Origin of the sequence: Viridibacillus sp. FSL R5-0888, from assembly GCF_038009105.1 — a bacterium.
GTDB lineage: Bacteria > Bacillota > Bacilli > Bacillales_A > Planococcaceae > Viridibacillus > Viridibacillus arenosi.
The window spans coordinates 3,863,993-3,921,663 of the sequence record NZ_JBBPAU010000001.1 but is presented as its reverse complement, the minus strand read 5'-3'; the positions used below and the strand labels follow the sequence as shown (position 1 = coordinate 3,921,663).

57 protein-coding genes and 1 riboswitch (2 of these 58 running past the window's edge) are annotated in these 57,671 nt (G+C 37.4%); of the genes, 43 read left to right on the top strand and 14 right to left on the bottom strand.

Features of this window, described 5'->3' with window-relative positions; genetic code table 11:
- Nucleotides 1-624, top strand: the 3' portion of a protein-coding gene (locus MKY02_RS19430; protein WP_340711627.1) for an ABC transporter ATP-binding protein. 174 nt of this gene lie to the left of the window's left edge; the window shows 624 of its 798 coding nt (coding positions 175-798); the start codon falls outside the window, past its left edge; the stop codon is at nucleotides 622-624.
- Nucleotides 625-872: 248 nt separating this feature from the next.
- Here the strand turns inward: MKY02_RS19430 and ilvA are convergent, their stop codons facing one another.
- Nucleotides 873-2,135 carry a threonine ammonia-lyase IlvA gene (ilvA, locus tag MKY02_RS19425; protein WP_038180194.1) on the bottom strand — a complete coding sequence of 421 codons (1,263 nt, stop codon included), beginning with the start codon at nucleotides 2,133-2,135 and terminating at the stop codon, nucleotides 873-875.
- A gap of 168 nt (nucleotides 2,136-2,303) precedes the next feature.
- Between ilvA and MKY02_RS19420 the strand changes: the two genes are divergently transcribed.
- On the top strand, nucleotides 2,304-4,496 hold the full coding sequence (locus MKY02_RS19420) for an ATP-dependent helicase (protein ID WP_235175681.1): 2,193 nt from the start codon (nucleotides 2,304-2,306) through the stop codon (nucleotides 4,494-4,496).
- 203 nt (nucleotides 4,497-4,699) lie between these two features.
- Here the strand turns inward: MKY02_RS19420 and MKY02_RS19415 are convergent, their stop codons facing one another.
- The 5 genes from MKY02_RS19415 to MKY02_RS19395 all read right to left on the bottom strand — a co-directional run bounded on the left by MKY02_RS19415 (nucleotide 4,700) and on the right by MKY02_RS19395 (nucleotide 8,899).
- Nucleotides 4,700-6,055 (bottom strand): YjiH family protein, encoded by a 1,356-nt coding sequence (locus tag MKY02_RS19415; protein ID WP_076034278.1) that lies wholly within the window; start codon nucleotides 6,053-6,055, stop codon nucleotides 4,700-4,702.
- Nucleotides 6,056-6,241: 186 nt separating this feature from the next.
- Nucleotides 6,242-6,937: a bacillithiol biosynthesis deacetylase BshB2 gene (bshB2, locus tag MKY02_RS19410; protein WP_038180190.1), complete on the bottom strand. Its 696-nt coding sequence runs from the start codon at nucleotides 6,935-6,937 to the stop codon at nucleotides 6,242-6,244.
- A 16-nt stretch (nucleotides 6,938-6,953) separates the two neighbouring features.
- Nucleotides 6,954-7,304 carry a YojF family protein gene (locus MKY02_RS19405; protein WP_038180187.1) on the bottom strand — a complete coding sequence of 117 codons (351 nt, stop codon included), beginning with the start codon at nucleotides 7,302-7,304 and terminating at the stop codon, nucleotides 6,954-6,956.
- A gap of 352 nt (nucleotides 7,305-7,656) precedes the next feature.
- Complete coding sequence (gene thiD / locus MKY02_RS19400) at nucleotides 7,657-8,490, bottom strand: bifunctional hydroxymethylpyrimidine kinase/phosphomethylpyrimidine kinase (protein ID WP_076034279.1); 834 nt, start codon at nucleotides 8,488-8,490, stop codon at nucleotides 7,657-7,659.
- Between the two features lie 145 nt (nucleotides 8,491-8,635).
- A complete protein-coding gene (locus tag MKY02_RS19395; protein WP_038180183.1) occupies nucleotides 8,636-8,899 on the bottom strand; it encodes a hypothetical protein in 264 nt (87 codons plus the stop codon).
- Between the two features lie 189 nt (nucleotides 8,900-9,088).
- Between MKY02_RS19395 and MKY02_RS19390 the strand changes: the two genes are divergently transcribed.
- The 5 genes from MKY02_RS19390 to MKY02_RS19370 all read left to right on the top strand — a co-directional run bounded on the left by MKY02_RS19390 (nucleotide 9,089) and on the right by MKY02_RS19370 (nucleotide 12,939).
- Entirely contained in the window at nucleotides 9,089-9,850 is a 762-nt protein-coding gene (locus MKY02_RS19390; RefSeq protein WP_038180181.1) for a DUF4230 domain-containing protein, read from the top strand.
- A gap of 5 nt (nucleotides 9,851-9,855) precedes the next feature.
- Complete coding sequence (locus MKY02_RS19385; protein ID WP_038180178.1) at nucleotides 9,856-10,533, top strand: uracil-DNA glycosylase; 678 nt, start codon at nucleotides 9,856-9,858, stop codon at nucleotides 10,531-10,533.
- A gap of 524 nt (nucleotides 10,534-11,057) precedes the next feature.
- A complete protein-coding gene (locus MKY02_RS19380) occupies nucleotides 11,058-11,366 on the top strand; it encodes a YwdI family protein (protein ID WP_038180173.1) in 309 nt (102 codons plus the stop codon).
- A gap of 21 nt (nucleotides 11,367-11,387) precedes the next feature.
- Complete coding sequence (locus MKY02_RS19375; RefSeq protein WP_038180164.1) at nucleotides 11,388-11,765, top strand: DUF423 domain-containing protein; 378 nt, start codon at nucleotides 11,388-11,390, stop codon at nucleotides 11,763-11,765.
- Nucleotides 11,766-11,880: 115 nt separating this feature from the next.
- Nucleotides 11,881-12,939, top strand: a complete 1,059-nt coding sequence (locus MKY02_RS19370; RefSeq protein ID WP_340711626.1) for a beta-carotene 15,15'-monooxygenase — start codon at nucleotides 11,881-11,883, stop codon at nucleotides 12,937-12,939.
- A 43-nt stretch (nucleotides 12,940-12,982) separates the two neighbouring features.
- On the opposite strand, the gene gerQ is transcribed toward MKY02_RS19370, so the two are convergent.
- Both gerQ and MKY02_RS19360 read right to left on the bottom strand, forming a co-directional pair.
- On the bottom strand, nucleotides 12,983-13,327 hold the full coding sequence (gene gerQ, locus MKY02_RS19365; protein ID WP_038180162.1) for a spore coat protein GerQ: 345 nt from the start codon (nucleotides 13,325-13,327) through the stop codon (nucleotides 12,983-12,985).
- A 20-nt stretch (nucleotides 13,328-13,347) separates the two neighbouring features.
- Nucleotides 13,348-13,767 (bottom strand): cell wall hydrolase, encoded by a 420-nt coding sequence (locus MKY02_RS19360; protein ID WP_038180160.1) that lies wholly within the window; start codon nucleotides 13,765-13,767, stop codon nucleotides 13,348-13,350.
- Nucleotides 13,768-13,863: 96 nt separating this feature from the next.
- On the opposite strand from MKY02_RS19360, the gene MKY02_RS19355 reads away from it, so the two are divergent.
- Complete coding sequence (locus MKY02_RS19355; RefSeq protein ID WP_235175680.1) at nucleotides 13,864-14,331, top strand: YbaK/EbsC family protein; 468 nt, start codon at nucleotides 13,864-13,866, stop codon at nucleotides 14,329-14,331.
- Between the two features lie 45 nt (nucleotides 14,332-14,376).
- On the top strand, nucleotides 14,377-15,138 hold the full coding sequence (locus MKY02_RS19350) for an HAD-IIB family hydrolase (protein WP_038180154.1): 762 nt from the start codon (nucleotides 14,377-14,379) through the stop codon (nucleotides 15,136-15,138).
- A 360-nt stretch (nucleotides 15,139-15,498) separates the two neighbouring features.
- Here MKY02_RS19350 and hemQ read toward each other — a convergent pair whose 3' ends face one another.
- Nucleotides 15,499-16,251 carry a hydrogen peroxide-dependent heme synthase gene (hemQ, locus tag MKY02_RS19345; RefSeq protein WP_038180145.1) on the bottom strand — a complete coding sequence of 251 codons (753 nt, stop codon included), beginning with the start codon at nucleotides 16,249-16,251 and terminating at the stop codon, nucleotides 15,499-15,501.
- A 161-nt stretch (nucleotides 16,252-16,412) separates the two neighbouring features.
- On the opposite strand from hemQ, the gene MKY02_RS19340 reads away from it, so the two are divergent.
- The gene (locus MKY02_RS19340) at nucleotides 16,413-17,243 is read left to right on the top strand and encodes a lipoate--protein ligase family protein (RefSeq protein ID WP_076034281.1); all 831 of its coding nucleotides are present in this window, start codon (nucleotides 16,413-16,415) and stop codon (nucleotides 17,241-17,243) included.
- A gap of 127 nt (nucleotides 17,244-17,370) precedes the next feature.
- Here MKY02_RS19340 and MKY02_RS19335 read toward each other — a convergent pair whose 3' ends face one another.
- On the bottom strand, nucleotides 17,371-18,024 hold the full coding sequence (locus MKY02_RS19335; protein ID WP_038180141.1) for an RsfA family transcriptional regulator: 654 nt from the start codon (nucleotides 18,022-18,024) through the stop codon (nucleotides 17,371-17,373).
- Nucleotides 18,025-18,250: 226 nt separating this feature from the next.
- On the opposite strand from MKY02_RS19335, the gene MKY02_RS19330 reads away from it, so the two are divergent.
- From MKY02_RS19330 to MKY02_RS19320, 3 genes are all read left to right on the top strand, one after another.
- Nucleotides 18,251-18,487 (top strand): DUF1450 domain-containing protein, encoded by a 237-nt coding sequence (locus tag MKY02_RS19330; protein WP_038180139.1) that lies wholly within the window; start codon nucleotides 18,251-18,253, stop codon nucleotides 18,485-18,487.
- Between the two features lie 383 nt (nucleotides 18,488-18,870).
- Complete coding sequence (locus MKY02_RS19325) at nucleotides 18,871-20,169, top strand: HD domain-containing protein (RefSeq protein ID WP_076065804.1); 1,299 nt, start codon at nucleotides 18,871-18,873, stop codon at nucleotides 20,167-20,169.
- 25 nt (nucleotides 20,170-20,194) lie between these two features.
- Nucleotides 20,195-20,701, top strand: a complete 507-nt coding sequence (locus MKY02_RS19320; RefSeq protein ID WP_038180136.1) for a YwgA family protein — start codon at nucleotides 20,195-20,197, stop codon at nucleotides 20,699-20,701.
- 81 nt (nucleotides 20,702-20,782) lie between these two features.
- On the opposite strand, the gene MKY02_RS19315 is transcribed toward MKY02_RS19320, so the two are convergent.
- Nucleotides 20,783-20,968 carry a 2-hydroxymuconate tautomerase gene (locus MKY02_RS19315; RefSeq protein ID WP_038180134.1) on the bottom strand — a complete coding sequence of 62 codons (186 nt, stop codon included), beginning with the start codon at nucleotides 20,966-20,968 and terminating at the stop codon, nucleotides 20,783-20,785.
- Between the two features lie 67 nt (nucleotides 20,969-21,035).
- Here MKY02_RS19315 and MKY02_RS19310 point away from each other — a divergent pair, with 67 nt between their 5' ends.
- Nucleotides 21,036-21,551 (top strand): YwhD family protein, encoded by a 516-nt coding sequence (locus tag MKY02_RS19310; RefSeq protein ID WP_076034282.1) that lies wholly within the window; start codon nucleotides 21,036-21,038, stop codon nucleotides 21,549-21,551.
- Nucleotides 21,552-21,810: 259 nt separating this feature from the next.
- Here MKY02_RS19310 and MKY02_RS19305 read toward each other — a convergent pair whose 3' ends face one another.
- On the bottom strand, nucleotides 21,811-23,865 hold the full coding sequence (locus MKY02_RS19305) for a transglycosylase domain-containing protein (RefSeq protein WP_038180130.1): 2,055 nt from the start codon (nucleotides 23,863-23,865) through the stop codon (nucleotides 21,811-21,813).
- 160 nt (nucleotides 23,866-24,025) lie between these two features.
- On the bottom strand, nucleotides 24,026-25,111 hold the full coding sequence (locus MKY02_RS19300; protein WP_038180126.1) for a GGDEF domain-containing protein: 1,086 nt from the start codon (nucleotides 25,109-25,111) through the stop codon (nucleotides 24,026-24,028).
- A gap of 221 nt (nucleotides 25,112-25,332) precedes the next feature.
- On the opposite strand from MKY02_RS19300, the gene MKY02_RS19295 reads away from it, so the two are divergent.
- The 23 genes from MKY02_RS19295 to MKY02_RS19185 all read left to right on the top strand — a co-directional run bounded on the left by MKY02_RS19295 (nucleotide 25,333) and on the right by MKY02_RS19185 (nucleotide 51,901).
- The gene (locus tag MKY02_RS19295) at nucleotides 25,333-25,773 is read left to right on the top strand and encodes a DUF1934 domain-containing protein (protein WP_038180124.1); all 441 of its coding nucleotides are present in this window, start codon (nucleotides 25,333-25,335) and stop codon (nucleotides 25,771-25,773) included.
- Complete coding sequence (argS, locus tag MKY02_RS19290; protein ID WP_340711625.1) at nucleotides 25,773-27,440, top strand: arginine--tRNA ligase; 1,668 nt, start codon at nucleotides 25,773-25,775, stop codon at nucleotides 27,438-27,440. The genes MKY02_RS19295 and argS overlap by 1 nt, the downstream gene beginning before the upstream one ends.
- Nucleotides 27,441-27,717: 277 nt before the next feature.
- Nucleotides 27,718-27,907, top strand: a riboswitch (cobalamin riboswitch).
- A 127-nt stretch (nucleotides 27,908-28,034) separates the two neighbouring features.
- The gene (locus MKY02_RS19285) at nucleotides 28,035-28,991 is read left to right on the top strand and encodes a helical backbone metal receptor (protein WP_038180118.1); all 957 of its coding nucleotides are present in this window, start codon (nucleotides 28,035-28,037) and stop codon (nucleotides 28,989-28,991) included.
- Nucleotides 28,992-28,999: 8 nt separating this feature from the next.
- Nucleotides 29,000-29,983: a FecCD family ABC transporter permease gene (locus MKY02_RS19280; RefSeq protein ID WP_038180875.1), complete on the top strand. Its 984-nt coding sequence runs from the start codon at nucleotides 29,000-29,002 to the stop codon at nucleotides 29,981-29,983.
- Between the two features lie 2 nt (nucleotides 29,984-29,985).
- Nucleotides 29,986-31,458 (top strand): adenosylcobinamide amidohydrolase, encoded by a 1,473-nt coding sequence (locus tag MKY02_RS19275; RefSeq protein ID WP_076034284.1) that lies wholly within the window; start codon nucleotides 29,986-29,988, stop codon nucleotides 31,456-31,458.
- A gap of 1 nt (nucleotide 31,459) precedes the next feature.
- A complete protein-coding gene (gene cbiB / locus MKY02_RS19270; protein ID WP_038180115.1) occupies nucleotides 31,460-32,416 on the top strand; it encodes an adenosylcobinamide-phosphate synthase CbiB in 957 nt (318 codons plus the stop codon).
- Nucleotides 32,403-33,497: a pyridoxal phosphate-dependent aminotransferase gene (locus MKY02_RS19265; RefSeq protein ID WP_038180114.1), complete on the top strand. Its 1,095-nt coding sequence runs from the start codon at nucleotides 32,403-32,405 to the stop codon at nucleotides 33,495-33,497. Before cbiB ends, MKY02_RS19265 begins: the two co-directional genes overlap by 14 nt.
- Nucleotides 33,470-34,042, top strand: coding sequence for a bifunctional adenosylcobinamide kinase/adenosylcobinamide-phosphate guanylyltransferase (locus MKY02_RS19260; RefSeq protein ID WP_038180113.1), 573 nt, complete (start codon nucleotides 33,470-33,472; stop codon nucleotides 34,040-34,042). Before MKY02_RS19265 ends, MKY02_RS19260 begins: the two co-directional genes overlap by 28 nt.
- A gap of 26 nt (nucleotides 34,043-34,068) precedes the next feature.
- The gene (cobS, locus tag MKY02_RS19255) at nucleotides 34,069-34,845 is read left to right on the top strand and encodes an adenosylcobinamide-GDP ribazoletransferase (protein ID WP_038180111.1); all 777 of its coding nucleotides are present in this window, start codon (nucleotides 34,069-34,071) and stop codon (nucleotides 34,843-34,845) included.
- Nucleotides 34,818-35,417, top strand: coding sequence for a histidine phosphatase family protein (locus tag MKY02_RS19250; protein ID WP_038180109.1), 600 nt, complete (start codon nucleotides 34,818-34,820; stop codon nucleotides 35,415-35,417). The genes cobS and MKY02_RS19250 overlap by 28 nt, the downstream gene beginning before the upstream one ends.
- Complete coding sequence (locus tag MKY02_RS19245) at nucleotides 35,369-35,770, top strand: bifunctional adenosylcobinamide kinase/adenosylcobinamide-phosphate guanylyltransferase (protein ID WP_038180108.1); 402 nt, start codon at nucleotides 35,369-35,371, stop codon at nucleotides 35,768-35,770. The genes MKY02_RS19250 and MKY02_RS19245 overlap by 49 nt, the downstream gene beginning before the upstream one ends.
- Before the next feature lie 21 nt (nucleotides 35,771-35,791).
- Nucleotides 35,792-36,388 (top strand): cob(I)yrinic acid a,c-diamide adenosyltransferase, encoded by a 597-nt coding sequence (locus MKY02_RS19240; RefSeq protein WP_038180107.1) that lies wholly within the window; start codon nucleotides 35,792-35,794, stop codon nucleotides 36,386-36,388.
- Nucleotides 36,389-36,398: 10 nt separating this feature from the next.
- Nucleotides 36,399-36,878 (top strand): ECF transporter S component, encoded by a 480-nt coding sequence (locus MKY02_RS19235; protein ID WP_038180106.1) that lies wholly within the window; start codon nucleotides 36,399-36,401, stop codon nucleotides 36,876-36,878.
- Between the two features lie 3 nt (nucleotides 36,879-36,881).
- Nucleotides 36,882-37,559: a hypothetical protein gene (locus tag MKY02_RS19230; RefSeq protein WP_038180102.1), complete on the top strand. Its 678-nt coding sequence runs from the start codon at nucleotides 36,882-36,884 to the stop codon at nucleotides 37,557-37,559.
- Between the two features lie 396 nt (nucleotides 37,560-37,955).
- Nucleotides 37,956-40,112, top strand: a complete 2,157-nt coding sequence (locus tag MKY02_RS19225) for a (Fe-S)-binding protein (RefSeq protein WP_038180099.1) — start codon at nucleotides 37,956-37,958, stop codon at nucleotides 40,110-40,112.
- Between the two features lie 181 nt (nucleotides 40,113-40,293).
- The gene (locus tag MKY02_RS19220) at nucleotides 40,294-41,499 is read left to right on the top strand and encodes an acetyl-CoA C-acetyltransferase (protein WP_038180097.1); all 1,206 of its coding nucleotides are present in this window, start codon (nucleotides 40,294-40,296) and stop codon (nucleotides 41,497-41,499) included.
- Nucleotides 41,499-42,353, top strand: coding sequence for a 3-hydroxybutyryl-CoA dehydrogenase (locus MKY02_RS19215; protein WP_038180094.1), 855 nt, complete (start codon nucleotides 41,499-41,501; stop codon nucleotides 42,351-42,353). Before MKY02_RS19220 ends, MKY02_RS19215 begins: the two co-directional genes overlap by 1 nt.
- Before the next feature lie 15 nt (nucleotides 42,354-42,368).
- Nucleotides 42,369-43,505 carry an acyl-CoA dehydrogenase gene (locus tag MKY02_RS19210; RefSeq protein WP_038180092.1) on the top strand — a complete coding sequence of 379 codons (1,137 nt, stop codon included), beginning with the start codon at nucleotides 42,369-42,371 and terminating at the stop codon, nucleotides 43,503-43,505.
- 34 nt (nucleotides 43,506-43,539) lie between these two features.
- The gene (locus MKY02_RS19205) at nucleotides 43,540-44,676 is read left to right on the top strand and encodes an acyl-CoA dehydrogenase (protein ID WP_076034288.1); all 1,137 of its coding nucleotides are present in this window, start codon (nucleotides 43,540-43,542) and stop codon (nucleotides 44,674-44,676) included.
- A 3-nt stretch (nucleotides 44,677-44,679) separates the two neighbouring features.
- Nucleotides 44,680-45,312, top strand: coding sequence for a TetR/AcrR family transcriptional regulator (locus MKY02_RS19200; RefSeq protein WP_038180088.1), 633 nt, complete (start codon nucleotides 44,680-44,682; stop codon nucleotides 45,310-45,312).
- 147 nt (nucleotides 45,313-45,459) lie between these two features.
- Nucleotides 45,460-48,708 carry a fused isobutyryl-CoA mutase/GTPase IcmF gene (gene icmF, locus MKY02_RS19195; protein ID WP_038180086.1) on the top strand — a complete coding sequence of 1,083 codons (3,249 nt, stop codon included), beginning with the start codon at nucleotides 45,460-45,462 and terminating at the stop codon, nucleotides 48,706-48,708.
- 893 nt (nucleotides 48,709-49,601) lie between these two features.
- Nucleotides 49,602-50,159, top strand: a complete 558-nt coding sequence (gene rpoE / locus MKY02_RS19190) for a DNA-directed RNA polymerase subunit delta (protein ID WP_038180085.1) — start codon at nucleotides 49,602-49,604, stop codon at nucleotides 50,157-50,159.
- A 149-nt stretch (nucleotides 50,160-50,308) separates the two neighbouring features.
- Entirely contained in the window at nucleotides 50,309-51,901 is a 1,593-nt protein-coding gene (locus MKY02_RS19185; protein WP_038180084.1) for a CTP synthase, read from the top strand.
- Between the two features lie 299 nt (nucleotides 51,902-52,200).
- On the opposite strand, the gene MKY02_RS19180 is transcribed toward MKY02_RS19185, so the two are convergent.
- Nucleotides 52,201-52,719 carry a DUF2529 family protein gene (locus tag MKY02_RS19180; protein ID WP_038180083.1) on the bottom strand — a complete coding sequence of 173 codons (519 nt, stop codon included), beginning with the start codon at nucleotides 52,717-52,719 and terminating at the stop codon, nucleotides 52,201-52,203.
- A 139-nt stretch (nucleotides 52,720-52,858) separates the two neighbouring features.
- Between MKY02_RS19180 and MKY02_RS19175 the strand changes: the two genes are divergently transcribed.
- The 6 genes from MKY02_RS19175 to rho all read left to right on the top strand — a co-directional run.
- Nucleotides 52,859-53,218: a response regulator gene (locus MKY02_RS19175; protein WP_038180081.1), complete on the top strand. Its 360-nt coding sequence runs from the start codon at nucleotides 52,859-52,861 to the stop codon at nucleotides 53,216-53,218.
- 96 nt (nucleotides 53,219-53,314) lie between these two features.
- Nucleotides 53,315-54,169: a class II fructose-bisphosphate aldolase gene (locus MKY02_RS19170; protein ID WP_038180079.1), complete on the top strand. Its 855-nt coding sequence runs from the start codon at nucleotides 53,315-53,317 to the stop codon at nucleotides 54,167-54,169.
- Between the two features lie 82 nt (nucleotides 54,170-54,251).
- Nucleotides 54,252-54,899 carry a fructose-6-phosphate aldolase gene (gene fsa / locus MKY02_RS19165; RefSeq protein ID WP_038180078.1) on the top strand — a complete coding sequence of 216 codons (648 nt, stop codon included), beginning with the start codon at nucleotides 54,252-54,254 and terminating at the stop codon, nucleotides 54,897-54,899.
- 36 nt (nucleotides 54,900-54,935) lie between these two features.
- Nucleotides 54,936-56,222, top strand: coding sequence for a UDP-N-acetylglucosamine 1-carboxyvinyltransferase (locus MKY02_RS19160; protein ID WP_340711624.1), 1,287 nt, complete (start codon nucleotides 54,936-54,938; stop codon nucleotides 56,220-56,222).
- A 103-nt stretch (nucleotides 56,223-56,325) separates the two neighbouring features.
- Nucleotides 56,326-57,294: a class II fructose-bisphosphatase gene (glpX, locus tag MKY02_RS19155; protein ID WP_038180073.1), complete on the top strand. Its 969-nt coding sequence runs from the start codon at nucleotides 56,326-56,328 to the stop codon at nucleotides 57,292-57,294.
- A gap of 136 nt (nucleotides 57,295-57,430) precedes the next feature.
- Nucleotides 57,431-57,671: the 5' portion of a transcription termination factor Rho gene (rho, locus tag MKY02_RS19150; protein ID WP_038180872.1), read on the top strand. 1,043 nt of this gene lie beyond the right edge of the window; only the first 241 of its 1,284 coding nucleotides appear in the window; its start codon is at nucleotides 57,431-57,433; its stop codon lies off the right edge, out of view.

The following is a 57,671-nucleotide window of genomic DNA, read 5'->3' as shown; positions in this document are numbered from 1 at the left end:
GATTTTGGTACTGTTGAAATAGACGGAAAAAACGTAACCAAATATCCCGAATATAAACGCTCTCATTTAATTGGCCGTGTCTTCCAAGACCCAATGGCAGGTACAGCACCAACAATGACCGTAGAAGAGAACTTGGCGATTGCATATTCTCGCAATAAACGTCGTGGCTTACGTATAGGAGTCGATAAAAAGAGACGTGAGTTTTTCCGTGAATCATTGGAAGCATTACATCTCAATTTGGAAAACCGTTTAACAGCGAAAGTAGGCTTACTATCGGGTGGAGAACGACAAGCATTATCTCTACTAATGGCAACATTTACAAAGCCATCAATTTTATTATTAGATGAGCATACAGCTGCACTTGATCCTTCACGTGCAGAGCTTATTACGAATTTAACAAAGCAGTTAGTTGAAAAAGATAATCTGACAACATTAATGGTTACCCACAATATGCAACAAGCGCTTGATTTAGGTAACCGCCTCATAATGATGGATAAAGGCCAAATCATTTTAGAGGTTGACCCAGAAGCGAAAAAAGATTTAACAATCGCCGATTTAATGGATGCATTCCAACGTATTCGCAGTGAAAAGCTTGTATCAGACCGAACTCTACTAAGTGTATAGTAAGTAGAAATTGCAAAGCAGGAACCCTGTCTAAGGGTGCCTGCTTTTTGTTTACCTAAATCGTAAAATCTGATAGCATAGATAGCTTGATATATAAAATAAATCCATAGTATAAAACCGTTTCTTAGCTTCAAGTAAGAGCAGTATGGTTTATTTATAAATGAAGAACTAATGATTGCCTTCCTTGGAAAGCAGAGAATAAAAAAATGGAGTCTTCTACACTCAGAAGATTCCATTTTTTATGGATATTAAACTAATAGAGCAAATAACGTACTATCATTGTTCACTTCTTTAAATGAGAAACCGTTAAGTTTCATACGGCCAAGTAAACCAGCATAATCTTCAGGACGTTTTAACTCGATGCCTACAAGTGCTGGACCACTTTCTTTATTGTTTTTCTTCGTATATTCAAATGTTGTAATATCATCATCTGGACCAAGTACTTCACCAAGGAACTGACGAAGTGCACCTGCACGTTGTGGGAAATTGACGATGAAATAGTATAACAGACCTTCATGGATTAAGGATTTCTCTTTAATTTCTTGCATACGACCGATATCATTGTTACCACCGCTAATAATACAGACTACGGATTTCCCTTTAATCTGGTTTTGATAAGCATCCAGTGCCGCAACTGGTAAAGCGCCCGCTGGTTCAGCAATAATTGCATGCTTATTGTACAAGCTTAAAATGGTCGTACACACTTTACCTTCAGGAACGGCAATAATATCATCGACATACTTTTTGCAAAGTGCATATGTAGTGTCGCCAACACGTTGTACAGCAGCACCATCAACAAATTTTTCGATATAATCTAAGGCAACAGGACCACCGTTAGCAAAAGCTGCTTTCATACTCGCAGCACCACCGGGCTCAACCCCGATAATTTTAGTTTGAGGGGAAAGGTTTTTAATATAGGCAGATACACCGGCAATTAAGCCGCCTCCACCAATACTACCAAATACATAGTCAATCGGCTCTTCAATATCATTCATCACTTCTACGGCAACGGTGCCTTGTCCCGAGATTACATCTATATCATCGAATGGGTGAATGAAAATATGTTCTTCAGCCTTTGAAAATGCCTGCGCACTTCTAGCAGAATCATCAAAAGTATCGCCTGACAAAATAACCTCTACAAATTCACGTCCAAACATTTTCACTTGTTCTATTTTTTGAGAAGGAGTAGTTGTTGGCATGAAAATGTGCCCACGGATTCCTAAATTTGCACACGCATATGCAACGCCTTGCGCGTGGTTGCCTGCACTTGCACAAACAACACCTTTTTCTCTTGCATCATTCTCGATACTTTTAATTTTATAATAGGCACCTCGTAGTTTAAAAGAACGTACATGTTGCAAGTCTTCACGTTTTAAATAAACGGTACAACCATACTTTTCAGATAAATATTCATTTTTTTGTAATGGTGTGTGTGCAACAACATCTTTTAAAAATTGATAAGCAATTAGTACATTTTCCACCTGAACGGTCTTCACATCTGATACTGTCATAATTATTCGTCTAACCTCCGATTCCTTAAAATGCATTTATTCATTTTAACATATTATTCAAGTTGAATGGACTAAATATTAAGTTAATTCTAAATGTTTCGTTACTTATCGTTTGAGCGGGCAAAAAAGCGTTTCCAACTAGCTTTCAGTTATAATAGAAAGAACAGTATGAATGAACGGAAAGGATTACGAGTACAAATGAATTTCTTTGATAAAATGCAACAACATACGGGTGTTTCTTTAAATGATGTACAAAAACAGGCAGTTCGATATTCTGATGGTCCATTGCTATTGTTAGCATCACCCGGTTCAGGAAAAACGACAACTTTGAATATGAAAATTGGCTATCTATTATTAGTAAAGAAAATACCAGCACGTGCGATTTTAGCCATTACGTTTAGTAAAGCCTCCGCACAAGATATGGCACAGCGCTTCGACCAATTCTTTGGCAAACTGACGCATGAAAAGGTTCATTTCTCTACTATTCATAGCTTTGCTTTTCAAGTAGTACGAGAATACTTTGCAAAGCAACGCATAAATTTTCAACTAGTGGAGGGGGGCAATGACGTCCCACTTCATAAAAAAATAATTCTTCGAAATATATTTACGGAGATAAAGGATACAAATCCAACTGAAGATGAAATGGATGAGCTCCTTACTTATATCAGCTATGTAAAGAATCGTATGCTTTCAAGTAAGCAGCTAAGTACCGTAAAATCCTCCATCTCAGGCATAGCCGATATGTATAAAGCGTATGAACAATTCAAAACTCAAAACCCGCAATATCCACTCTTAGATTTTGACGATATGCTCACGTACTGTTTACGTATTTTACAAGACGATGAGCAAATTCGAACGAAATATCAGCGCCGTTTTGAATATATTTTAACGGATGAAAGTCAGGATAATTCCGTTATTCAGCATGAAATTATTACGATTTTAGCAAAACCACAAAATAATCTTTGCGTTGTAGCTGATGATGACCAATCTATTTTCATGTGGCGTGGATCGGATGTCCAAAAGTTATTAGAATTTGAAAAGAATTATCCTCAAGCAAAGATTTTAACAATGACTCAAAACTATCGCTCCACACCAGAAATCGTGAAAATAGCAAATGACTTCATCAAAAGAAACCCAAAGCGTTATACGAAGGAAATGTTCACGGAAAATCCATCTGGTGAATCAATTGAAATCCACAATATGCAGCGCTATGAGTTACAACTGAACTACATCATTCAAGAAATTGAGAAAAGTAGTAATCCGAAAGAAACGGCCATCTTATACCGTAATAATTCTTCGGCCATCCGATTAGTGGATAAGTTAAATAAAGCAGGTTTGCCATTCTATATGAAAGACGTAGATTTGAAATTTTTCCGACATTGGATTGTAGAAGATATTATCAATTTCATGCGCCTTTCCTATAATGATTCACGTGTAGACATTCTTGAGAAAGTCCATACGAAGATGAATGCATATATTACGAAAAAACAAATGATGTATTTAAAAAATAATAATGACAAAACTTCAGTTTTTGATCAGCTCCAAACGGTTCGACACGCAGATTATCAGGAGCAGGCATTGAATAAAACGAAGAAGTTAATTAAAAAGATAAATATACTAGATCCAGAAGAAGCGATTAAAATCATCCGTAAAAATCTAGGATATGAAAAATCGATTCGTAACACGGCTGAGCACCTTGGCTTCAATGAGGAAGGATTATTAGGTATTCTAAATCAACTAGAGCATATTGCGGTAGGTATACCAAATCTTGAAGCATTCGCAAGACGCTTAAAAGAGTTAGAGGAAATTATGAAAACGTCTTGGTCAAACAAAGGGCGTGATGTAGTTACTTTATCTACTTTGCATAGTGCAAAGGGGCTTGAGTATGACAACGTGTATATGATTGATCTAGTTGATGGTATTATTCCTTCAAAAGATGATTTAAAACAACAGGACGAAGATAATAGCGAACCAATAGAAGAAGCTGCCCGTCTCTTCTACGTTGGGATGACTCGTGCACGCAAGCATTTAGAATTGCTTACTTATCATTTAAAAGACGACGAACATGTAGAGGAGTCTCAGTTTTTAAAACAAGTACGGCGTTTAGTAAAAGGAAAAGAGTTAGTGAAAAAGGAGGTTGGTTATCTAAAAAGTAAACCTTCTAGAGATATTCCCGTAAATGCCATTACTAAAAAAGAAGATTTGCAATTGAATAGTTATGTAGAGCATCATGTTTTTGGTAAAGGAGAAATACGAGAGTTAAGTGGACAAGCTATTGGTGTTGAATTTGAATCTGTAGGTTATAAAAAATTTATGATCGATATATGCTTGAAACAAGGGTTTCTTTGTAATATAGAATAACAGGTATCTATTTGTGGCTTCCAAAATAGAAAATTTTATCAACTTATTTTTAAAATTAGTAATTGGTTTTAAAAATAAATTATCTAAAAATAAAGTGCTTTACGAATGCGGAAAAGATTGACTATCGGTTACTTAATATATAAAACGGTAGTTAAATAAATAAGCAGGACCGTCTTTTAAATAAGATGGTCCTGCTTTTATGATTAAAAAATTAAATGTCCGATACCAGCAATAATTGGTAGAGAAATCAAAGTACGTAATAAGAAAATAATCATTAACTCGAAAAAGTTAAGAGGAATCTTCGTACCAAGAATTAAGCCACCAACCTCTGACATGTAAATTAACTGTGAAACAGAAACACCTGCTATGACAAAGCGTGTTAAGTCTGACTCAATACCAGAACCAAGAATAGTAGGTAAAAACATATCTGCAAAACCAACAACCATAGTTTGTGCTGCTTCAGCAGCTTCAGGTAAACCTAGCACTGTTAAAATCGGTTCGAATGGCTTCCCTAAGAAAGTGAATATTCCAGTGAACTCGGCAAGTATTAACGCTACAGTACCAAATGCCATAACGATCGGTGCAACACCAAACCACATATCTAAAACGTTTTTAAAACCATCTACGAAAAATTTACTGAAATTACGATTACGTTCAGCTGTATTTAATGCATTTTCTAAACCATGTGTAATCATATTATAACCTTCTGGCAATTTCTCGCGCTCAAGGTCAAGTGGTTTTCCATTGATATACGTGTTCTTTTTCTTACAAAGGGGGTATATACGTGGCATGATTAATGCTAATACTAAACCACAAAGAACAACCGCACCGTAAAATGGAATGAAGTATTCACCTAAATGTACGGTATCAATTACAACTATACAAAATGTGATTGATACAATTGAAAATGAAGTCGCGATAATCGCTGATTCCTTTTGTGTATAGTTGCCTTCTTCATATTGACGACTAGTTAAAAGGACACCAATTGTACCATCGCCTATCCAAGAAGCTAATGCATCAATAGAAGAACGTCCAGGAATTTTGAATAATGGTCGCATAATTTTAACCATCATTGTACCGAAGAATTCAAGTAAACCGAATTCAGTTAAAAATGGAAGCAGTAGGCCTGCGAATAAGAAAATCGTGAATAGGAAAGTCACAAGACCACCGTCTGGATCCATTAACAGTCCACCTGTGTTTTCATTACGGATTACGCTCGGACCGAAATCTTGTACAACCATTAATGCAAAGACAAAACCAAGTACACGTGCGATTGTCCAAAACCAATTTACACGGAATATTCCATCAAACATTGTAGGTTTCTCAGGATTCTTTTGCGGAATAAAGTGATAAGCAACTGAGCCTAATGCTGCGATGAAAAATACGATAACTGTGAACCAGGAAATGAATGAAACTAAAGATCCAGCAAGTAAATTGGCCAAAATCGCAATAGGAACCTTCCAGCCGTCAGCTGTCTTAAGTGGCGTCATAAATAAGAATACGCCAATCAGTGACGGGATTATAAATAATAGCCAAGTAGATATAGGGAATTTTTTCATTTTATATTAAATACCTCGTTTTATAGTTGAATATTTATTCATCATAAAGAGTTTACATTCAGATGTAAATAGTTTAGGTAAAAGACGTACTTTTCAGACAATAACAAATGTGAATCCTTTTATTTACTTATGAAAAATAAAAAAGCCCCTGTCCATTTTTTGCCGGACAGGGGTGGAGTTATTCGTTTAAAATTGATCTTCAAAATCTTCATGCCAGCGATAGCTGAAGAAACGTTCATAAGTTAACCAGTTCTCAGCTTCTGGTTCACCTGCTTCTAGACGCTTTTCATTTTCTTCAAGCATCCAAGCAGTTTGAGAAATATGAGCGCGCATTGAGCCAAGTTTTTGCTCGCGTACGTCACGAATATTATTGACAATATCCGGTTCTCCAAGACCTTCGCCGGTATTATTTGCAAATGCTACAGCATGTAACTTCGGACGTTGTTCAACAGGCATACGACGTACAGCTCGCACAACAGCACGAGCAGTTGCTTCATGATCAGGGTGAACAGCGTAATTTGGATAGAATGTGATAATTAATGATGGATTCAATTCATCGATTAAACCAGTCATCATTTGTACCATTTTTTCATCATCTTCAAATTCTACTGTTTTATCACGTAAGCCCATCATACGTAAATCTGTAACGCCCATTGCTTCGCATGAAGCGATTAATTCTTTTTTACGGACTAAAGGTAAAGTCTCACGTGTCGCGAATGGGGGATTTCCAAGATTACGTCCCATTTCGCCAAGTGTTAAACATGCATATGTGACAGGGGTACCTTGATTGACATAAGTTGAGATGGTGCCAGAAACACCAAATGCTTCATCATCAGGATGGGGGAATACGACAAGTACGTGTCGCTCAGGTTGTAGTGTCATCTGAATCTCTCCTTAATTAATAAGTAAATGGTGTTTCGCTAATTTCAAGTGCTACTGCTAATTTACCGTCATAGTCATGTCCAGCCATTAACAGACGATTTTGTTCATCTATTTCAAAGTGAGTAATACCTTGAGCATAAACCCAGCCATGAGCCATTTTCAAACCAACACGGTGAGGAACATCTGCTGTAACTTTACCCAATTCATATTGAAGTTTAACGTTACGGATAAATGCACCAGCGTTGAATACTTTTTCATTGAAATGAGAGGCATAAGCCCCGTTGGTTGTCTCTAAATGTATATAAACATCTTTATTCGCAAAGGAATTAAGAAGTTGTTGAAGCTTTTCTATTTGTACTATTTCCATTTAAATTCTCCTTCCAACAGCTAGCAATCTATTCTCTAGTATAGAGAAAAATTCCTACGAATGCGATTCGAAAGCTCAAAAATTATATTTTCTTTATATGCTTTGTAAGAATTAAGCTGAAAGTTGTATCTATAGAAGTAGAGTAAGGAAAAATTGTTTCTTTATCTAAAAGTGTATGGTTTATTATTATGTTCTTTTAAATAAGGACAACCTGTTTATATAAAAAGTACTGCTTTTTTTGCATAAAGAACTGTTGTCCCATCATAAATTCTTAGACATCGTTTAAATCTGAAAAGATATACATAAAAAACCTCCGCAATTAATGAAATTGCGAAGGATCTATTATTCGATATTAAACTTCAGTAGTAGTGATTTTCGGAGTACCGTAAACACCTTTTGCACCATGCATAACAGGGCCAACGAATTGATTTAATTTCCAGCCATGTTCAATTGCAGCAGCAACGAAAGCTTTTGATTCGAAAACAGCTTCTTTTACAGATAAACCGTTTGCTAGGTTAGCTGTAATAGCAGCAGCAAAAGTACAACCAGCACCATGGTTATAAGTAGTATCTACTTTATCGGCTTCAAGAAGGATGAATTTTTCACCATCTGAGAATAGGTCGATAGCTTTTTCATGTTGCAACGCTTTACCGCCTTTGATGATAACGTTTTTAGCACCAAGTTCATGGATTTTTTGTGCTGCGACTTTCATTTCTTCAATTGTTTTTGGTGTACCTGTTCCAGCCAATTGTCCAGCTTCAAAAAGATTTGGTGTTGTAACAAGTGCTTGTGGAATAAGGTATTTAATCATAGCTTCAACGTTTCCTGGATTTAAAACCTCATCTTCACCTTTACATACCATTACTGGATCAATAACAACGTTTGATGTGCCAGAGTTTGCAATTGCTTCACCAGCTACTTGAATAGCTTCTTCAGTAGAAATCATCCCTGTTTTTACTGCATCAATGCCTGTAGAAAGAGTTGTTTTTAGCTGAGCCTTAAGAACATCGATTGGTAATGTATATACACCATGAGACCAGTTATTGTCTGGATCCATTGTAGCAACAACAGTCACTGCACACATACCGTATGTGCCATGCTCTTGGAAAGTTTTTAAATCAGCTTGTAAACCTGCACCACCAGAAGCATCGGTGCCGGCAATTGTTAGTGTTTTTTTTAGTGACATAGAAAAAGACTCCTTTTATGAAAAAACTTATTTTATTAAACTTTCCGAATATAAAAAATGTAATTGAATAGTCCTATTATAACGAATTAACTGGCTAGAATGAAATGGTCAAAAACCAACTTTTTAATAAGGTCAGTTTGGATTTCTATTTAGGTAACCGATCTGCATTTATAATTCTTCGTATAATAATAATCCCACCTAAACAAAGTAAACCTACAATGGTAGCTGCTATGTAATGACCCTTTTGTATAAATCCAATTAATAAAAATATAAAAAGTAAAATAATAATAGCAAAGAATATATAAAAACAACCCATGCCAAACGATTTTGCCTGCTCCGGCACGTGCTGGCCACTTTCAGCTACATTCGTAATTCTTTTCACCTTTTCTCGCCATTGTAAATCAGCCATTCCACCAACTCCTTTCCATTATATTACTCTAAAACGGTTTTAAATAATATTTCCGTTAATCACCAAATTCAATCGACTGTATTAATAGCGCAGAAACTTTTATAATAGGAGTGAACATAGTAGAATAATGTCGAATTGAATATCAGGAATAGTAAATTCCTTTTAGATTAATAGAAGAGAGGGATTAAGGTGACTTCAAATAAGAAAATACGAGAGCTTGAGAAGATGTTAAAAGAGTTAAAGTCAGAAGAACAATCTGCCACAATTCTTGATTCTTCAGAGTCTCTTTACTATAGGAAAGATAGAAAAAAGGGTTTTATTCGGAAATTTTTTATACCTAAGTTCTTTATGCAATGGTATGTATGGGCAACTATAATTGTCCTAGCGCTATTAATTATCATTCCGATTGCAACTATGAACATTATTAAAGGAAGTACATTCACAGAAAATAAAGGTTCAATCATGGAACGAATTCAAAATTTAAATGAACTAACAACAGCAGAGGCATATACAAAGATTATGATTGAACGTTCTGACAATAAACTTTTCGGTAAAGAGATTGGCTTAAACTTACCTGGAACTAAAAGAGAATTATTAGTTGTTATACCTGGTGGCGTTAAAGCAGGTGTAGACTTTTCAAAGATTACCGAAAAAGATATTGAATTAAATGAAGAGAAGAAAATAGCTACGATTACATTGCCAAGTGCAAAAATACTAGGGGAGCCTCAAATAGACTTTGATCATGTTCAAGTCTTTTCAAGTGAAGGCCTGTTCCGAGAAAAAGCAGATATTAGCGAAGCATATGAACTTGCTAAAGAAGCAAAGAAACTAATGATTGAAGAAGCAACCACTCAAGGGGTTATTGATACAGCAAAAAGTAATGCGCAAAGTTCTGTCGCTGATATGTTTGCACTTGTCGGATATGATGTGACAGTGGAATTTAAGGAGTAGAAAAGATGACAAAGCAAATTTTAGACAACGATTGGCAGCGAGTACTCAGTACAGAATTTAATCAGCCTTATTTTTTACAGCTTCAGGATTTTTTAGAAAATGAATATGCGACACGAACGAATTACCCTCCCAAAGCGGAGATATGGAACGCTTTTCGTTATACACCATACAATGATGTGAAAGTTGTCATATTAGGGCAAGATCCTTATCACGGAGCAGGGCAAGCACATGGATTGAGCTTTTCAGTGAAACGAGGTGTGAAGCATCCACCAAGTTTAAAAAATATGCTAAAGGAAATGGAGTCGGATTTAGGCTTTCCGATTCCATTAGACGGGACATTAACTAAATGGGCAGAGCAAGGCGTGCTTATGTTAAACACCGTTTTAACGGTGCGTGAAGGACAAGCTCATTCACATAAAAAGCAAGGCTGGGAGCAGTTTACAGACACAGTTATTCAAAAACTATCAGACCGTGAACAACCTATTATATTCGTCCTTTGGGGTAAACCAGCACAACAAAAAAAACGACTGATTGATACAAGCCGCCATGCTATTATCGAAGCACCTCATCCAAGTCCGCTTAGTTCATATCGAGGATTTTTCGGTAGTAAACCGTATTCCAAAATCAATGCACAGCTCCGAGAGTGGGGAGTATCACCAATAGATTTTGATTTAACGAAATAACCATATGAAAAACCGTTCTTTTTGTGGAGAACGGTTTTTATTTTTGAGTATAGGGTTTGAGAAATGCAGGTGAATTACTAGTACTAGAGTTGATATAAAAAGTGGAGAATTAAGGTTTTGAAGACGTGAATATTCAGCTAAATAACAAAGGTGCTAGTTAGCGCAACAAACAGCAGAGTCAGTGCAACAAAGGTCGGAGTTACTGCAACAAACAACTAACTTAGAGCAACAATCACCCTCACTAACTGTCTTCCTACTTTTAATGAACGTCTTCAGCATTAAAGTCAAAAACACGTCACTTTATGGTTTGATATAATCATGGTAAAGTGAAGTATGAAGAGGGGGAGCGTCATGCAAGAGAGTTGTTTTAAATGTAGGCATTTCTATGTGACTTGGGATCAAAGAAGTCCTAGAGGTTGTCGAGCATACCAATTCAAAAGTAAGGAGCTACCTTCTGTAATTGTAAAAAGGTCCTCGGGTCTTGAGTGTTTGAAATTTGAGCTGAAGCAGGGAGGGAACATCTAATGATTTCTCATGAATTAATTGTTACTGAAATTGACAAACATTTATTGCAGGCAAAGCATGCTCAAAATGAGCAGGAAATTCGTGAAGCGCTTTCTGCGGTTCGAGCGTTATGCGATGTAGTGCTAGCTAAATCTTCAGAAACTATAGCAAGACCATCAAGACCACTTGACATGCAAACTAGCCAAGTAATTCAATCACAGAATATACAACCATCACAACAGATGATGCAGACCCAGATACCGGCTTCCATTACTACAAACAAGCTTCATGAAGAGGATGCAAATGGTGACTCGATTTTTGATTTTTAGAAAAGGAAGTGTCAAAAGAAAATGAGATTTTTTATTATTTCAGGAGCTGTGAACGCATTCATCGCAGTGGCACTAGGTGCTTTTGGAGCACATGCACTTGAGGGGAAATTATCCGATCATTATGCAGCCGTATGGGATACAGCTGTACAGTATCAAATGTTCCATGCATTAGGATTAATCGCAATCGGCATATTAATGAGTTCGTCATTAATAGGACCAGTTACACAACTTTCACGTGCAGGTTATTTAATGCTTGCAGGGATCGTATTTTTTGCAGGTAGCTTATATGTTCTGTGCTTAACAGGTGTTGGCGTTTTAGGGGCTATTACACCAATTGGTGGAGTTCTATTCTTAGCTGCTTGGGTAATGGTTATTCTAGCAACTCTTAAACATGTTTAATTTTGAAAGAAATCCTACTTGCTAATTTATCAGGTAGGATTTTTTAGTAAAGGTCGGTACTTTATTAAAAATACGTATTATTTTTTTAATAAAATATAGAAGATGAGGTGATGAAATGGTAGTAAGCCAAAGAGATATAAAAAGCTATATTTGGATGGCGTTACTTTTACTTGTTCTTGCAACGAACTTTGCATTATATCGGACGCCATTGTCAGAAATTTTTTTATCAGAGGAAACAAAAAGTGTTATTCTAGGGAGTCTTTTTGATTTTGCAATTGTCACACCGTTATTAATCATCGCAATCGATCGAAAAAATAAATTTACTATTAAACGTTTCATAATGTTAATGGCAGGCGGATTAATTTTCGCAAAGCTATTAATACCAGCCCATCATCTTGCGCCATTTGTCGGGTTCTCTTATGTAGGTTTTGCAATAGAAGGCTCTATAATTTTACTTGAGCTCAGTTTGATTGGATTACTATTTTTCCTCATGCCTGCTGTCATTCGAGAAGTACGAACCTATGATGAAAGTTTATTGTTTGCCTTTCCAAAAGCTGTTCAAAAAAAGGTATCTAAGCAACGAATTGTACAAATGATTATCTCAGATTTACTTATGTTTTATTATGCCTTTGCTTCATGGAAAAAGCCTATTCCAGTAACATCTAACACCTTCACTTTACACAAAAAATCTAGTCTACTTGCCTTTCAAATTATGCTAATACATGCGATAGTAATCGAAACATTAGGCATCCATTGGTGGCTTCATGAAAAATCAATGATTCTTTCCATTATCCTACTCATATTGAACGTATATAGCGTTATTTTCTTTCTTGGAGATATACAAGCAGTACGTTTGAATCCAGTACGTCTAAAAGAGCAGAAATTATATTTGTCATTAGGTCTTGTAAAACAAATGGAACTTTCATTAGACGATATTAAGTCAATCACAACTGATCAAGAAGAACTCGAGAAAAAGCTTAATGCTAAAACAACGATTGAATTTGTTGCAAGAGACTTTGAAGAAGTGCACCCACATATGATTTTAGAATTAAAAAAACCATGTACGGCATCTTTGTTAATCGGTTTTAAAAAGCAATATACACGAGTCGCTATTCGTCTTGATGACCCAATAGCATTCAAACAAGCATTGCAACAGCGTTTAATTAATGAATAAAAAGCCAAAAACCCTTCCGACTTATATGGAAGGGTTTTGCTATTTACTGAGATTGATTAAAATAAGCTAATTCCTCATCGAATTCTGCATAATCAAAGTAGATCATTGGGAAGAGATATCGGTGATTCGTTCTGAGATCACGTAAAATGACATGATCGCGCCCAGCCGCCTCCACGACACCGCGTACGTTAATCGTATTTTTGCCAGCTTCTACTGCATGCTCAAACGAAAAGTGAAAATTCCCCGGCTTCCCACGATTTAGTCGTAAAATGTTTTCAATATAAGATTCCTCACGCTGTGGAAAACCTGGTGGTCTACCACTCGGAATTGTCACTGGGGGAGGAGTCATTTGTTGTTGATAGCTAGGTGTCCAATAATACTGGACCATTCATTCATCCTTTCTAACAGTTAAATTTGCGGACAATCACTTTCACTTGGTGCGAAGAAGCAATGCGACTTAAAACGCCCAGTATTCCATTGACCATACCATTGAGCAGGACAGCCACCCTCAGGCATGAAAAACCATAGCGAGCGCGTTGCTGGGTGGAATCTTTCGCCGTTAATTACTCTACGCGCTAAACGTTTATCTTGTTCGCGTGCCCGTTGATAAAAATACCCTTTCTGCGTTGCTTCAAATCCACCTGGACTTTGAAAAACCATTTGTTCAATTGTTCGAATATCAGTAAAGTCGAGACAGCTAGCAAGTACCCTATTTACACCGACATTGCCAACCATTAGCATTCCAAGTTCACCGTCACCTTCTGCCTCGGCTCGCATCAACCTTGCTAGTAACTCTAGTTGTTTTTCTGTCGATTGTATAACAGGCATCGCAAAACCTCCTCATTAAAATATATGCAATATTAAGAAATTAAGACCGCCTATTCGTGTATAATGAAAAAAATATCTATTTAGGAGATGTATTTCATGAAGGAAAGTGCACTTGCGATTCAGACAAAATTACAATCGTTAGGTTTCGATAATGAAGTAGTAGAGTTACCTGATAGCGCACGTACAGCACAAGAAGCGGCAGATGCCATTGGATGTAAGGTTGCGCAAATTGCTAAATCGATCATTTTTCGTATGAAAAATACTAATACTCCACTTTTAGTTGTAGCAAGTGGTATTAATCGTATAAATGAGAAGCATATTGCCAAAGTTGTAGAAGACAAGCTTGGTAAAGCTGATGCAGAATTTGTTCGTGAACATACAGGATTTGTAATAGGGGGAGTATCTCCCATCGGACATGTATCAGAAATTCTAACTTTGATTGATGAGGACCTTTTTCAATATGATACAATTTGGGCAGCAGCGGGTCATCCAAAGGCTGTGTTCCAGCTAACTGCAGATGAACTCTTACAGCTCACCGGCGGCAAAATTGTCGCAGTTAAATAATAAGAGGGCAAAACTCACGAAACCTCACAGAAAGAAGTGTCATACATGCATTTTGTTTTCGATTTGGATGGGACGATTTGTTTTAAAGGCCAACCAGTCACAGAACCTATTCTTCAAAGCTTAGAGCAACTTACAGCAAGTGGACATGAAGTCGTTTTTGCATCCGCACGCCCGATACGCGATTTATTGCCTGTACTGCATAAAAGATTTCATGGGTATAAAATGATAGGTGGGAATGGCTCACTTATATGTCAGAATGGAAATATTAAACAAGTAGCTCGATTTAGCCCAACAATATTAGTTAAGTTAAAGGCATTATTAGAAAAATATCAAGCTACGTATTTAATTGATGGCGACTGGGATTATGCTTATACAGGACCTGCAGATCACCCGATATTAAATAATCTTAATCCTCATAATTTAGCAGAAAAGAAACCGCTTGAAAAACTAAGTTCGATTATTAAAATACTTATTCTGACCTCGTGTAATATGGAAGCCCTTCATGAAGATTTGAAACAACTAGATGTTATCATTCATTTACATAGAGATGAGGGGATATTGGATATTAGTCCAACAGGTATTCATAAATGGAGTGCCTTGAAGCAACTGAATATTTCTTCTGGTAGTTATATTGCATTTGGGAATGATACTAATGATATCTCTATGTTCGAACATGCCCATCATGCTGTTATGATAGGCCATCATGAGATACTCGCTCCATATTCTGATGAAGCTATTACAAATGATGTTAATGTTGAACAGCAAATTATTGAGAAATTAGCAGAATTTAATGTTCGATATGCATAAAACGTTTTCTGAAAAAATAATGTCTATTAAGTAAAGAGACACACAAAACAGCAAACTCTTTCGATTCAATTTAAAGAGCTTGCTGTTTTATTTGTTCTACTGTGGAAGACTGTTGGCCATTCGACATTTTGGTCCAATGACTAGAATAAGAATGCAATTCACATGACAAGCATACTCCAGTCATTCCTGCCAAATTATGTTAATGTAACAATCCATATTATCTATAGCTCAGCATATCGTATCCACCAAATTTTAGGTTTTAATAAAGTGTACATTTAAAGGTTTCAAGTGAAAAGACACATATGAACGTAAAAAAAGAAAGCTCAATAAAATAAAGAGCTTTCATTTAAAGATAAAAAATTAAACTGTTAGGAATTTCACTAATTTTTCGTTGTCCAAAATATTACCAACGAAGAATGCGCCGAACTCTGCATAACGAGCACTTACTTCATCAAAACGCATCTCATAAATTAGTTTTTTGAATTGCAATACGTCTTCAGCAAATAGAGTAACGCCCCATTCATGATCGTCAAAACCGACAGAACCTGAGATGATTTGTTTAACTTTACCTGCATAGCTACGGCCGATTAAACCGTGACTGCGCATTAATTCTTTACGCTCGTCCATTGGTAGCATATACCAGTTAGCGCCTTTTTGACGTCGTTTATCCATTGGATAGAAACAAATATGATTCCAACGAGGTAATTCAGGATATAAACGAGAGCGTACATGTGGATTTTGGTACGGATCTTCGTCAGAGTCTTTTCCAGCAAGGTAGTTTGAAAGCTCAACTACTGAAACATAAGAGAAAGAAGGAATTGTGAAATCAGCAATTGCTAACTTGTTGAATTCGGTTTCAATCTCTTGTAATTCTTCCATTGTTTCGCGTAATGTCATAAGTACGAAATCTGCTTTTTGACCTACGATTGAGTAGAAAGCATGGCTCCCTGTTTTCGCAATGTCAGCTTCGTTAATTTTTTCTAGATATTTAATGAATTCTTCAACCGCTGCTTGACGCTCTTCTTCAGAAACTAGTTTCCAAGAAGCCCAGTCAATTGAGCGGAAATCATGTAATACGTACCAACCATCTAATGTTTGTGCTGCTTCAATCATTGTGTATGGACACTCCTTTTAGTGAGAATCATTCTGCATTAGTTTAGCATAAATAAAGAAAATAAGTCTCTCTATTGTTTGAAAGTCACGAATTTGACATGAGAAAATTGACCGATTCGTGTATGCTAGTGAAGAAAACATTATAGTCCAGGAGAATAAAAATGTTAACATACTTACAGCAAAAAACATGGCGTTTTTGGGATCAATCCGTGAGTGGTATTGGACACTCACCATTAGAATCATTTGCCGCTGATGATACATTGTGCCATTTAGTTGGCCAAGACATCTCACCAGCAACAGTCCGCACCTGGGTGCATGATCGTTCAGTTGTACTTGGCATTCAGGACCATCGTTTGCCACATATTGCAGAAGGTATGAATTTTTTGGAGGTAAAAGGTTTCACACCAATTGTTCGTAACTCAGGTGGGCTTGCAGTTGTGTTAGATTCAGGTGTTTTGAATATTTCCATCGTTCTGTCTGAACAGCATTCAAAAATCGATATTAATACAGGTTATGAAGTGATGTTAGAACTCATCAAAGCATTATTTCCAAAAGCTGCAGAACATATTGAAGCGTATGAAATCATCGGTTCATACTGCCCAGGTTCTTATGATTTAAGTATAGGTGGAAAGAAGTTCGCAGGCATCTCACAACGTAGATTGCGTCAAGGTATCGCCGTCCAAATCTATCTATGCATAGAAGGCAGTGGAGCAGAGCGTGCCAGTTTAATAAGAGATTTTTATAAAATAGGTCTGCAGGATGAGCAGACAAAATTTGAATATCCACAAGTACGTCCAGAAGTTATGGCTTCCTTATCCGAACTTTTAAATGAAAAATTGACAGTTCAACAAACCGTTATAGATTTACAAAAATTATTAATGGAACTTAGTGATGAACTAAAAATAGGTTCATTACAGCAAGAAGAAATGGAACTTTATAGTTTCTATTTGAATCGCGTGTTTGAACGTAATAAAAAGATGTTAAGTGAATAACAGAGAAAAAATTAACCCGACTCGCAAGCGGGCCGGGTTTTAGTATTGGATTAAAAAAGATGAGTATAGGAAGTAGAAGAGTAGCGATAGAATCTCTTAGTGAAATACTACCCTCTCATTAACCCTATTAATTTGTAGGCGGTTCTTTAACAACTAAATTCCCGTTGCGTTCCATAGTGAAGACGGGAGCGATATGCTCTTCCTCTTCATCTAGTGTTATCATTCGACGAGCGCGATTCATAATTTGAGCAAATTGCTCATAATCTTTGCGCATGTGGCGATTCTCCTTCTCTAGTTTGTTAAGTTCAGCTTCTAAGCGAGATACCTTATCATTAGCCACATTAGCCAAATGACGCCATCTTGTAGTCTCAGAATCATTGCCACTACCCATATGTTGTAAGCGCATTAAATAAGCTATGACAACATCAAGTGATAGCGATGATAGTGGAATAGAACGTTGTTGCTCAGTGACACCATTACTCTCACTATTTCCACTAGTAGGTAGGACGTAGATTCCTGTATTTCGGCGACGCACGGTTTGTCCGAATACACGCATCCGCTCCTTGCGCTCCTTTTTAGCTCCTGCTAATTCATTTTCATAGATTTTGCGAACGACCGCATTCCAACGGAATCCACATGCTGCTGCAGTACGATTTAGGGCATCTCCCGCTTCTTCAAAGGCATTTAATTGTGTACTTCCTTCTTTAACATGTCGAATAACTGCTTCTGCTAATAATTCATCGTTTTCTTTTAACCAAGCATCTTGTCTCACTTTTACCATTTTATAACCTCCTATAATGTTGATAGTCTCAGCGTGGTCACTTTCTCTATTTTTTATTCACAAACTTGCAAAATATTATGCTAGATGTTGTGATAAAGGCTTTTGTAACGAAAAGAAAAGAGAATGCTATGAGACAATGACCTATTATAAGCTTGAAGGAACGGCTATAAATACGATACAATGACTGTTAGACTTCAGATTCAAATATAGAAAGGGTTGTAGACAGATGGCAAACGAATTCCGAGTTTGCGATGAATGTCAGGCCGTTAATTTAAAAACATTAATCCCGAAATTAAAAGAAATCGATGCTGATGCTTCAGTCGATATCGCATGTCAGTCATATTGTGGTCCTGGACGAAAGAAAACATTCGCATTCGTAAATAATCGTCCTTGTGCTGCATTAACGGAAGAGGAATTAATGGAAAAAGTACGCGCCAAATTAAAATCACAAAATCGTCTATAAAAGACGATTAGTATGTTGATATGACAATCATTATAGTAATTAGAGCAACAAACTGTAGGCTGATTAAAGAAGAAGTTAGTTCATAAACTTACTAAGTTCCTAGCTTGAAGTCAGACTTTAGCCGCCTTTCCGAAAGGTGGTTTTTTCATTTATACTTGTAATTAAAGTTGTAGTAGAATGGTGAATTCAATAATGATTTGAGTGTACTTTACTACAAGTATTTTATGTATAAGCAAGTATACTTAGTTTTTATAACCCAAGTAGCTGCTAATTAATAAGTTTGATGGTCATCAATAGAGTTCCTGTAATTATTTCAATTAGTTTTTAATAATTCGTTATACATTTTCAACAAATCAATACAAACAGCGGAAGTGGGGTGCCTTATGAGTTACGCAACAGCAAAGTTAGAAGAAGAAAAAGTATTTAAGGACCCAGTCCATCGCTATGTACATGTGCGAGATCAGGTGATTTGGGATTTAATTGGAACAAGAGAATTTCAGAGATTACGCCGTATTAAGCAACTCGGTACGACTTATTTAGTGTTCCATGGTGCAGAGCATAGTCGATTTAATCATTCGCTTGGTGTTTATGAAATTGTCCGCCGGATGGTCGATGATGTGTTCAAGGGTAGACCAGAATGGGATGAAAGTGAACGGCTTGTCGTACTTTGTGCTGCATTATTGCACGACTTGGGACATGGACCTTTTTCACATGCTTTTGAACATGTTTTTGACTTGGACCATGAGGAATTCACACGCCATATTATTATGGGAGATACTGAAGTCAATCAAGTACTCAGTCGCGTTGCGGCTGATTTCCCATTAAAAGTATCGAATGTTATTGCAAAAACGTATGAAAATAAACAAGTTGTCAGTATGATTTCAAGTCAAATCGATGCTGATCGTATGGATTACTTACAACGAGATGCTTATTATACTGGGGTCAGTTATGGTCACTTTGATATGGAACGTATATTGCGCGTGATGCGTCCACGAGAGGATCAAGTGGTCATCAAATCAAGTGGTATGCATGCAGTAGAAGATTATATTATGAGTCGTTATCAAATGTATTGGCAGGTTTATTTTCATCCTGTATCACGGAGTGCGGAAGTAATTTTGACAAAAATTCTACATCGTGCGAAAGCATTAAGTGAAACAGGTTATTCATTCTTACATGAACCTACGCATTTTCAAGCATTTTTCGATAGAAATATTGAACTTGAAGATTATCTAGCTTTGGATGAAAGTATTTTGTTGACATATTTCCAACTATGGATGCGTGAGGCGGATCCTATTTTAAGCGATTTAAGCAGACGTTTTGTGAACCGAAAATTGTTTAATTATGTGGAGATTGACCCTGCCAAAGATTATCAAAAGCTGCGTGAACTTGAGAATCTATTCCGAAAAGCTGGTATTGACCCGCAGTACTACTTAGTTTTAGATTCATCTTCAGATTTACCATATGATTTTTATCGTCCGGGTGAAGAAGAGGAAAGGTTACCGATTCATCTATTAATGCCGAATGACGAAATCCGTGAATTATCTAGATCATCTGATATTGTAGATGCCATATCCGGAAAACGCCGAACGGATCATAAATTATACTTTCCAGAAGATATTTTACTAGAGAACGGTAAGAAAAAAATACTCAGAAAACAAATATTAGAAATATTAAAAGGTTAATAACCTCCCGGAAGGAGATTTAAAAGTGCTAGAAGAACACGCAAAAGTCGTACAATTTGTGTCATTAGCAGGTCAAGTCACTGGTCGTAAAAAATTACAAAAGATGGTCTATATAGCAAAGAAAATGCGGTTTCCATTCCAAGAAAAATACCAATTTCATATATATGGCCCTTACTCAGAAGAGCTAACTTTACGAATTGAAGAGCTTTGTAATATGGGTTTTTTAACAGAAGAAAAAGAGGATAAGGGATCATATGTACAATACCGATATGCGGTTACTGCTGAAGGGACAAGTTTTTCTACCATGCTAGGTAAGCAACATGACAAGTTACCAGAAGTGATCAATATGATGAATGATAGAAGTGCACGTTTTCTAGAGCTTGTTTCAACGTTACTATATTTTGATGAACTCACAAAAGAAGAGCAAATTGAAAAGGTACATGTGGTAAAAGGGAAGTTGAACTTTACAGAAGAAGAGCTGACAGATGCCTTTGAATTTATAGCACAACTTTCAACAGTATCGATTCAGTAAGAAAATCCCCAATAGTGGGGATTTTTTATATAAAAAAGCCATCCCTAGAAAGAGACGGCTCTATTTGAAAAAAGTATATTATTAAAGGTCGCTCTTACGTACGCCACCAATAGCGAAGTGTGATTTTTGCATTTCTTCGATGATAATTGAAATGTTTTCTTTTGGTGCATCTACAGATTCGGAAATTGCAGCTGTTACCTTTTCAACCAAATCACGTTTTTGATCGTCTGTGCGACCTTCAATCATTTTTATTGTTACTATAGGCATAAAGAGTCCTCCTCATATAAAATATAGTGTATATTCGTTATAATAACAGAACGGAGGGATTTTGCGAATGACTAATGAAGAAAAACCAAAACAAAAATTAGGCTTTACGATTATTAAAAACGATCCAACAGACGGACATAAAGGATTTGGCGTAGGTTCTTTAACGCTTGAGAATGTATCACCAGTCATCATCGATATTGAAGAAAAAAAAGCCACTGTAGAAGTAGGGGCTATGCATGCACGTAGTGATGTTGAAAGAGGTATTAAATTTACAACGAATCGAGAAGATTCAGCAGGCGGTAAGCCATATTGGTTAGTATGGGTGACTATCGATCACAAAGAAGGCGGAGCTTACTTCGCTGGTATAACGGCTTGTGAAATGGTTGTCAATAGGGAAAAACGTCGTGGTTATAAAATTTTAGCAGACCATGTCAATAAAATGGATAAATCGATGAAGCGTCATATCATTATAGAGCATATGGATGCAGAGTCAAAACGAGTGCTAGGTGAGTTTTTACACGGCTTTAACGAGAAAATGTGGTCTTTAAGTTCAGAACAATTACGTAAAGAATTGGCCTTCTAAAATTTTGAAAATAATTGAACAAAATGTGACATTTGTAAAGCGGTTTCAATACATGGTTGAAACTGTCATTGAAAGGCAGTACACTTTAACTACAACTTACGAAAGTAAGCTAGGACATCTGGTAACCGATTTCAAATGAGTGACAAGTGGCATTTTGACAAACCCAAGCCGAATGCCCCATGTAACTCATATTTTCGAGAACCAAAAAGCTTCATCTTCCTAAGGATAACGGACTCCTTAGAAGATGAAGCTTTTTTATTTATTCAAATAATGAAAAAGGAAACAGACTCCAAGATGTTTCGTCCTTTTTCGTTAAATCACTAACAATGCTTGGATCAGTACATAGCTTTTTTGGAACATCCTTCTTTTTCATATAGACAAGTCGTTGTTTATCACAACTTGATGTTGCGATACCGCCTGTTTTAACATCGACAATTACGCCTTCAATATTATCGGGTGCCATAAATGGCTCACTAGGAAGTCCTTCATGTACTTTTTCCATAAAATCAATCCAAATTTGTTTTGTAGCACGTGAATCTTCTGCACTTGTCATTTGTTTTCCTTTATCATAACCGTTCCAAACACCAGCAGTTAAAGAAGGGGTAAAACCAACCATCATTTGATCGGTTAAAGTTGTACCGGATTTTGCTGCATAAGGTCTGGTTTGTTTGTTGCGAATTGAAATCCCGGTTGCCGGTGCGTAATCATTAAAGACTGGATCGAACATACCAGTCATCAACTGTGTGATTAAAAATGCGTCATCTGAATTAATTACTTGTTTCTTTTTTTGTTTCTTTTCTGCTTTATAAATAACTTTCCCGTTTGCATCTGTAATCGAAATAATAGTCGTTGGTTTCTTTTGAACACCTTTTGCCGCTAATGTATTATATGCGGAAGTTAAATTCATTAAGCTTACTTCAGAAGTACCAAGAGCTACTGCTGGTGAATTTTGTAATTTACTTTGAATATTAAATCGCTCCAGTACACTGCTGAATGCCTTATAGCCGATTGTTTCAAACGTCTTGACTGCGTAGATATTATCCGATATAGCAATTGCCTGTGCCAATGACATTGGATGATCCGCGAATTCGCCGTTTACATTTTTGGGTTCGTACTTAGAGCGTCCATCATCATAAGTGAAAATGGTAGGGCTAGTATCCATAAACGTTAAAGGAGTATAACCTTTTTCTAGTGCAGCACTATACAAAAATGGCTTAATAGCAGATCCAGGTTGCCTTTTTGCTTGTGTTACCCTATTGAATGTACTTGTTAAATAATGTCGTCCTCCAACTAGAGCAGTAACATAACCTGTAGAAGGATCCATACTAACGAAGCCAACTTCTAGTTCATTATTTGGTAACGATTTTTCAACAGCTTCCTCAGCAGCTTTTTGATGGGAAGTATTCAATGTTGTTTTGATTACCCAACCACCTTCTTCAAAGCGACGACCTTTCTCAGTCAGTATATCTTTTGCTTCCTGCCAAGCTGTATCTAAAAAGTATGGTGCTAGTGATTTCGAATTTTCCCATTCCTCATATTTAAAATCAAGAGTCTCCTTCTTAGCTCGTTCTGATTGTTCTTCAGAAATAACATTTTGGTTAGACATCAAACTTAATATTAATTGTTGACGACCTATTGATTTTTCCTTATTTACTGCAGGGGAATAAATGCCTGGTCCTTTTGGAATTCCAACTAGTAAAGCAGCTTCAGAAAGTGTTAAATCTTTTGCTGATTTCCCAAAATAAAATCTACTTGCAGCTTCTATACCGTACATACCATGTCCAAAGTAAACAGTATTTAAATAGCCTTCCAAAATCTTATCCTTATCATAAAAGACTTCTAAACGGTATGCATAGAGTGCCTCATTTGCTTTCCTTAACCATGATTTCTCATGCGTTAAATACAAATTACGAGCATACTGCTGCGTAATTGTACTCGCTCCTTCAACTTTGCGCATTGCCTTAACATCTTTCAATAATGCACCTGCAATACGGGTGTAATCAAAACCGTTATGCGAATAGAAATCTTTGTCCTCCGTTGCAATAAGTGCTTGTGCAACAAAAGGTGAAATTTCATCTAGGTTTACCCAGTAGCGACGTTCCATAGAAAATTTATCGCCAGCTCGATGTCCATCCGTATCTAAAAAAACGGTTGCCTTCGGAACAGCGAGAGAAGGCGCACCCGCAATTTGTGCGTATATTCTGAGTGACAGCAATACTGTTAAAACAGCTGAAATACCTACGACACTCCACATAAGAGTACGTTTCCATCGCTTATTCACCCTTCTTTTTCGCCAATAGTCTGCTCGATTCATAAGAACAGCTCCGTTCCACCAATTTAGCGATAGTATGTGATGATTATATGTAAAATAAACGGACGAAAAAAATTAAAAAGGATGAATTTGGTAATTATTTGACAGCAACAAAAAACGCTAAGATAATGGTGAATTCTCTTAGCGTTTTTTAAAAATATTTCTAATTATTTAATTGATTAAAGTGAACGAGTTGATTTGAACCTCTTTCTATAGCTTGCATGATGGCTTTATCTGCCGAAAATGCGAGATCCTTTGACGTATTACCATTGTCAGGATATGAACAAATACCGATGGAAACCGTAATAGGAATTACATGACCAGAGGACACAACGAGTGGCGTTTTGGCAATTTGTGATTGAATTAAATTTGCATAATGTATTCCATAAGCAGGCGGAGCATCTTTGCAAACAATATAAAATTCTTCACCACTAATTCTAGCAGCTTCTGCATCAATCGTTTTCACATAGTTTTTTAACTGTGTACCAATTTGTTGTAAGATTTCATCACCAACAGGATGACCATACGTTTTATTAACTTTTTTAAAAGAGTCAATATCAATTAATATCAATGAAAAGGGGACATTATTAGAGAGTAAATCATCTATTATTTGCTGGAAGCGTCGGTTATTCGGCAGTCCAGTTAAATAATCTGTTTCTGCCATTTTTTCAGTTTCTCGCATACGATTAAATTGATTTCGAATTGATTTTAATACAAGTAAAGTTATGTAAAATGACAAAATATAAAAAAGTGCAGTTTGAATAACATTTTGTAAGCCATGTGTCCAAGTATCTGAAAGAATATAGAAAACAATGCAAACTTGGAAAACGATATAAGTGAAATAGAAATAGATATTGCGGAATGTAATTGGTTTTTTTATTGAAATAAATGTGATAACGCCACCAATTACTAAAATATTTAATCCTGCAAAAATAGATGTTTCTGACAATCCAAACACATAAATTCGAAAAATCCCAATGATGAGAGAGGACAGAGCGATAGCAATTGGACCTCCGAGCAATCCACTGAGTAAGATACTAATAAAACGACCATCACTAATAATATCATTTTGGTAATGTACAGCCGTGCCCATCAAAAGTAAACCGGTAAGTCCAGCTACAAGACCGACAATCCAAGGTTGCAGCTCAATAAAACTATCTTGATAAGGTTCTAAAGACTCGTATAACCAATATGAAAATATAACAAAAGTAAATAATATCGAAAAATTAATGACTAATTCGAGCAACATATAGATTCTCTCCTACCATTTTATCCCTCCATTATAACATCCAATTTTACAAGGAAAATGAAAATAATTATGCATTCGCTATAAAACGACAAAAGGTAGTTCGAGCGTGTGATTTTAAAGAATTCACTGTTTGTCCTAAATTTACTTACACCTTGAAAAAACAAGCGAATCTAACCTATAATAAGAAGGTTATATAAAGAATGGAACGGAGGCCCATAAGTATGACTAGTGAACTTAAAGCACCCGTAAAATTAAAGTTAAAAACGACAATTCGACAATCTGAAGCAGAAGCAGCTGAAACTTATGAGCTTTGGTCAGAAGGTACGATAGTTCAAAAAAGGGACCAAACGTACTTACAATATGAAGAAGTTCAAGAAGATAAACATATTCGTTCAACTTTAAAATTCGGTAATAATGAGGCAGTTATTCTTCGAAATGGTGATGTGAAAATGCGTATGCCATTTTTACTTAATCATGAACAAAACGGCCATTATGATAGTGAATTCGGTGCATTACCAATCGTGACGTATACGAAGGACATGCTATTCGAACCGCATGACAGTAAAATGAGCGGACGATTTTATTTAAACTATGATTTAATCATTGGTGGACAATCAGTAGGCGATTATACTTTAGAAATTAATTACTCGGAGGGAAAATAATGAACGCAGTAGAACAAGTGCAACACGCGATTAAAGAAGCGCTTCTTGCAGCAGTATCAAAAGCAGGTCTTTTAGAAGATACATCAACATTGAATATACACTTAGAAACACCAAAGGATAAGACGAATGGCGACTATGCAACTAATATTGCTATGCAACTTACAAAATTAGCGAAAAAACCACCTCGTGCAATCGCTGAATCTATTATTGAAAACCTTGATACTACAGGTACTGCTATTGAGAAGATCGACATCGCAGGTCCTGGTTTTATGAATATTGTGCTACGCAAAGACTATTTGGCAGAAGTAATCACAACTGTTTTAGCGCAAGGTACAGAATATGGACGTTCACAAGCTGGCGCTAATGAAAAAGTACAAGTTGAATTTGTATCAGCTAACCCAACTGGTGACCTTCATTTAGGACATGCCCGAGGAGCATCTGTAGGGGATTCATTATGTAACGTTCTAGACTTTGCAGGATATGATGTCTCACGTGAATACTACATCAATGATGCAGGTAATCAAATCAATAATTTAGCAGCATCTTTAGAAGCTCGCTACAAACAATCGTTAGGCTTAGATGCTTCTATGCCTGAAGACGGTTATCATGGTCAAGATATTATCGATATCGCAGGTAAATTAGCTGCTGAGTTTGGTGATTCGATTCTAAGTAAATCAGATGAAGGACGCTTTGAATTTTTCCGTGAGCATGGCTTGAAATTAGAGCTTGGTAAATTACAAAAAGACTTAGCAAACTTCCGTGTAGACTTTGACGTTTGGTATTCTGAGACATCACTTTATAAATCAGGTAAAGTTGAAACGGCTCTAGAAAAACTTCGTGCGAATGGTCATGTATTTGAAGAAGAAGGCGCTACTTGGTTCCGCTCGACAACATTTGGCGACGATAAAGATCGCGTACTTATAAAAAATGATGGCTCTTACACATATTTAACACCAGATATTTCATACCATGAAGATAAAATTCAACGTGGATTCACTAAACTTATCAACATTTGGGGAGCTGACCACCATGGCTATATCCCGCGTATGAAAGCAGCAATCGAAGCACTTGGTTATGATCGTGACACATTAGAAGTTGAAATCATTCAAATGGTGAACTTAATGAAAGACGGCGAAAAAGTGAAAATGAGTAAACGTACAGGTAACGCGGTTACTTTACGCGAACTTGTTGAAGAAGTTGGCTTAGACGCAGTACGTTATAACTTTGCAATGCGTGCAGGTGATTCACATATGGACTTTGACCTTGACCTAGCTGTTAAGCAATCAAATGAAAACCCTGTTTACTATGCACAATATGCACATGCTCGTATTTCTTCAATCTTGCGCCAAGCAAAAGAACAAGGATTAGCAGCATCTAAAGAACATTTAAATCTTCTTAATGCAGAGAAAGAAATTGATGTCTTGAAAAAAGTAGGGGACTTCCCACAAGTTGTTGCGGATGCTGCGAAGAATCGCACACCACACCGTATTACTAACTACATTCAAGAACTAGCAGCAACTTTCCACAGCTTCTACAATGCTGAAAAAGTATTAGATGCTGATAACAAAGATCGCTCAGAAGCACGTTTATCTCTAATTACAGCAGTTCGTACTACAATCGCCAACGCACTAAAACTTATTGGCGTATCAGCACCTGAGAAAATGTAATGACAGAAATACCCTTTTAGCTACTGAGGTTGAATAAGCTTGTGAATCTAAGAGGTACTTATAAAAAGACTATTTCTCACTGAATAAGTGTGGAATAGTCTTTTGGTTTTTATAAAGAACAAATGAAAGAAAAAAATTGCGCTAGTTAAAGATAAAATAGCTAGACTTCATCGATTCATGTCACAATGTGTTATTGCTAATAGTTCCACCAAGCCTAGTAACATCTTGGACAAGTATTTAATTTTCTGTATAATTGAACACGATGTAATAACAATTGTATATTGTGAAACATGATGGTTCTTTACTTTGATTCAGTAAAGAGAAAAGGGAAGTCGGTGTAAATCCGACGCGGTCCCGCCACTGTATGTGTGAGTAAGTCGTAATTTGTCACTAAAGTATAACACTTTGGGAAGGCACGGCAAGCTGTGATCACGAGCCAGGAGACCTACCAACATGGAGACCACCAATTAGAACTACGCGGATAGAAATGGTGTCAGTAAAAGTGCATTTTAGTACAGCTATGTATATATTCACTGTCATCGTATCTCTCGTCGTAAAACGAGAGATTTTTTTATGAACAAGGAGGAAATGTAAATGAAGAAAATATGGCAATTTTGTTTAGTGTTTGTTTTAGCACTAGGCGTATTAGTAGGCTGTGGCCAAACGGAAGATACGAAGAAAAAGGAAAATAGTGAATCAGCGACAGAGCAACAGGTAGCAGGGTATCCATTAACAGAGACTGATGCACTTGGCAATGATGTGAAATTTACAGAAGCACCAAAGAGCATTATTACATTGGTACCAAGTAACACAGAAATTCTTTTCGCGTTAGGATTAGAAAAAGAAATTATTGCTGTATCGGATAATGATGATTATCCTAAAGCGGCAACGAAAAAAGAAAAAATCGGTGGGATGGAATTTAACGCCGAGAAAATTATTAGCTTAAATCCAGAAGTTGTTTTTGCACACGAAACACTTTTAGGTACTTCTGAAGCAGGTCTCCAACAATTACGTGATGCAGGATTGAAAGTTTTCGTTGTAAAAAATGCTGAGAATTTTGATGAAACGTATAAAACAATTGAACAAATAGGCCACATTACAGGTAAAGCAGATGAGGCTAAGAAGATTACTGATGATATGAAAGCAAAAGTAAAAGAAGTACAAGTTAAAGTGAAAGATGTAAAACAAAAATCAGCATTCGTCGAAACAACAGACGAACCTAATATTTACACTGCGGGTAAAGATACATTTATGCAAGAAATGTTTGATCTAGCTAATATTAAAAACGTCACAGCAGATCAAACAGGCTGGTTCCAAATTGACTCTGAGGAAATTGTGAAACGTAATCCAGATACAATTATTGTGAAATACAACCATGTGAAAAATATTGTCGAGAAGGTGAAAAAACGCCAAGGATTTGATAGTATCACAGCTGTTAAAAATGATGCAGTTGTTCAAGTTGATGCGAACTTAACAAGCCGTACAGGTCCTCGTCTTGCTGAAGGATTAGAGGTCATTGCAAAAGCAGTATATCCAGAGGCTTTTGAGTGAGGAAAACCATTTTAGGGTACACCATAGCCTTTGTGATTTTAATTGTTAGCATTTGGCTAGGTGTATCAATTGGTTCTGTAAAAGTACCAATTAGTACGTTATGGAATACGGCAGCGGATCCAACAGCGACGAATATATTGTGGAAAATACGCATGCCGCGTGTTGTGCTTGCAGGGTTAGTAGGAGCCTCACTGGCCATTGCGGGCGCTGCTTTCCAAGGATTGCTGAAAAATCCTCTCGCCGATCCGTATACGTTAGGAGTGTCATCTGGTGCCTCGGTAGGTGCTGTGGTGACGCTCTTTTTCGGCATTTCGACCCCTATTTTTGGTATATACACATTACCAGCCTTCAGCATGCTAGGGGCCTTATTGGCGATGATGGGTGTAATGGCTTTTGCACGATTAGTTGATCGAACTATGAAAATGGAAACGCTGATTTTAACAGGGATTATCGTTAGTTCATTTTTAGGTGCATTAATTTCATTGTTAATTGCGTTAACAGGTGATGAGTTAAGGCAAATCATTGGGTGGCTGATGGGGAGCGTTTCAATGCGTGGATGGCCATATGTCAAGATGGTGTGGCCTTTTGTACTCATCGGTTCATTTTTATTATGGTTAAACCGTCGTGAATTAAATGCGATGTTATTTGGAGAAGAGCGTGCCAAGTATCTTGGCGTTGACGTGAAGAAAAGTAAAATTCTGATATTAATAGGCGGATCTATGTTAACAGGTGCTGCAGTTGCAGTGTCTGGAACAATTGGCTTTGTGGGACTTGTTGTACCGCATATGACACGACTTTTATTTGGGGCAGATCATCGTCACTTGCTGCCTTTATCGTTTTTAAATGGAGCATCATTACTAATTGTTTGTGATTTATTTGCTCGTACGATAATTTCCCCAACAGAGTTACCAATCGGTGTCATTACTGCACTTATTGGGGCGCCAGTATTTTCATATATCTTTTTCCGACAAAGAAGAACGAAAGGTGCGTAAGTATGCTTACTGTAGAAAATATTACTGGTGGCTATGATGCCACCAGGCCAATAGTACAAGATGTTTCGTTTACAGTGAAAAAAGGCGAAATTCTTGGCGTTTTAGGACCAAATGGTAGCGGCAAATCCACATTATTAAAAGTGATTAGTGGTATCCTGCCATCAACAACTGGTCAAGTACTTATCGAAGAACAAAATATAAAACATTTCTCACCGAAGGAATTTGCGCGCAAAATGGCTGTTTTACCACAGCTTCATGCCCATGCCTTTTCGCATTCAGTACGTGAGACGGTAGCCTTAGGTCGCTACCCACATCAAAATAGTTGGTTTTCGACATGGTCAGAACAAGATGAAAATGCAGTGAAAAAAGCTATGAAGCAAACGGGTGTAGATAGCTATGAACATACAAACCTCGAATTTTTATCAGGTGGGGAGCAACAACGTACATTTGTAGCACAAGCACTTGCTCAGCAAGCTGATATCTTACTTTTAGATGAACCTACGAATCATTTAGATATTGCACATCAACGACAACTGCTAGATATGATTCGTCTAGAAGCAGTGCAAAATGGTTTAACAGTTATTTCTGTTTTTCACGATATGAATTTAGCTTCACTTTATTGTGATCGCCTATTGTTAATGGAAAAGGGACATGTAAAAGCTATTGGAGAACCGCATGAAGTGTTGAAAGAACAGCAAATTTTAGAGGTATATAATACGCGCGTTTCAAGTTATCCGCATCCTGAATTGCCAAAGCCACAAGTAACACTGATGCCAACAGCTATTGATGAACGTGAATCATATGTAGTGACAAAAGAACAATTCAATATAAGAGATGAATTTGTTGAGCTTCGTACGGAAATTCCTTTGAAAACCGTTTCCTCAGCTGTTCACAATGCTGGTTTTGGGTGGTTCCAGTCATTTGTCAATCGTGCAGTTGATTTGAATTATATGTGCGAAGATGCACATGAGGAATTAAAAGGTTATCTTAAAAAACATGACTTTATGCCATCTAATACGGTGGCCATGATGACTGCAGTTGCAGCGAAGCATGTTGTTATAAGGGAATTTTCAAATGCAAACGGAAGTATTATTGTTGCAGTTACAGCTGGTGTTGGAAATGCAGTAGATGTTTCAAGGGCACATGAAAGAGTCAGTAAACCGTATATAGGAACGATTAATACTTGGGTCATTATTAACGGGAAACTAACGGAAGAATCCTTTATGCAAGCCATGATAACGGCAACTGAAGCTAAAGTAAAAGCAATGCACCAAGAAGAAATCATGGATCCAATATCCAATACGATTGCAACAGGTACATCAACAGATAGCCTATTAATTGCCGCGACACAAAATGGGACATTTATGGAATACGCCGGACCTATAACAGATATTGGGAAATTGATTGGTTACGGGGTGTATGAAACGACAGTAACAGCACTACAAGATTACAAACGTGCCAAGGGAAGGTTATAAAATGTTAGCACATATAATTGCTTGTACCATTGGGGTAGCTTTAGATTGGTTAATAGGTGACCCGCCCAAAATGCCGCATCCCGTACGTTGGATTGGCACATTGATTGCCAAACTAACAGAGCGTTTGAATAAAGGTAAGCATCGTAAATTAAAAGGACTTTTACTTGTCCTAATTGTTGTTGGTTTAACAACTACAATTACTTTTGCAGTAATTTATTTTGCATATTCTATCAATGTTATTCTAGGTATTTTTGTAGAATCAATATTAATAGCTGTAGGTTTAGCAGGGAAAAGTCTAAAACAAGCAGCACTTGAAGTTTACAATCCACTTGTATCAGGAGATTTGCAGGAAGCTCGTGTGAAGTTATCTTGGATTGTAGGGCGTGATACAGATTATTTATCGGTACCTGAAGTGACGCGAGGTGTAGTTGAAACCGTGTCTGAAAATACGAGTGATGGTGTAACAGCTCCACTCTTTTGGGCGTTTTTATTTGGCGGCGCTGGTCTATGGATGTATAAGGCAGTTAATACGCTTGATTCAATGGTCGCTTACAAAAATGATCGCTTCGTAGATTTTGGATACGTTGCTGCACATGTGGATGATGTATTAAATTATGTGCCAAGTAGAATGACAGGTTTATTACTTATGCTAGGTACAAAAAATGAAAGTGGAAAACCAGTCGCCTATCGCATGAAAGGGTGGCTGCGTGATGCAAAAAAACATCCAAGTCCAAATAGTGGATGGCTTGAAGCGGCTACAGCATATCAATTAGGCATTCAGCTTGGTGGTGTGAATAGGTATAAGGGGATTATCTCGAATCGTGCGAAAATGGGTGAGTGCCATTATGAGCTAGGGCCTCAGCATATTATACGTTCTATTAAACAGATGCAAATTGTAACCATATTATTTTGGCTACTAATGGTCATTTTAGGAGGGTTTTTCGTTGTCATTACCTAATCACGGGGCAAATCCATATCGTTTATATACACAGCTGGGCATCCAACTACCAGCTGATATATTAGACTTTAGCGAAAATGTAAATCCAGCAGGTGCACCAGATTTTATCAAAAATGATTGGAAAGATTATTTGCAATTATTGCAACATTATCCGGACCCAGAAGGTGAGCCATTTCTATCTGCTGTCGCTAAATATCACGACATTTCTACAGAAAACATCGTATTAGGAAATGGTGCGGCGGAAATTTTCTCATTACTTGCGACATATTTCCGGGGAAATAATGCAATTATTTTACATCCGACTTTTTCAGAGTATGAAGCGACATTAAGAGAAAATGATGTAGAAATACAGCGTGTAGTATGTGAAGATATCGTTAATTGGAAGTTACCATTAGACGAACTTCAACAAGCAATGCAAAATGCAGATGTCCTATATCTATGTACCCCTAATAATCCGACAGGTGTATTACCTTCGAAAGAAGAACTTAAACAGCTTATTGAATCTGCAAAAGAATCGAATTGCAGTATTGTTTTAGACGAAGCTTTTATAGATTTTGTTGATGAAAGTGCATCATTTATAAAATCAGTAAAAGAAAATCATCAAGTGATTATTGTACGATCAATGACGAAAATGTACGCAATTGCAGGTATAAGGCTCGGTTATATGGTAGCCGCACCTGAGGTAGCAAGTGCAATACGGAAGCTTACCCCTCATTGGCATATTAATGGAATAGCAGCAGTAATCGGAGCACGTTGTTTAAGTAAGGAAGTAGATGCTTTCCGTCAAAAGGCTTGTGATTATGCTGGGCAAATGCGTACGCGTTTTCAAGTATTTTTACGACAAAATCATTGTCTTGTTACGAACAGTGTCACAAATTATGTGAGCTTTCAATTACCAAATACTGAACAGTCACAGAATTTCTTTACTTATATGCTTGAGAAGGGTATGGTGCTTCGACATACAGAAAATTTCATTGGAATGGAAGGTGCATGGTTCCGAGTTGGTATGAAGGCACCTGAAGCGATGAATCGTTTAGAAGAGGAGATGATGCATTGGTTTCAAGCGAACTCGTCTTTATAACAGGTGGAGTGCGGAGTGGAAAAAGTGCATTTGCAGAAAAGTGCCTTGTAAATTTAGCAGCGACATCGCCTATGAAGCGACTTGTTTATGTTGCGACAGGTGTACCGTTTGATGAAGAAATGAAGCAAAGAATCATCCGACATCAAAACGATCGAGCAGGGCAAAAGTGGACGACAATTGAGCAACCAACTGACTTTTCTAAGCTCCTCTCAAAAATAAAAGAAGGTGACGCGATATTATGGGATTGCGTGACCACTTGGCTAACGAATGAATTTTATGATGGTTATGAAACTGGTGTGAGCTGTTTTCAAAAAGAAGGCTGTATTGAACGGAAATTTATAGCGATGCAAAATACGATTTATGCATTACGTGATAGAAATATACCGATTGTTGTCGTTTCCAACGAAGTGCTAGATGAGCCGCTTTCTACTAGTTTTGAAGTAAGACTTTATCAAAAATGGTTAGGTCGTATTCATCAATGGTTTGTAGCTGAAGCAACTACTGCAATTGAAATGGAATATGGACAGATGCATCAATGGAAATAATTCAGTTTTAGAAGGGGGGTATTCTTTTGCGTACGATTGTTCATAGTATTTTACTTGCATTTCAATTTTTTACCGTCGTGCCAGTTCAAAGAGAATTACCACTTACAAAGCCGACAATAACGGGAATGTTCTCGTTTCTACCTTGGCTAGGTGCATGTATGGGTGCAGTAATGGCTACTGTTTTTTATAGTTTGCAACAGTGGACGGATATCAGTTCATTATTAACGGCCTTTTTACTTGTTGTTGGATTTATCATTTGTACAGGTGGTTTGCATTTAGATGGCTGGGTTGACATGGGAGATGCATTTTTTTCATATCGTGATACCGAGAAGCGACTAGAGATTTTAGATGACCCCCGTATTGGTGCTTTTGGTGCGATGTCTTTATTGTTCTTAGTACTAACGAAGATTTTCTTTCTAGCTGAATTGATTGAAAAAGGCGAACTGTCGATTATGTGGATTGTCGCGGTACCATTTTTAGCTCGGCTAGGAATGTCCTTATATTTTATCCAGACAAAATGCTCAAAAGAAAAAGGGCTAGCATACTTTTTTAAAGAAAAACTATATGTACCACAATTTCTTGTCGTGACATGTGTATCAATGCTTATTGGCTTGATTCTTATAATTTGGTGGAATGGAGATTTCATCGTACCTCTTATATTACTAGTGATTGTAGTTGTTGCATCAGGTCTGTATAAGATTTGGACTGTACGTAATTTTCACGGTAGCTCAGGTGATTTACTCGGTGCTTTTATTGAAGGAATGGAGGCCATTTTATGGATTACGCTATTACTATTGAGTTAATACGCCATGCTAAAACTAAAAGTAATGTTGAAAGGAAGTATCTTGGCTGGACTGATGAGTCTATTATTCCTAATCAAAGTTTGCCGACTATCGATGAGTTAGCTACTGTCGTTTTCGGAAGTGATTTAATACGTTGTAAGGAAACGGCTGCTTATTATTTTCCGAATGCTACATACATGAATATAAAAGGATTACGCGAAAGTCATTTCGGTGATTTTGAATGCAAAACCTATGAACAGTTAAAAGATATACAAGCGTATCGTAATTGGATAGACGATCCATATGAAATTGCACCACCGAATGGCGAGACATTACAACAAGTTATGTTTCGCGTTACAGAAGTGGTTAAATCTTTACCAAAAGATATGCTGAATTACAGGATAGTCGCGCATGGAGGTTCAATTAGAGCGTTGTTAATGCAATTCGCACCAGAGGAAAAAACTTTTTGGGAGTGGCAAGTTTCTCATAATGAGCGTTATCTATTACACTGGTCAACGAAGAAACAGTTCGAGGAGGGACAACGATGCACGTTTTTATCGGTGGAGCCTATAATGGTAAAAGGGACTATGTAAGATACTGGCTAGAAGAGCAAAGGAAAAAAGATGTTGCTTGGCTAGAAAGTGAGTTACCAATGACTGTACCTGAAGCTTCGACAATTGTTGTCTCAGGTCTTGAAAATGTAGTGGCAGAATATTTAGATAAAGATGAGGATACGTTAGCTTCTCAACTACTACAGCAACTTCAAGCATTAGATAAAGAAAGAGAACTTATTGTTATTGTGACAGAGATGGGTAGAGGTGTTGTCCCAATTGATGCTAATACGCGCAAGCTCCGTGACATTTGTGGAAGATTTTATCAGCAATTATTTAAAATTAGCCCACAAATAACGCGTATTTGGTATGGTATAGCTGAAACAATAAAATGAATCAGGAAAGAAGGATGAGAGATGAACCTATATACACGTACAGGTGATAAAGGGAAAACAAGTATTATCGGAGCGCGAGTTGATAAAGATAGTCAACGCGTTGAAACTTATGGCACAATCGATGAATTAAATTCATTTATCGGTAAAGCAATGACGGAACTAGATCCTGCTATTTTTAAAGATATATTAGAAGACTTAGAAGCAATGCAAAACGAATTATTCGATTGTGGTGGGGATCTTGCTAATGTCATGAAAGAACGTCATTACAAAATGACAGATGGGCCGATAGAAATTATGGAAAAACGAATTGATGTACTAATGGATGAACCACCATTACTTGAAAGATTTATCTTACCTGGGGGCTCACCAGCAGCTGCTACTTTACACATTGCACGTACAATTACACGTCGAGCAGAGCGCCAAATGGTCACATTACTAAAAGAATCCGAAGAGGGTGATGTACCATTAGTTGTACAACGTTATTTAAACCGTTTATCTGATTATTTATTTGCAGCAGCACGCGTAGTAAACGCTCGCTTAAATGTGCCAGATACTGAATACGTTCGAAGTGCCAAGGTATTTAAAGATGGTGGACGTTCAAAAAAAGCAAAGGAATGAATGATTAATTATGAAACTTAAAACCTTAACTTTAACAGCTATGATTGCAGCTCTATGTGCAGTAGGGGCAATGATTAAAGTGCCGGGTGGTTTGGGTTCTATGGCACTCGATTCGGCTCCTGCTTTTCTAGGTGCAGTCTTTTTACCACCAGTAGCCGCAGGTGCAGCAGCAGCGATTGGTCATCTTATATCGGCAATGACGGGTGGTTCTTTCCTTGGTCCATTGCATATCTTTATTGCTGTAGAGATGTTCATCATATTATGGGGCTTTGCTAAGTTTCATAATGCGGGAAAAAAATATTCGAAATGGATTTTTGCTATTATCGCTAACGGGATTTTAGCTCCGCTACCATTCTATTGGCTGAATTCACCAGAGTTTTTCTTTTCGATGGTACCGGTACTATTAATGACAACGCTTTTAAACGTAGTAATTGCAGCTGTTGTAATTCCCGTATTATCTCGTGCCTTTCAACGAAAAGAGGCGCATTAAAAAATGAGAAATGCTATGCAATTATCGAATGGCTTTATCGTTACAACAGATAATTCTGGAGCAATTGGAGAAAAAGAGCGAGATGTTGTTCAAGTGCCAGATGATGTAACAAGTTATTATTCTGCTAGAGTGACTTTACTAGAACAATGGGCTGCGGGTGCAGAACCTGAAGCAATAGTTATGCATAATTTCAGTAGTGAAGCGAGCTGGGGACGTTATGTGAAAGGTATTAAGCAATTATTTGATGAGTTAAGTCTACCAGTGCCACCGATTAAAGGTAGTTCTGAAACGAATATGCCTACTTTACAATCTGGTGTTGCCATCACAATGATAGGAGCTCCGGTTCGACCTTTAACGGATGTCAAAAAGCTTCATTGGTTTACATATGGTAAACCGTTAGTAGGGATTGAATTACTAAAGCATCCCGAATATATTGCAAATCTATTATTAGTGAAAAAAGCGCTCGATTCTAATATTATAGGGCGTATTTGGCCTGTCGGGTCAAAGGGAATCGACTCTGAAATTAGAAGCATGCTCGGAGACGTTTCTTTTTCAAACTCATTAGACTGTAAAAAAACGGCTGGTCCAGCGACGGTAATTTTACTAGGTATTGCTGAAGAACAAGTAAAATCTGCAGAACAACATTTTGGTACATTATTAGAACCTATAGTTTTTAAATAAATCGAAGACTAACCAATTACTAATTTAGTAATTGGTTAGTCTTTTTTTTAGAGCATTTTAGAAGAAATAGGTGGTGAGTTTATCTATAAAATTATTAGTAAATTAAATAATATAAAAGTCATCTAAAGGAAAATTCTGAATTCACATGTAATTCATTCGAAAATATGCTAGAATTTTTAATAAACTTTGAGAAATATGTATAAACAACAAGACATCGGTAATTTTATACGAAATCATTGAGAAACTTAAAATTATGAATTCTACAAATATTGTTGACTGAATGCTCATTCATATTTTACAATGATTACAACATACACATTTCATGGTAAAACACTAAGCGTACGTTTTAGCGAAATGTCACAATCGTATATCGAGCATCACAGAGGGGGAAATGTTATGAATCCATTGTTAATTGCAAACTGGATACTATTTTTAGTAGTAGTGACTTATGGTTTATTTTTATTCGGTTACTTGTTAAAGACGCGTTATGAATTCGTCAAAATGGGGAAACAAGTAGAATTTGACAATGATGTTAAAGCACGTTTACACAAAATTTGGGTGTATGTATTTGGACAGAAGAAGTTATTAAAAGATAAAAAAAGTGGAATTATCCACGTTATGTTTTTCTATGGCTTCATACTAGTCCAATTAGGCGCAATTGACTTCATCTGGAAAGGATTAAAACCGGGATCTCATTTACCTTTAGGACCCGTATATCCGTATTTCACATTCATGCAGGAAATTGTGTCGTTAGTAATTTTAGTCGCTGTTGTTTGGGCGTTTTACCGCCGCTATATTGAGAAGCTTGTCCGCTTAAAGCGTGGCTTTAAATCAGGACTAGTATTGATTTTCATCGGTGGCTTGATGGTTACAGTTCTAGCAGGTAATGGTATGGGGATGATTTGGCATGATCATGCTGCTACTTGGTCAGAGCCAATTGCATCATCTATTGCTACAGTATTTGGATTTTTGCCACCTACAGCTGCAACTGTAGTGTTCTTTGTTATGTGGTGGATTCATTTATTAATTCTTTTAACTTTCTTAGTGTATGTACCACAATCAAAGCACGCGCATCTAATTGCTGGACCAGTAAATGTTTACTTCAACCGTTTAGATCATGTTGGTAAGCTAACGCCTATTAACTTTGAAGAGATGGAAGAAGAAGGGGAAGATGGAGAAGAAGAAATTCCATCGTTCGGTGTGGGGAAAATTACGGATTTTACACAACTACAACTAATTGATTTATATGCTTGTGTAGAATGTGGCCGTTGTACGAATATGTGTCCAGCAAGTGGTACAGGAAAAATGTTGTCTCCAATGGACTTAATTACTAAACTACGTGATCACTTAACGTTTACAGGTGCCGTTGCAACACGTCAACAACCATGGGTACCATCATTCATGTTCAACAATGCAAAAGGAAATCAATTAGCACTTGCAGCTGGAGCAGAAGGTGCTGTTATTGAAGATATCTATAGTCCATCATTAATCGGAGATGTCATCACGGAAGAGGAAATCTGGGCTTGTACAACTTGCCGTAACTGTGAAGACCAATGTCCAGTAATGAATGAGCACGTTGATAAAATTATTGACCTTCGTCGATATTTAACAATGACAGAAGGACGTGTAAATCCAGACGCACAACGCGCAATGACTAACATTGAAAGACAAGGAAATCCGTGGGGAATTAATCGTAAAGAAAAAGAAAACTGGCGCGATGCTCGCCCGGATGTTCATATTCCAACTGTGAAAGAAGTATCAAAAGCTGGCGAAGAGTTCGAGTACTTATTCTGGGTTGGTTCAATGGGGTCATTTGATAACCGTTCACAAAAAATTGCATTATCTTTTGCTAAGTTGATGAACGAAGCGGGTGTGAAATTTGCGATTTTAGGTAACAAAGAAAAGAATTCAGGAGATACACCGCGTCGTCTAGGGAATGAATTTTTATTCCAAGAGTTAGCAACAGCTAATATTAGTGAATTTGAAAAAACAGATGTTACAAAATTAGTAACGATTGATCCTCATGCATATAATATTTTTAAAAATGAATATAGTGACTTTGGATGGACGGGTGAAGTGTATCACCATACAGAATTACTTTATGACTTAGTAAAACAAGGGCGTCTTAAACCGCAATTTGCAATTGAAGAAACTATAACGTTCCATGATTCATGCTACTTAGGCCGATACAACGATGTTTATGATCCACCGCGTGAAATCTTAAAAGCCATTCCAGGTGTGAAGTTAGTTGAAATGGAGCGTAATCGTGAAACAGGTATGTGTTGTGGAGCTGGTGGAGGCTTAATGTGGATGGAAGAGCATGTTGGGAACCGAGTGAATGTAGCTAGAACTGAGCAAGCACTTGCAGTGAATCCGACGATGATTTCATCAGGTTGTCCGTATTGCTTAACGATGCTTTCAGATGGTACAAAAGCTAAAGAAGTTGAAGAACAGGTAGGCACATATGATATTGCTGAATTACTAGAGAAATCAGTATGTGGAGAATATAAACCACCTGTAGAAGAAGTTGTTGAAGAACCAATTACTCAGTAATTAATTGCATTGAAATTGGTAATTATGTACAATATTACTAAGTGAAAAGAGAGTGCTAGACGCTCTCTTTTTTTCTAAAATTTTGTTGAGCGAGCGTTCAGTCGAGAAAATAAATGAATTCTCGTTTACTTTAAAAAGAATAATGTAAGCGTATGCAAAATAAAGACAAGGGGTGTCTGATTTGGCGAAAACAGTGATTTTAGATGGTGCGCGAACAGCATTTGGGAAATTTGGAGGAGCATTGAGTACTCTTACTGCCAGCGATCTAGGAGGAGTTGCTATTCAAGCAGCTTTGCAAAGAGCAAACGTCCTACCACATCAAGTAGATGAAGTTATTATGGGGAGTGTATTACAAGCGGGGCAAGGGCAAATACCATCTCGCCAAGCTGCTTCAAAAGCTGGAATTCCGTGGTCAGTGAAAACAGAAACGGTAAATAAGGTTTGCGCTTCGGGATTACGCAGTGTGACATTAGCTGATCAACTGATTCGTTTAGGGGACGAGGAAGTTATCGTAGCAGGTGGCATGGAGTCAATGTCAAATGCACCTTACTATTTACCAAAAGGTAGATTTGGCTTACGCATGGGAGATGCAACTATGGTAGACGGCATGGTATATGACGGCTTATCTTGTGCATTCGATCCACAACATGTACATATGGGGACATACGGAGACAGCACAGCAAAAGAATTTTCATTCTCAAGAGAAGTACAAGACGAATGGGCGTATCGAAGTCACAAAAGAGCACTAGATGCGATAGACACTGGTAAATTTGCAAAAGAAATTGTGTCCGTGACGATTCCACAGCGTAAAGGGAGTCCGTTAGAAATAGATACGGATGAAGCACCAAGAAGAGATACATCACTTCAATCTTTAGCAAAGCTTAGAGCAGCGTTTACGACTGAGGGTACGATTACAGCGGGAAATGCACCTGGTATTAATGATGGTGCTTGTGCAGTAGTTCTTATGAATGAAGAACGTGCTAAAGCAGAAAACCATACACCACTTGCATACATTTTAGGGCATGCAGAAATTGGTGTTGAACCGCAGCACTTCCCACAAACACCAGGTTTAGTCATCAACAAAATTTTAGAAAAGACAGGGAAAGCGTTACAAGAAATCGATTTGTTTGAAATTAACGAAGCATTTGCAGCTGTTGCGCTAGCAAGTAATCAAATTGCAGACCTAGATGCAGAGAAAGTTAATGTCAATGGTGGGGCAGTAGCATTAGGGCATCCAATTGGGGCATCAGGTGCACGAATTATTCTGACGTTAGCTTATGAATTAAAACGTCGTGGCGGAGGTATTGGTATTGCGGCTATTTGTTCTGGCGGAGGCCAAGGAGATGCCATCATGATTGAAGTACCAAAAACGGGGGGATTCGAGTAATGAGTATTCAAAAAATAATGGTTATTGGAGCTGGCCAAATGGGCTCTGGTATCGCACAAGTATGCGCACAAGCAGGATTCGACGTCAAACTAAATGATATGAAAGAAGAGTTTTTTGCAAGAGGTTTAGGAACGATTACAAAAAATCTTTCTCGTAATGTTGATAAAGGGCGCATGACGGAGAGTGAAAAAGAAGCCATTCTAGGTCGTCTAACAAAATCGCTCGATATTAATGATGCAAATGATGTTGATTTAGTCATTGAAGCAGCTGTTGAAAATATGGAAATTAAACAATCTATTTTCAAACAGCTGGATACTATTGCACCAGCACATGCTATTTTAGCTACTAACACTTCATCATTACCAATTACAGAGTTAGCAGCTGTGACTAATCGTCCAGAGCAAGTTATTGGGATGCATTTTATGAATCCTGTACCAGTGATGAAGCTCGTTGAAATTATTCGCGGCTTAGCTACTGCAGATGATGTCTATCAAACAATCGAAGACATGACGAAAAAACTTGAAAAAGTACCAGTAGAAGTAAATGATTTCCCGGGGTTTGTTGCAAATCGTATATTAATGCCGATGATCAACGAAGCCATCTATACACTTTATGAAGGTGTAGCGACGAAGGAAGCTATTGACGATGTCATGAAACTTGGTATGAATCATCCAATGGGACCGTTAACATTAGCAGATTTTATCGGTTTAGATACTTGTCTCTATATTATGGAAACATTATATGAAGGCTTTGGCGATAGCAAGTACCGACCATGCCCACTATTACGTAAATACGTGAAAGCAGGTTGGTTAGGTAAGAAATCGGGACGTGGCTTCTACATTTACGAATCTTAAAAGGGGTGTTCCACTATGGAATTGATGTTCACAGAAGAACAACTAATGATGCGCAAAATGGTACGAGATTTTGCGCAAACAGAAATTGCACCAAAAGTTGAGAGTATGGAAAATGGGGAATTTCCACGCGACATACTAGCTAAAATGGGAGAGCTAGGACTAATGGGCATTACAACACCAGAACAGTACGGTGGAGCAAATATGGATTTTACATCCTACATCATAGCAATAAATGAGTTATCGAGAGTAAGCGCGACAATAGGCGTGATTTTATCTGTCCATACGTCGGTTGTGACAAATCTTATTCTTTATTTTGGTAATGAAGAACAAAAACAAAAGTATGTGCCAATGCTCGCATCGGGAGAATATTTAGGTGCTTTTTGTTTAACAGAACCGTCCGCAGGATCTGACGCAGGTTCATTAAAATCTAAAGCAGTGAAGGACGGCAATAATTACATTATCAATGGTTCAAAGGTATTTATCACTAATGGTGGAGAGGCAGATGTATATATCGTTTTTGCTTCAACAGATCCATCGCTCGGTTCAAAAGGAATTTCCGCCTTTCTTGTCGAAAAAGGAACTGAAGGCTTAGTGATTGGTAAGGATGAACATAAAATGGGTTTACATGGCTCACGTACAGTTCAACTAAATTTCGATAATATGATTGTCCCTGCAGAAAATCTACTTGGCCAAGTGGGGGAAGGCTTTAAAATAGCTATGGCGAACTTAGATGTCGGTCGAATAGGCATAGCTTCACAGGCTCTTGGTATTGCTGAAGCCGCTTTAGAAGAATCAATTATCTATGCGCAACAACGTCACCAATTTGGGAAACCTATCTCTAGTAATCAGGGTGTAGGTTTTAAATTAGCTGATATGGCAACATCGGTCGAAGCTACTAGGTTACTCGTTTACCGTGCAGCAGATTTACGTGCCAAAGGATTAGCTTGTGGTAAGGAAGCATCTATGGCAAAACTTTTCGCTTCTAAAACTGCTGTAGAAGTAACAACAGAGGCAATTCAGGTATTTGGAGGATATGGCTATACGATGGACTATCCGGTTGAACGTTTTTTCCGAGATGCCAAAGTAACGGAAATTTACGAGGGTACTAGCGAAATTCAACGACTTGTTATAAGCAAACACTTAAACAAATAGGGGTAAAAAAACTAAAACAAAGGTGGAAAAAGAGATGAACTTTCAATTATCAGAAGAACATGAAATGATTCGTAAAATGGTACGTGATTTCGCTGAAAATGAAGTAGCGCCAACAGCTGCAGAACGCGACGAAACAGAAACTTTCGATCGTGCAATATTCGATAAAATGGCAGAGTTGGGCTTAACAGGTATTCCGTGGCCAGAAGAATATGGTGGTATCGGTTCTGACTTTTTAGCTTATTGTATTGCAGTTGAAGAATTATCTCGTGTTTGTGCTTCGACTGGAGTAACTCTTTCAGCACATACATCTTTAGCAGGATGGCCGATTTATAAATTTGGTAATGAAGAACAAAAACAAAAATACTTACGACCAATGGCTGAAGGTACAAAAATTGGCGGATATGGCTTAACGGAGCCGAGCTCAGGCTCAGATGCAGGTGGTATGAAAACTACAGCAAAATTAGATGGTGATGATTACATTTTAAATGGCTCAAAAATCTTCATCACAAACGGTGGTATTGCTGAAATTTATGTTGTATTTGCTGTTACAGATCCAACAGTTAAGAACGGAACAAGTGCATTCATAGTAGAATCTGATTTTGAAGGTTTTTCGGTTGGTAAAAAAGAAAAGAAACTAGGAATTCGCTCATCACCAACAACTGAAATTATTTTTGATAATTGCCGTGTACCAAAAGAAAACTTGTTAGGTGCGGAAGGCGATGGTTTTAAAATTGCCATGAAAACATTAGATGGTGGTCGGAATGGTATTGCTGCTCAAGCAGTTGGTATTGCACAAGGTGCATTGGATGCGTCTGTTGCATATGCAAAAGAGCGCGTTCAATTTGGCAAACCAATTACAGCAAATCAAGGTGTATCTTTTAAACTAGCAGATATGGCTACATCAATTGAAGCTTCAAGATTATTGACATATCAAGCTGCATGGTTAGAGTCGAACAATCTTCCTTACGGTAAAGCATCGGCTATGGCGAAATTGATGGCTGGAGATACAGCGATGAATGTAACAACTGAGGCGGTGCAAGTATTTGGAGGCTATGGCTATACAAAAGATTATCCAGTTGAACGATATATGCGTGATGCGAAAATCACTCAAATATACGAAGGAACACAAGAGATTCAACGTCTAGTGATTTCTCGTATGTTAACGAAATAATATATGGTAAAAAGACAAAATAAGAGACAAGTAGAATCGTCTGTTAAAGATGAAAGCCTGATAGAAAAGCGTAGGAATGAGATGATTCATGGAGCGGTTAAATTATTTAAACAAAAGGGCTTTCACCGTACGACGACTCGAGAAATCGCTAAAGAAGCTGGCTTTAGTATAGGAACGCTTTATGAATATATTCGAACGAAAGAAGATGTTCTGTATCTAGTTTGTGACAATATTTATCGTGAAGTAAGTTTAAGGTTAGCCAATTTACCGACGGAAGAAGGTACAATAGCAGGATTAAAGGCATCTATACGCCAGTATTTTTTGCTTATAGATTCCATGTCAGATGAAATTCTAGTCATGTACCAGGAGTCTAAATCTTTACCAAAAGATGCATTGCGTTACGTTTTAACAAAGGAACTTGAGATGGTTGGGTTATTTGAAAATCTATTAGCTGGTTGCGTACAGTCTGGGGAACTGTCTCTATCAGAAAAAGAAATCAATCTTATCGCAAATGATATCGTGGTGCAAGGTCAAACGTGGGCATTTAGACGATGGGCTTTCAAAAGAAATTATACAATTGATGATTATATCGATATGCAAACGACTATTTTCTTAAATGGTATTTTGAAGAAGTAACTCTTCGCTTTGTGCAAGGTAGGAAAACTCAAACTTTTCATATAGTTTTAGTTTCTATAACCTTGCACATTTTTTGTTCCAATGATTTCAGGGGAATGGTAAGAAAAACAACTTAGTTTTTTGTTCATAACAAGGGGGAGCTTATATATGGTTCAAGCAACAGTGTATCGTCCAAAAAATCACGTAAGATTTGTCACGGCTTCTAGTCTTTTTGATGGCCATGATGCATCGGTTAATATTATGCGTCGTATTTTGCAATCGAGTGGCGTCGAAGTAATTCATCTCGGACATAACCGCTCAGTTGAAGAAGTAGTCAACGCAGCAATCCAAGAAGATGCACAAGGGGTAGCAATTTCTTCTTATCAAGGTGGTCACGTTGAGTATTTTAAATATATGCAAGATTTATTTAGAGAAAAAGGAGCTCCACACATAGGTATTTTCGGCGGTGGAGGTGGTGTAATCTTACCTCGTGAAATTAAGGAACTACATGAATATGGTATTGCGGGGTTATTTTCGCCTGAAGATGGTCGTGAACTGGGATTACAAGGCATGATTAATAAAATGATTGAAAAAAGTGACTTCACTACGATTAAAGAGAACTTAATTAGTAAGTTAGATACATTATCAACGGAACAACCTGAAGTACTAGCGCAACTTATCACTGCAGCCGAAGAAGCAAAAGATGGTGAGTTAACAGACTTCCTAGAAAAAGCACGGAGTTTATCAAAAAACACACCTGTACTTGGTATTACTGGTACAGGAGGGGCAGGGAAAAGTTCTTTAACTGATGAATTGATTCGTCGATTTTTACAGGAATTCCCGGATAAAAAAGTTGCTATCCTATCAATTGATCCGACGAAGCAAAAGACTGGTGGGGCACTACTTGGAGACCGTATTCGTATGAATGCTATCTTTAATAATCGTGTTTATATGCGTAGTCTTGCAACACGGGGATCGCACTCTGAGCTTTCGGATGCAATTGCTGACGTATTAGATGTTGTGAAGGTAGCAGGATATGATCTAATCGTTGTTGAAACAAGCGGTATTGGTCAAGGTGATGCTGCTATTACAAAAATTTCTGATTTGTCCATGTACGTTATGACAAGTGAATTTGGTGCACCGACACAGCTAGAAAAAATTGATATGATTGATTTTGCTGATCTAATTGTCATTAACAAATTCGAACGTAAAGGGTCAGAAGATGCGCTTAGACAAGTACAGAAGCAATATCAACGTAGCCATGAGCTATGGACAAAAAACCTAGATGAAATGCCGGTATTTGGTACAATTGCTAGCCAGTTTAATGATAAAGGGACAAATTCTTTATTTGCAGAGCTTGTTCAGGTTATTAACGAAAAATGTGGTCTTGATTGGGTAACATCTTACGAGCATTTTGTGAAAACGCAAAAGCAAGATGTCATCATTCCAAATGATCGCCGTTACTACTTACGTGAAATTACAGACGCAATTCGTAACTATCATAAAAAATCCGAACAGCAAGTTGAATTTGCCCGAAAGCTATTCCAATTAGAAGGGGCAATTACAACTGTTCAAGAGAAAGCGCCAGATGATGCATTAATTGCATCACTCATTTCATTAGCTGAGGATATCAAAAATCAATTAACAGCAGAATCCAAGAACATTTTAGCGAATTGGAAAATGCTTAAGGAAGCATACTCGGGAGATGAATTTGTTACAAAAGTGCGTGACAAAGAAATCCGTACAATATTGACAACTACTAGTCTAGCAGGTTTAAAAATCCCAAAAGTTGTGTTACCAAAATTCGTAGATTACGGAGAAATATTACGTTGGGTATATAAAGAAAATGTACCGGGCTCATTCCCTTATACAGCTGGAGTTTTCCCTTTTAAACGTGAAGGAGAAGATCCGAAACGTCAATTTGCAGGTGAAGGGACACCAGAACGTACAAATAGACGCTTCCATTACTTATCTAAAGATGATGATGCAAAACGCTTATCAACAGCATTTGACTCTGTAACGTTGTACGGTGAAGATCCAGATTACCGTCCGGATATTTACGGTAAAGTTGGCGAATCAGGGGTTAGCATTTGTACACTAGAAGATATGAAGAAGCTTTATGATGGCTTTGATCTATGTGCACCGTCTACATCTGTGTCCATGACAATCAATGGACCAGCTCCAATTATTTTAGCAATGTTCATGAACACAGCTGTCGATCAACAAGTGAAAATAAAAGAAAGTAAATTAGGACGATGCTTAACTGTTGAAGAATTCACTGACGTTCGTGAAAAAACGCTTCAAGTTGTGCGGGGGACAGTGCAGGCTGACATTTTAAAAGAAGATCAAGGACAGAATACATGTATTTTCTCTACAGAATTCGCATTACGTATGATGGGGGACATTCAACAATATTTCATCGACCAAAAAGTACGTAACTATTATTCTGTATCAATTTCTGGATATCATATTGCAGAAGCAGGTGCGAACCCAATTTCACAGCTAGCATTTACTTTGGCTAATGGTTTCACTTATGTGGAATACTATTTAAGTCGTGGCATGAATATTGATGATTTCGCACCAAACCTATCTTTCTTCTTCTCCAATGGCTTAGATCCAGAATATACAGTAATCGGTCGAGTAGCTCGTCGTATTTGGTCGATTGTTATGCGTGACAAATACGGTGCAAATGAACGTAGTCAGAAGCTAAAATACCATATCCAAACTTCTGGTCGTAGCTTACATGCACAAGAAATCGACTTCAATGATATTCGTACAACATTACAAGCATTGATGGCATTGCATGATAACTGTAATTCATTACACACGAATGCATATGACGAAGCGATTACAACACCAACAGAAGAATCTGTTCGACGCGCAATGGCTATCCAAATGATCATTACAAAAGAACACGGGTTAACAAAAAATGAAAACCCATTACAAGGTGCATTCATAATCGAAGAACTAACTGATCTTGTAGAAAATGCAGTATTGGAAGAGTTCGATCGTATTAATGATAGAGGTGGAGTTCTTGGAGCGATGGAAACCCAATACCAACGTGGCAAGATTCAAGAGGAATCAATGTACTATGAAATGCTGAAACACTCAGGTGAACTACCAATCATCGGTGTTAACACATACTTGAATCCAAATCCACCTTCATCAGAAGCAATCGATAGTATGGAAATTGCCAGAGCATCACAAGAAGAAAAGGAAACACAAATTCAAAATCTACAAAAATTCCAAACAAAACATGCCAATGAAGTTGAAGTCGCTATTCAAAAACTAAAAGAAGTAGCGGTAACAGGAGGCAACATCTTTGCAGAACTAATGGAAACCGTAAAATACGCAAGTCTAGGTCAAATCACCAATGCCCTATACCAAGTAGGAGGGCAATACAGACGGAATATGTAACTAAATGCTGAAACGGCCCTCGTTGAGAGGAAGATAGCCTAAGTACGCCACGTCCTGTGGCAACGGCTATCTGACCCACATCCTGTGGGCCTCCGACAAGCACTGGAAGGCTCGAAACAAAAGCATTACTTAAGCTTTTGTCCGAGAGACTGAAGTGACCTCGAGGGGCTGGCCGCTGAAGCTGGATACATCACTTTAGGAAGGCAACCTAAGTACGCGACGTCCTGTCGCAACGGTTGCATGACTAACATCCTGTTAGCCCAAGGCGCTCGTTAAGCTATGAGGACGTTGGAGGGCGGAAGCCAAAGTCGCTTTTTGACTTTGAGTGCCCGACCGAAACGACCTGAGTAGCTAGCGCCAGAAGCTGAATATGTAACTAAATGCTGAATGCACTCGTTTAGTGGAAGATAACCTAAATTAGTCGTTTCCTATAGTGATAGCTAACTGATCCACATCCTGTTGCTCCAGGACATTCACAAGAATTGTACAAATAAACACTAGCTAAAACGCCACTTTCGATGCCCATAAAAGTAATGGAAATGTACAATACTATCAAGAGATAAAAATTAGTGGAAAATAAAAAATGAAGGAACTAATCATTTCATTAGCCCCTTCATTTTTATTTTTTGTATAATAGGGAGTAAAACAAATTTTAAGGAGTTCTTGTTTATATGAAAAGCTTACTACATTGTCTATTTATCATAATTTGCCTGGTACTTATATTCTTTTTGTATAACAAGCAATTAGGGGCCATCCCCATCCTTATTTTTTCCATATATCTTTTTGTTTATGGGTTTCGACAATTGAGAAATCAAAAAAAGAATAATTGATTGTGGCGTAATCAAAGAAAGATTGTATATAATGGATATTATGTTTATGTATTAAGAAGGGACGTGCACGATTTGAACTTTCGTGAAATGACAAAAGAACAACTATCAGAAGAATCGTTTATCGATTTAGCATACGGAATTTTAGATTCAAAAAAACAACCATTAACTTTCCCAGAACTGATGAAAGAAATCCAAGCAATAAAAGGTTGTGATGATGCAGAAGTAAAAGAGCGCTTGCAACAATTTTATACAGATCTTAACATTGAGGGTCGTTTTATTGTACTAGGTGAAAACCGTTGGGGACTTCGCGAGTGGTATGCAATTGAACAAATCGAAGAAGAAACAGCGCCAACAGTAAAAGTCCGCAAGAAAAAAGCTAAAGCAGTAATTGACGATGAAGATGAACTTGAACTTGAAGAAGAAGAATTAGACTTCGATGAAAACTTCGATGAATTCGTTGAAGATCCAACCGAAGAAGATGAAGAAGAAGAAGAGGAAGAATTCGAAGATGTTACAATCGATGATATCGATGAAGACCTTGATGAAGACTTGCTTGAAGAAGAAGATGAATTCGAAATTGATGAAGAAGATGATGAGTTAGAAGAAGAGGAAGAAGAATAATTTCTTGACTTCTAGCTGAGTTCCATATAATCTTTTACTTGGGCTCCTTAAAAGGAGAATGACCGTATAATTTATACGCTCCCCCTGCATATTATGCGGGAGGAGCGTTTTTTATTTTTTTAGTGTTTAATTTAAAGGAGGAATTGGCTTTGACTAAATATATTTTCGTAACAGGTGGGGTTGTATCATCACTTGGTAAAGGTATTACAGCTGCATCACTTGGACGTTTACTGAAGAACCGAGGATTAGAAGTAACAATCCAAAAATTTGACCCATACATCAATCTTGACCCAGGTACAATGAGTCCGTACCAACACGGGGAAGTTTTCGTAACAGATGATGGCGCAGAGGCAGACTTAGATTTAGGTCACTATGAACGTTTCATCGATATTAACTTAGGGAAACACAGTACAGTAACTTCTGGACGTGTTTACTCTTCTGTTTTGAGAAAAGAACGTCGTGGAGATTATAACGGTGGAACTGTACAAGTTATTCCACATATTACAAACGAAATTAAAGAACGTATCCAACGTGCAGGTCGTGAAACAAGCGCAGATGTGGTTATTACAGAAGTAGGTGGTACAGTAGGTGATATCGAATCACTACCATTCCTAGAAGCTATTCGTCAAATGAAATCAGACCTTGGTGGGGAAAACGTAATGTACATTCACTGTACTTTAATCCCTTACATCAAAGCAGCTGGTGAATTAAAAACAAAACCAACACAACACTCTGTAAAAGAATTACGTTCTTTAGGTATTCAACCAACTCTTCTTGTAGTACGTACAGAACAAGAAGTACCACAAGAAATGAAAGAAAAATTAGCACTATTCTGTGACGTAAAAGCAAGTAACGTTATCGAATGTCAAGATGCAAAACATTTATATGAAGTACCATTAAACCTACAAGCACAAGGTATGGATGATATCGTTCTTGAACACTTTGGTATCTCTGCACCACAAGCAGACATGGTTGAATGGACGTCATTAGTAGATCGCGTATTAAACTTATCTAAAACAGTGAAAATTGCACTTGTTGGTAAATACGTTGAATTACAAGATGCTTATCTATCAGTAGTTGAAGCGTTAAAACACGCTGGATATCCAGTAGATGCAGATATTGATGTAGACTGGATCAATTCTGAAGATGTTACAGCTGAAAATGTTGAAGAATTATTGAAAAATGCAGATGGTATCCTTGTACCAGGTGGCTTTGGTGACCGTGGTGTTGAAGGTAAAATCATTGCAACTCAATATGCACGTGAAAATGACGTGCCGTTCTTAGGTATTTGCCTAGGTATGCAATTAGCAACTGTTGAATTTGCACGTAATGTTCTAAACTTAGAAGGCGCGCACTCATCAGAACTAGATGCGGACACTAAATACCCTATCATCGATCTTTTACCAGAACAAAAAGACGTGGAGGATTTAGGTGGAACACTTCGTCTAGGTCTTTATCCATGTAAATTAAAATCAGATTCTAAAGCTATGGAAGCATATGGTGAAGAAATAGTCTATGAACGTCACCGTCATCGTTATGAGTTTAATAACGAGTACCGTGAAGCATTTGAAGCAGCAGGATTCGTCTTCTCAGGTACAAGCCCAGACGGCCGTTTAGTTGAAATTGTTGAATTACCAGAGAACAAATTCTTCGTGGCATCTCAATTCCACCCAGAATTTATCTCACGTCCGAACCGTCCACAACCATTATTTAGAGAATTCATCGCAGCAGCAGTTAAATAAATTCTGTTTTTGCGTTACAAGACTTGAATATCTTTATATGGCTCGAGTTCAAAATGGTTTTTCAGATTCAATTGAGTAACTAGCATACAAAGGGCATACAAAGTTTGTTAGCTAGAAAAACAAAAGATTTATACAAAGAGACTACTCCACATGTTTAAATGAAGAGTAGTCTCTTTTTTTGTGGAAAATAAATAAATTAGACCATACTATAACAGTAATCATAATCATTCAAATAACTAAAAAACACAAAAAAACCACTCCAAGAATTTATAGAGTGGCCAGAAAAAGTTGGATTATTACTAATCATTAGATAGCATTTCGTCATAAGACATTTTAACAGCTTCGTATACAAACAGTGCAGCGAAACTATATGGCAGTACAATTCGTTCACCGGTATCATTTGGCAATAACCCTTTTTTGATGCCTAATGATACATAGGTATAAGCTAAATCAGCCATCTCGCCACTATCTTCAGCTTTTTCACTTGCAACTACAGCAAATGGAATAAATAAATCGTATAATGAATGTGCCAATTCGAGAGCCTGTGGATCGTTTGCGTGACGAGTGAAAATACATACACGGTCTGTTGATACTAATTTTGTATTTTTAGACCAAGGGTTTAATTTTGTAAAAGGTTCTGCACTGTGCAAAGCATTATCTTCAATTGCTTGCATTTCATCAAAACAAGCAAAATATACAGTTCCTTCAGCGATACCGGCTTGCGCTAATAATCGAGCAGTTTCTTCTATTGCTTCTTCTTGACTAGTCGAAATTCTTTGTAAGAGACCGCCAAGCTGTGTCGACAACATTTTCAACATAATATTCACCTCACGGCTTTTATTATAATAATTGTTCATTTTAAATGCAAAATGAATTATTTTAATGTATTAAAAGGGAAAATGAGGTATATTATCGAATAATACGTACGGGGGAATAAAAAAAGGGAGTATGGTAAAGGTGAAAAAAATACTTATAGTAGATGATCAACAAGGAATTCGCTTACTACTCAATGAGGTGTTCAAGAAAGAAGGCTATGAAACATATCTAGCGGCTAACGGTCTTGAAGCTTTGCAATATATAGATAAAATAATGATGGATTGTGTCTTGTTAGATATGAAAATTCCTGGTATGGATGGAATTGAAATACTAAAACGTATAAATAAACAATTGCCTGACCTGCCTGTACTTATGATGACAGCTTATGGCGAATTGGATTTGATTAAAGAAGCAGAGGCGCTTGGTGCTAAGCATTACTTTACAAAACCATTCGACATCTACGAAGTGCGAGACGTGGTCAATAAAATATTGAAAGATTGATGGTGAGCAGTGGTCAACGACGTATGTTTTTGATATTATGAGTTATGATATTAAGTAACCTTAATACCACGATTCATACTAGAGGAGGAATTTGTAATGGCTTTGGTTTCCATGAAAGAAATGTTGATTAAAGGTAAAAAAGAAGGTTATGCAGTTGGTCAATTCAACATCAATAACCTTGAATTCACTCAAGCTATTTTACTTGCTGCAGAAGAAGAAAAATCACCAGTAATTTTAGGTGTTTCTGAAGGTGCGGGGAAATACATGGGAGGATTTATTGCCGTAGTCCACATGGTAAAAGGCCTGATCGAAAGCTACAAGATTACAGTTCCAGTAGCAATTCACTTAGACCACGGTTCAAGCTTCGAAAAATGTAAAGAAGCAATTGATGCTGGTTTTACATCAGTTATGATTGATGCTTCACACCATTCGTTCGAAGAGAATGTTGAAATCACTTCTAAGGTGGTTGAATATGCACACGCTAGAGGTGTTTCTGTGGAAGCAGAACTCGGCACAGTTGGTGGCGATGAAGATGGAGTAATTGGTGGCATCATGTATGCAGATCCACAAGAATGTAAAAAACTTGTAGAAGCTACAAATATTGATTGCCTTGCACCTGCATTAGGTTCAGTTCATGGTCCTTATCAAGGTGAGCCAAACTTAGGTTTTAAAGAAATGGAAGAAATCTCAAACTTAGCTGACTTACCATTAGTATTACATGGTGGTACTGGTATTCCTTTAAAAGATATTCAACGTTCAATCTCTTTAGGAACAGCTAAAATAAACGTTAATACTGAAAACCAAATTGCTGCTACAAAAGCAGTTCGTGAAGTATTAGCAAATGACACTAAAGTTTATGATCCACGTAAATATTTAATTCCAGCTCGTGATGCTATTAAAGCGACAGTTATTGGCAAAATACGCGAATTCGGAAGTGCTCAAAAAGCATAATTAATTAGGTGAAATGAGGAGAAGTGTTCGGTTAAATTAATCGGCCCTTCTCCTATTTTCCATCATCCAGGGGGATATTATAATGAAATTTTTTATCGATACAGCTAACTTTGAAGAAATCAAAGAAGCGCATTCTTGGGGAATTATCTCAGGTGTAACAACAAATCCATCATTAGTAGCAAAAGAACAAAATATCTCATTCCACGATCGTCTACGTGAAATTGCGGAATTAGTAGATGGTTCTATTAGTGGAGAAGTAATTTCACTAGATGCAGAAGGCATGATTAAAGAAGGTCTTGAACTTGCTGCAATTGCACCGAATATTACTGTGAAACTACCAATGACACCAGCTGGTTTAACAGCTTGTTCTACACTATCAAAAAAAGGCATTAAGACAAACGTTACATTAATCTTTAGTGCAAACCAAGCACTATTAGCAGCTCGTGCGGGAGCAACTTACGTATCTCCATTCTTAGGTCGTTTAGATGATCTTGGCCAAGATGGCATTGAGTTAGTACGCCAAATCGCTGAAATCTTCGCTATTCATGAAATCCCTACGCAAATTATTGCAGCTTCTATTCGTCACCCACAACATATTACAGAAGCGGCTCTTGCTGGTGCACATATTTCCACAACTCCATTTAAAGTTTTAGCTCAATTATTCAAACATCCTTTAACTGATAAAGGAATTGAAGGTTTCTTAGCGGATTGGAATAAGAAAAACGGTTAATAATAATAGAAATATCCGAAGATGAAGGAGATTTACATGGACGTTTATAAAATTAACGGCGACAAGCGTTTGCAAGGTACAATCAAAGTAAACGGCGCTAAAAATAGTGCTGTGGCCTTAATTCCAGCATCCATATTGGCTAATTCACCCGTCACGATCGAAGGCTTACCAGAAATTCTAGACGTTACAACATTGAAAGCCTTACTTGAAGAAATTGGTGGAGAAGTACAATTTTCTGACGGTCATATGGTTATTGATCCTCGAGGAATGGTTGATATGCCTTTACCAAATGGCAATGTCAAAAAACTTCGCGCTTCGTACTATATGATGGGAGCGATGTTAGGACGATTTAAAAAGGCTGTTATTGGATTACCTGGTGGTTGTCATTTAGGACCACGCCCGATTGATCAACATATTAAAGGCTTTGAAGCATTAGGCGCTAAAGTAACAAATGAGCATGGTGCAATCTATTTACGAGCTGATGAATTAGTAGGTGCTAAAATCTATTTAGATGTTAGCAGTGTAGGGGCCACTATTAACATCATGCTTGCTGCAGTTAAAGCAAAAGGACGCACAGTCATTGAAAATGCTGCAAAAGAACCCGAGATTATTGATGTTGCCACGTTACTAACGAATATGGGAGCTAAGATTAAAGGTGCAGGTACGAACGTTATTCGTATTGATGGCGTTGAAGAGTTACACGGTACAAATCATACAATTATTCCAGACAGAATAGAAGCTGGTACATTTATGATAATGGCCGCAGCAATTGGTGATGGTATTATAATCGATAATGTAATTCCTTTACACGTAGAAGCTGTTACAGCGAAACTACGAGAAATGGGCGTCAAAATCATTGAGGAAGAAGAGAGAATCATCATTCCTAAAGTTGAAAAACTTCAGGCTGTTGATGTGAAAACTCTTGTATATCCAGGTTTCCCTACGGATTTACAACAACCCTTTACTGTATTATTAACACAATCTCAAGGTTCATCAGTCGTGACAGATACAATCTATTCTGCCCGTTTTAAACATATTGATGAAATAGCCCGCATGGGAGCAAATGGTAAAGTAGAAGGACGTACAGCCATTATTAATGGTTCGACTAAGCTAGAAGCTGCTACAGTTACTGCTACAGATTTAAGAGCAGGTGCAGCACTGGTTATTGCAGGCTTATTAGCTAAGGGCGAAACAGAAATCCATGACATTTTCCACATAGAAAGAGGCTATAGTTCATTGGTTCTGAAGCTACGTGCGCTTGGTGCAGATATTCGCCGTGAATCGCTACCTTCAGAACAAGAAAACAAAGCCACAAATAGATAAAACTGAAAAAAAGTCGCACAGAATTATCTGTGTGCTACAATAGATTTAGTTTTAAAGGATTCCAACCATTTAATGAGTTGGAAAGCGGGAGGATAAGTTAAAAATGAAACGCAGTTTATCAATGGAAGTAGTACGTGTTACAGAAGCAGCAGCAATTGCCTCAGCAAGATGGATGGGCCGAGGATTGAAAATGGAAGCAGATGACGCAGCAACAACAGCCATGCGTCAAGTATTTGATTCTATTCCTATGCAAGGAACAGTCGTAATCGGTGAAGGTGAAATGGACGAAGCACCAATGTTATATATTGGTGAACAATTAGGTCATGATGAAAATGGACCTCATGTCGATATCGCCGTAGATCCTCTAGAAGGGACGAATATCGTAGCAGCTGGTAGTGGTAACGCACTAACTGTATTAGCAATCGCTGATCGCGGAAACTTACTTCATGCACCTGATATGTACATGGAAAAGATTGCAGTAGGTCCAGAAGCAGCAGGGAAAATTGATATTAATGCACCAGTAATTGATAACTTACGTGCAGTAGCTAAAGCAAAAAACAAAGATATTGAAGACGTAGTAGCGACTCTATTAAATCGTGATCGTCACCAACATATTGTTGATCAAATTCGTGATGCTGGTGCTCGTATTAAATTTATCTCTGATGGAGATGTAGCAGCAGCAATTAACACAGCTTTTGATGAAACAGGCGTAGATATTCTATTCGGAATGGGTGGAGCTCCTGAAGGTGTAATTGCCGCAGTAGCATTAAAATGTCTTGGTGGAGAATTCCAAGGTAAATTAATTCCGTCGAATGATGAAGAGATTGAACGTTGCAAAAAGATGGGTATCGAAGTTAATAAAGTATTATATATGGATGACCTTGTTAAAGGTGACGATGCAATCTTCGCCGCAACAGGTGTTACAGATGGAGAGTTACTAAAAGGTGTTCAATTTAAAGGTGGGCACTGTACAACTGAATCAGTTGTTATGCGTGCTAAATCTGGTACTGTTCGTTTCATCGAAGGACGCCATAGCCTAACTAAAAAACCAAATCTATTTATGGAATATTAAACTTCAATATTAATTGCCCGGCATTTGCCGGGCATCTTCTTAAAGTACATTTCATTCATTTACTCGCAATTCTCACACATCTATGTTGACCAAATTCATCTATACAAAAAACTTATATAAGAGTGGTGCTATGTCTATGACGACAATGACAATTTCTCAGCTTGAAGATATGAAACTGAAAGATTTGTATGCGCTTGCGAGAGATTATAAAATTTCATACTATAGTAAGCTGACAAAAAAAGAATTAATTTTTGCGATTTTAAAATCAAGAGCAGAACAAGAAGGCTACTTCTTCATGGAAGGTGTCCTTGAGATTATTCAACAAGAGGGCTTTGGTTTCTTAAGACCTATAAATTATTCACCAAGCTCTGAGGATA

What these genes read in the sequence shown, in the direction of transcription:
- ilvA (WP_038180194.1), bottom strand. Translation starts at nt 2,135, where the DNA reads ATGACAGTATCAGATGTGAAGACCGTTCAGGTGGAAAATGTACTAATT.
- MKY02_RS19420 (WP_235175681.1), top strand. Translation starts at nt 2,304, where the DNA reads ATGAATGAACGGAAAGGATTACGAGTACAAATGAATTTCTTTGATAAA.
- MKY02_RS19415 (WP_076034278.1), bottom strand. Translation starts at nt 6,055, where the DNA reads ATGAAAAAATTCCCTATATCTACTTGGCTATTATTTATAATCCCGTCA.
- bshB2 (WP_038180190.1), bottom strand. Translation starts at nt 6,937, where the DNA reads ATGACACTACAACCTGAGCGACACGTACTTGTCGTATTCCCCCATCCT.
- MKY02_RS19405 (WP_038180187.1), bottom strand. Translation starts at nt 7,304, where the DNA reads ATGGAAATAGTACAAATAGAAAAGCTTCAACAACTTCTTAATTCCTTT.
- thiD (WP_076034279.1), bottom strand. Translation starts at nt 8,490, where the DNA reads ATGTCACTAAAAAAAACACTAACAATTGCCGGCACCGATGCTTCTGGT.
- MKY02_RS19395 (WP_038180183.1), bottom strand. Translation starts at nt 8,899, where the DNA reads ATGGCTGATTTACAATGGCGAGAAAAGGTGAAAAGAATTACGAATGTA.
- MKY02_RS19385 (WP_038180178.1), top strand. Translation starts at nt 9,856, where the DNA reads ATGACAAAGCAAATTTTAGACAACGATTGGCAGCGAGTACTCAGTACA.
- MKY02_RS19380 (WP_038180173.1), top strand. Translation starts at nt 11,058, where the DNA reads ATGATTTCTCATGAATTAATTGTTACTGAAATTGACAAACATTTATTG.
- MKY02_RS19375 (WP_038180164.1), top strand. Translation starts at nt 11,388, where the DNA reads ATGAGATTTTTTATTATTTCAGGAGCTGTGAACGCATTCATCGCAGTG.
- MKY02_RS19370 (WP_340711626.1), top strand. Translation starts at nt 11,881, where the DNA reads ATGGTAGTAAGCCAAAGAGATATAAAAAGCTATATTTGGATGGCGTTA.
- gerQ (WP_038180162.1), bottom strand. Translation starts at nt 13,327, where the DNA reads ATGGTCCAGTATTATTGGACACCTAGCTATCAACAACAAATGACTCCT.
- MKY02_RS19360 (WP_038180160.1), bottom strand. Translation starts at nt 13,767, where the DNA reads ATGCCTGTTATACAATCGACAGAAAAACAACTAGAGTTACTAGCAAGG.
- MKY02_RS19355 (WP_235175680.1), top strand. Translation starts at nt 13,864, where the DNA reads ATGAAGGAAAGTGCACTTGCGATTCAGACAAAATTACAATCGTTAGGT.
- MKY02_RS19350 (WP_038180154.1), top strand. Translation starts at nt 14,377, where the DNA reads ATGCATTTTGTTTTCGATTTGGATGGGACGATTTGTTTTAAAGGCCAA.
- hemQ (WP_038180145.1), bottom strand. Translation starts at nt 16,251, where the DNA reads ATGATTGAAGCAGCACAAACATTAGATGGTTGGTACGTATTACATGAT.
- MKY02_RS19340 (WP_076034281.1), top strand. Translation starts at nt 16,413, where the DNA reads ATGTTAACATACTTACAGCAAAAAACATGGCGTTTTTGGGATCAATCC.
- MKY02_RS19335 (WP_038180141.1), bottom strand. Translation starts at nt 18,024, where the DNA reads ATGGTAAAAGTGAGACAAGATGCTTGGTTAAAAGAAAACGATGAATTA.
- MKY02_RS19330 (WP_038180139.1), top strand. Translation starts at nt 18,251, where the DNA reads ATGGCAAACGAATTCCGAGTTTGCGATGAATGTCAGGCCGTTAATTTA.
- MKY02_RS19325 (WP_076065804.1), top strand. Translation starts at nt 18,871, where the DNA reads ATGAGTTACGCAACAGCAAAGTTAGAAGAAGAAAAAGTATTTAAGGAC.
- MKY02_RS19315 (WP_038180134.1), bottom strand. Translation starts at nt 20,968, where the DNA reads ATGCCTATAGTAACAATAAAAATGATTGAAGGTCGCACAGACGATCAA.
- MKY02_RS19310 (WP_076034282.1), top strand. Translation starts at nt 21,036, where the DNA reads ATGACTAATGAAGAAAAACCAAAACAAAAATTAGGCTTTACGATTATT.
- MKY02_RS19305 (WP_038180130.1), bottom strand. Translation starts at nt 23,865, where the DNA reads ATGAATCGAGCAGACTATTGGCGAAAAAGAAGGGTGAATAAGCGATGG.
- MKY02_RS19300 (WP_038180126.1), bottom strand. Translation starts at nt 25,111, where the DNA reads ATGTTGCTCGAATTAGTCATTAATTTTTCGATATTATTTACTTTTGTT.
- MKY02_RS19295 (WP_038180124.1), top strand. Translation starts at nt 25,333, where the DNA reads ATGACTAGTGAACTTAAAGCACCCGTAAAATTAAAGTTAAAAACGACA.
- argS (WP_340711625.1), top strand. Translation starts at nt 25,773, where the DNA reads ATGAACGCAGTAGAACAAGTGCAACACGCGATTAAAGAAGCGCTTCTT.
- MKY02_RS19285 (WP_038180118.1), top strand. Translation starts at nt 28,035, where the DNA reads ATGAAGAAAATATGGCAATTTTGTTTAGTGTTTGTTTTAGCACTAGGC.
- MKY02_RS19275 (WP_076034284.1), top strand. Translation starts at nt 29,986, where the DNA reads ATGCTTACTGTAGAAAATATTACTGGTGGCTATGATGCCACCAGGCCA.
- cbiB (WP_038180115.1), top strand. Translation starts at nt 31,460, where the DNA reads ATGTTAGCACATATAATTGCTTGTACCATTGGGGTAGCTTTAGATTGG.
- MKY02_RS19250 (WP_038180109.1), top strand. Translation starts at nt 34,818, where the DNA reads ATGGATTACGCTATTACTATTGAGTTAATACGCCATGCTAAAACTAAA.
- MKY02_RS19245 (WP_038180108.1), top strand. Translation starts at nt 35,369, where the DNA reads ATGCACGTTTTTATCGGTGGAGCCTATAATGGTAAAAGGGACTATGTA.
- MKY02_RS19240 (WP_038180107.1), top strand. Translation starts at nt 35,792, where the DNA reads ATGAACCTATATACACGTACAGGTGATAAAGGGAAAACAAGTATTATC.
- MKY02_RS19235 (WP_038180106.1), top strand. Translation starts at nt 36,399, where the DNA reads ATGAAACTTAAAACCTTAACTTTAACAGCTATGATTGCAGCTCTATGT.
- MKY02_RS19230 (WP_038180102.1), top strand. Translation starts at nt 36,882, where the DNA reads ATGAGAAATGCTATGCAATTATCGAATGGCTTTATCGTTACAACAGAT.
- MKY02_RS19225 (WP_038180099.1), top strand. Translation starts at nt 37,956, where the DNA reads ATGAATCCATTGTTAATTGCAAACTGGATACTATTTTTAGTAGTAGTG.
- MKY02_RS19215 (WP_038180094.1), top strand. Translation starts at nt 41,499, where the DNA reads ATGAGTATTCAAAAAATAATGGTTATTGGAGCTGGCCAAATGGGCTCT.
- MKY02_RS19210 (WP_038180092.1), top strand. Translation starts at nt 42,369, where the DNA reads ATGGAATTGATGTTCACAGAAGAACAACTAATGATGCGCAAAATGGTA.
- MKY02_RS19205 (WP_076034288.1), top strand. Translation starts at nt 43,540, where the DNA reads ATGAACTTTCAATTATCAGAAGAACATGAAATGATTCGTAAAATGGTA.
- MKY02_RS19200 (WP_038180088.1), top strand. Translation starts at nt 44,680, where the DNA reads ATGGTAAAAAGACAAAATAAGAGACAAGTAGAATCGTCTGTTAAAGAT.
- icmF (WP_038180086.1), top strand. Translation starts at nt 45,460, where the DNA reads ATGGTTCAAGCAACAGTGTATCGTCCAAAAAATCACGTAAGATTTGTC.
- MKY02_RS19180 (WP_038180083.1), bottom strand. Translation starts at nt 52,719, where the DNA reads ATGTTGAAAATGTTGTCGACACAGCTTGGCGGTCTCTTACAAAGAATT.
- MKY02_RS19170 (WP_038180079.1), top strand. Translation starts at nt 53,315, where the DNA reads ATGGCTTTGGTTTCCATGAAAGAAATGTTGATTAAAGGTAAAAAAGAA.
- fsa (WP_038180078.1), top strand. Translation starts at nt 54,252, where the DNA reads ATGAAATTTTTTATCGATACAGCTAACTTTGAAGAAATCAAAGAAGCG.
- MKY02_RS19160 (WP_340711624.1), top strand. Translation starts at nt 54,936, where the DNA reads ATGGACGTTTATAAAATTAACGGCGACAAGCGTTTGCAAGGTACAATC.
- glpX (WP_038180073.1), top strand. Translation starts at nt 56,326, where the DNA reads ATGAAACGCAGTTTATCAATGGAAGTAGTACGTGTTACAGAAGCAGCA.